The organism is Limnohabitans sp. TS-CS-82 (assembly GCF_002943475.1).
In genome coordinates this window covers 170,443-214,078 of the sequence record NZ_PTQX01000012.1, presented here as the reverse complement: position 1 = coordinate 214,078, position 43,636 = coordinate 170,443, and the positions used below count along the sequence as shown (strand labels likewise).

Here is a 43,636-nt window from a genome sequence, read left to right as displayed (position 1 = left end):
TTTTTCAGGCGCTCATCATCCATGGCAAAGCCCTTGATGATGTATTCCTTGATCAGCTGGGTGGCCCAAATGCGGAACTGCGTGGCCTGTGCCGAATTGACGCGGTAGCCCACCGAGATGACGGCGTCGAGGTTGTAATACTTGACCTGCTGCGTCTGCGTCAGTCCAGCCACAGCACCGTGCTCACTGGTTGTTTCCAAAATGGAAATAACCACTTCTTCCACCAGTTCACCACTGTCAAAGATGTTTTTCAGGTGTTTAGAAATGGCTGGCACCCCCACGCCAAACAACTCGGCCATGCGCTTTTGGGTCAGCCAAATGGTTTCATGGCTGAGCAGCACCTCCACCTTGATGCCCCCATTGGGCGCGGTGTAGAGCAGAAACTCGGTGGTTTGGTCGCGGGTGGTGAGCTTCTTCATGCTTTGCCCCTTGTTTTGGGGCCGGGGTTCTGCCCCAAGGCCCGCAGTTGCTTGGCGCTTTGCGGGCTGACCAGCTTTTTGCCCGTTTCGGCTTCCAGCTTCAGCCGCGCCTGCCGGGCCACGCCGCCACCGCGCTTGGCCACGGATTCGTGTTCGTCCAGCGTTTGCGGTTGCACGGCTTCTGAGATTTCTTTGGTGGACAGCTCGGCCAGCATGCTCATGATCAACTCCTTGTTGGTCATGTTGTCGCGCAGGTTTTCTTTCTTCAGGCCCTTGTGCTGCTTGTATTCCTTGGCGGTTTTGTCGGCCCAGGTTTTGTAGATCACATCGGTCAAAAAGGCGAACTGCGGCCCTTCTTGCAAACCGTGCTTTATCCACTCGTCGGTCAGCTCCTTGCGGATCTCGATGCTCTTGAGCCGCTGGTTGATCCAGTTGTCTGTGTAGCCAAGGCGCTTGTAGTCCCGCATGGCCTGCTCAATGCTGAGTTCAGGGTCTTGCAGTTGGTCTAGGCGCTGGCTGCCCACTTCGGCCAGCCAGAGCTTGAAGGGTTCGGCCTTTTTAGAAGGGATGGACTGAACGATGCGCAAAAGCTGCTGGGTCGTTGCGGCCAATGTCTTTCTGGCTTTGCCAGTCTCGGTGGGCATGGCTACCTGGGGACAATTTGTCCCTATGTAGTCACGCAACTGTTCGTCCCGTTTGCGCAGCTTCTTCAAATAGTCCGTCGGGTTGACGCTGTCTGTGAGCGCAGCGACCACATCGACAATGGAAAAAAACCATTCTTCACGCTCGGCATCCCAATGGCTGCGGATATGGGTGGACTCGAACAGCTGCACTTTGACAGGGCGGTCAGTGGGCATGGGCATCTCCATGGGTTTCCGACTTCGGAAAGCTCAACAGCAAATCGCGGTAGTACGCGTATTGCTTCTGGCGCAGCTCAATTTCGCGGGGCAAACCTTCGGTGAGGGAGTTGGTCAGCGCATCGAATTTGTCGAGGATGGCAACGATGCGGTCTTGCTCGGCAAGTGACTTTTCAGGACTGCCCGGGCATGGCAGCGGCAACTTAATATCCTTCACCATCGGCTTCGTAAGCTGGGGTATGCCTGCCGCAGGAACCTTGTATTGACTCTCGATCGTTTTCATGAAGTAGTAGGCGTACTTCAGATTAACTTTTGTTTTTGGTGTCAACACAAGCAGGCGCACGATTGGAAAGAATGGCTTTTCTCTGTAGCTTGTCCATCCAATGGTGCCCCGCGCAGATATGGTCAGGCTTGGTTTATCGATCTTGGCCTTCTTCGTCCACCCGTATAGTGAGTTGTCGCCAATTCCGTTTGACAGAATCGGAATACTGAATTCCTCTGTTTCAGAGTTCGATAGTGCATCCTTTGGCACGTCACCACCTGCAAAAATGTCAAAGACCTCATCAAGAGGCTTCCACTCCACCTCCCCATCTTCAAAACTCAACAACTGGTCGCGGTAGTGGTTGTATTGTTTTTTGCGGGTTGTCAGCTCGGTGGTCAGCTCGGTGGTCAGCTCGGTGAAGGCGTCCAGGATGCGGACGATTTCGGCTTGGATTGCAAGCGATTTTTTGGGGTTGTCTGTGCAGGGGATGGGGATTTGAATCTTGGCCATATCGGTGGCTGAAACATCAATCACCTTTGTCCCTTTTGCGTATTTCCTTTTTGCTACGGAGAATTCTTCCGTCTGCGTAAAGTAGGCAAAGTATTTGCCCAGCAAACATTCGCCAGGTTTCAGGATCGATGCATGTCCGCCCGTAACCGCTTGCTGCTCCCCAAGATAAACCAGTGCTTTGCCAACATCCTCAAGGTTTTCACTTGTGTTGGTAATGACAACATCGCCCTTATCAACTTTCTTTAACTGCTTGGCTAAGTCGGGGGACACGAAGGATTTTGTTTCCGTAGTAGACAAGCCGTAATAGGTGTAAATCTGACCATAGTGAATGGCGGGAACACCAGTTTCAGTGAAGTCCTTCTTTTGCAATCCATTGCCACGGACCAACTCCCCAAGCTCACCCAGCGGTGTCCACTCAACCTCAACCCCATCGAGCAGTTTGTCCAAAAAGTCCACGCTGCTCATGCCTCCTGCTCCTCGCCTTCAATCTCGGCCACGATGGCGTCAATGTCTTGGCGCAGCTGGTCGATCTTGGCCACGGTGGTTTTGAGCTGGGCGTTGAGCTGGGCAATGTCCACCACTTCGCGGGTGTCTTTGGCCTCCACGTAGCTGCTGACGGACAGGTTGTAGTCGTTGGCGGCAATGTCGGCGTGGCTGACAGAGCGGGCAAAGTGGTCCATGTTGGCCTTGCTGTCGAACACGGCCATGATTTGTTCGATGTGTTCATCCAGCAGCGTGTTGTTGTTGGTTTCTTTTTTGAACAGGGCGCTGGCATCGATGAACTGGGTGGTGGTGTCGGCCTTGTGTTTGGACAGCACCAAAATGGTCACGGCAATGGTGGTGCCGAAGAACAGGTTGGGCGCCAGCGAGATGACGGTTTCCACATGGTTGCTGTCCACCAGGTATTGGCGGATTTTTTGCTCCGCACCGCCCCGGTAAAAGATGCCCGGAAAGCAGACGATGGCGGCGCGGCCTTTGCTGGAGAGGTAGCTGAGCGCGTGCAACACAAAGGCAAAGTCGGCCTTGCTCTTGGGGGCCAGCACGCCTGCCGGGGCAAAGCGGTCGTCGTTGATCAGGGTAGGGTCGTCGCTGCCGATCCACTTCACCGAGTACGGTGGGTTGGAGACGATGGCGTCAAACGGTTTGTCATCACCAAAGTGCGGGTCAATCAGGGTGTCGCCCAGCTGGATGTTGAACTTGTCGTAGTTGACGTTGTGCAAGAACATGTTCATGCGCGCCAAGTTGTAGGTGGTGTGGTTGAGTTCTTGCCCCCAAAAACCGTCTTGAATCAAATGCTGGTCAAAGTGTTTTTTGGCTTGCAGCAGCAGTGAGCCCGAGCCACAGGCTGGGTCGTAAATCTTGTTGACGCTGGTTTGCTTGTGCATGGCCAGCTGGGCAATGAGCTTGGACACATGCTGGGGCGTGAAAAACTCACCGCCCGACTTGCCCGCGTTGGCGGCATAGTTGGAAATGAGGAATTCGTAGGCATCGCCAAACAGGTCGATTTGGTGGGTCTCGAAATCGCTGCCGCCAAAGTCGCCAAAGTCCAGCTCGGCCACGCCCTTGAGAACGGCGGCCAGGCGGGTGTTTTTGTCTTTGACGGTATTGCCCAGGCGGTTGCTGGTGGTGTCAAAGTCGGCAAACAAGCCTTTGATGTCTTTTTCGGACGGATAGCCATTGGCCGAGCTTTCAATGGCGGTAAAGATAGCGGCTAAATCGGTGTTTAAGCTTTCGTTGGTGTTGACACTGGCAACCACTTTGGCAAACAGCTGACTGGGGTAGATGAAATAGCCCTTGGTCTTGACGGCATCGTCTTTGATGTCTGCGGTGATCACGCTATCCGCCAGCTCTGCGTAGTTGATGCTGTCGTCACCCGCTTCGATGTAGCTGGCAAAGTTTTCGCTGATGAACCGGTAGAACAAGGTGCCCAGCACGTACTGCTTGAAATCCCAGCCGTCTACTGCTCCGCGTACATCGTTGGCAATTTTCCAGATTTGGCTTTGCAGTGCGGCACGTTGTTGTTGGCTGGTCATTCTTAAGTTCCTCTTCTTAGCTGCCGATATTGTCGCTTCTAAGTAAGTGAAAAACACTCAGATGCATAGGCAATTTCACACCACGTTATCGGTTGATCGAGTAAACATAGAGACTTGTCGAATTAATCCAATGGATTAGAATGAAATCTCTACTCACTATCGCCGAGCTGCCCGAATACATACGTCGTGCTGAGAAACTGATGAGTGCGACTGAGCGCTTAGACATCATCAACTACTTGGCTGCGCATCCGAAAGCGGGCGACTTGATGGAGGGCACAGGCGGCATTCGCAAACTGCGTTGGGGACGGGGTGCACAGGGCAAGTCAGGTGGTGTGCGCGTGATCTATTACGTTCACAGTGAACAAATGCCGCTTTACCTGCTGACACTGTTTGCAAAAAATGAACGTGCCAACATCAGCAAAGCTGAGCGCAATGAGTTGGCAGAAGTGGTCGATTTGCTCGTGCAAATTTGGTTTGAATCGTGAAAGGAAAACACATGACAAATGCATTCAACAGCATCAAACAAGGTTTGACTGAAGCCGTTGCGCACGCCAAAACCAAAGACACCAAAACATCTGGTGTGAAGCTGTACCAACCCCATGCAGTTGATGTGTCAAACCTGCGCCAACGCCTGAGCCTGACACAAGAGCAGTTTGCAGCTCGCTTTGGTTTTTCAGTGGCTACATTGCGCCATTGGGAACGTGGTGACCGTTCACCCAGCGGTGCTTCGCTGGTGTTGCTCAATGTGATTGATCGCAATCCAACAGCGGTGCTGCAAGCATTGCAATAAAAGAAGCTGCCAAGCCTTTCAGGTTGGGCGGTATACTTTTTATCGTAAGCACTGAGGACCCCACTCCCGCACCTGTAAAGGTACCTAAGCCGGTGATGCCCTTTGATGCACCAGAGCAAGACGCCACCCTCGAGGTGGCGTTGCGCTTTGTGGGGCTAGATTAGCCCAAGGGTCGAAAAAATATTTGATTTGCACTTGCATTGAAATCACTCAGCAAGAAAAAAAGCCGCCAACCCTCTTAGGTTGGCGGCTTCTTTGTTTACAACGCGAAGTGTTTACTTCTTGCTAGGCGGCAAGTCCGTGCAGCTACCGTGCGCCACTTCTGCCGCCATGCCGATGCTTTCGCCAAGCGTGGGGTGTGGGTGAATGGTTTTGCCGATGTCCACAGCGTCTGCGCCCATTTCGATTGCCAGAGCGATCTCGCCAATCATGTCGCCCGCGTGCGTGCCCACCATGCCGCCGCCCAAGATCTTGCCGTGGCCGTGGGCCTCGGGTGAATCGTCAAACAGCAGTTTGGTCACGCCTTCGTCGCGGCCGTTGGCAATGGCGCGGCCCGAGGCGGTCCAAGGGAACAAGCCCTTTTTCACCTTGATACCTTGCGCTTTGGCTTGGTCTTCGGTCAAGCCCACCCATGCCACTTCGGGGTCGGTGTAGGCCACGCTTGGGATGACGCGCGCGTTGAACGCAGCGGCTGCCAGCTCTTTGTTGCCTTGCAGTTCGCCAGCAATCACTTCTGCCGCCACGTGTGCTTCGTGCACCGCCTTATGCGCCAACATGGGCTGGCCCACGATGTCGCCAATGGCAAAGATGTGCGGCACGTTGGTGCGCATTTGAATGTCGACGTTAATAAAGCCACGGTCGGTCACAGACACGCCAGCTTTTTCAGCGGCGAGTTTCTTGCCGTTGGGCGTGCGGCCCACAGCTTGCAACACGAGGTCGTACACCTGCGGCGCGGGGGCTGTGCCGCCCTCTTCTGCCGGTGCAAACGTGACCTCAATACCTTCGGGTAAGGCACGTGCGGACACGGTCTTGGTCTTGAGCATGATGTTGTCAAAGCGCTTGGCGTTCATCTTTTGCCAGATCTTCACCAAGTCGCGGTCAGCGCCTTGCATGAGGCCGTCCATCATTTCCACCACGTCTAGGCGTGCGCCCAGCGTGCTGTAAACAGTGCCCATCTCGAGGCCGATGATGCCGCCGCCCAAGATGAGCATGCGCTTGGGCACTTCTTTGAGTTCCAAAGCGCCGGTGCTGTCGACCACGCGTGGGTCGTTGGGCATGAAAGGCAAACGCACAGCTTGTGAGCCTGCAGCGATGATGGCCTTCTTGAAGGCGATCACTTTTTTGCTGCCGTTTTGTTCTTGTGCAGTGCCAGTGGTCTCGCTCACTTCGAGGTGGTTTGCACCCACGAACTGACCCAAGCCGCGCACGGTGGTGACCTTGCGCATCTTGGCCATGGCAGCCAAGCCGCCTGTGAGTTTGCCAATGACTTTTTCTTTGTGGCCGCGCAGCTTGTCGATGTTGACAGCGGGTGTACCGAAGTCCACACCGAGGTCAGCCATGTGGGCCACTTCGTCCATCACCGCTGCGACGTGCAGCAGGGCTTTGGATGGAATGCAACCCACGTTCAAACACACGCCGCCCAAGGTGGCGTAGCGCTCGACGATGACGACGTTCAAGCCGAGGTCAGCCGCACGGAATGCAGCCGAGTAGCCACCAGGGCCACCGCCCAACACGAGCACATCACACTCGATGTCGGCAGAGCCGCCAAAGGATGAGGCTGTTGGTGCGGGGGCTGCGGCCACTGGAGCAGCGGGTGCTGCGGCTGGAGCCGCTGCGAGCGCAGGTGCAGAAGCGGTTGGCGCGGCAGGAGCAGCGGCAGCGCCTTCTGCATCCAACACCAACACAACAGAGCCTTCTTTGACCTTGTCGCCCAGCTTGACTTTCAACTCTTTCACCACGCCTGCGTGTGAGGATGGAATTTCCATCGACGCTTTGTCGGACTCCACAGTGATGAGCGATTGCTCAGCTTTGACTGTGTCGCCGGGTTTGACCAGCAACTCGATCACGGCCACTTCGTCGAAGTCGCCGATGTCTGGAACTTTGATATCAATCATTGCCATATCAGTTCCTTGGGCTTAGAGCAACACGCGACGGAAGTCGCCGAGGATTTGACCGAGGTACGCATTGAAGCGTGCCGCCGCTGCGCCGTCGATGACGCGGTGATCCCACGTCAAGCTCAGAGGCAACATCAGGCGTGGCACAAATTCTTTGCCGTTCCACACGGGTTCCATGGTGCTCTTGCACACACCGAGGATGGCCACTTCGGGCGCGTTGATGATGGGCGTGAAGTACTTACCACCAATGCCGCCGAGGCTAGAGATGGTGAAGGTTGCGCCAGTCATTTCGGCGGGGCCGAGTTTGCCGTCACGGGCTTTCTTGGCCAGCTCTGACATTTCGGCGCTGATTTGCAGCACGCCTTTTTTGTCGCAATCGCGGATGACGGGAACCATCAAACCATTGGGCGTGTCAGCGGCAAAGCCGATGTGCCAGTAGTTTTTGTAGACCAGTGCATCGCCGTCGAGCGAGCTGTTGAACTCTGGGTATTTCTTGAGCGCGGCCACGCAAGCCTTGATCAAGAAAGCAAGCATGGTCACTTTGACGCCGCTCTTCTCGTTCTCTTTGTTGGTCGAGACGCGGAAGGCTTCGAGGTCGGTGATGTCACAGTCGTCATGGTTGGTGACGGCCGGAATCATGATGGCGTTGCGAAGCAAGTTCGCGCCGCTGATCTTCTTGATACGGCCCATTTCTTTGCGCTCGACAGGACCGAACTTGGCAAAGTCAACCTTCGGCCATGGGATGAGGCCCAAGGCTGCACCATCACCACCCGCAGATGCGCCACCCTTGGCTGCTTGAGCCTTGGTTTGTGTCGCGCCCGACATGACGGACTTGGTGAAGGTTTGCACGTCGTCTTGTGTGATACGGCCTTTGTGGCCAGAGCCTTTGAGCTCTTCCAACGGCACACCGAGTTCGCGTGCGAACTTGCGCACAGAAGGTGATGCGTGTGGCAAGCCCAATGTGGGTGCGCCTGGGGCGTGTGCTGGTGCGGCCACGGCAGCCACTGCAGCGGCAACCGCAGTAGGTGCAGCAACAGCGGCAGATGCTACGGCTGCAACTGCAGATGCGGCTGCAGCCACAGGTGCAGCAGCGGCAGACACGGTGCCTTCCAAAATGGCCAACAAGTCACCAATGTTGACGGTGTCGCCCACTTTGACTTTGAGCTCTTTGAGCACGCCCGCGTGTGAGGATGGAATTTCCATCGAGGCTTTGTCAGACTCAACCGTGATGAGCGATTGCTCCACCTTGATGCTGTCGCCAGGCTTCACAAACACTTCGATCACGGCGACGTTTTTGAAGTCGCCAATGTCTGGCACGTGAATTTCGATAGGGCCCGATGCCGATGAAGCGGCGGCTGCAACAGGGGCTGCAGCTGCAACAGCTGCAGGCGCTGCGGCGGCTACAGGAGCAGCTGCTGCGGGTGCGGTAGCTGCAGGGGCTGCGGCAGCACCAGCGGCTTCCACCACCAACACCACTGAGCCTTCTTTGACCTTGTCACCCAAGTTCACGCGCAGCTCTTTGACCACACCGGCTGTGCTCGATGGAATTTCCATTGAGGCTTTGTCTGATTCGACGGTGATCAGGGACTGTTCCGCTTTCACGGTGTCGCCCACTTTGACCAGCAGTTCAATGACTGCGACTTCGTCGAAATCCCCGATATCCGGGACTTTTACTTCTACCAATGCCATGTTGTGTCTCCCGAATTTTTATGCGTACAGCGGGTTGATCTTGTCGACTTTGATGCCGTACTTTTTGATGGCTTCAGCCACTTGTGCCACTGGCACAGTGCCTTCTTCGCTGAGGGCTTTGAGGGCTGCGACCACGATGTAGTGGCGGTTGACTTCAAAGTGCTCACGCAGCTTGCTGCGGAAGTCGGAACGACCGAAGCCGTCTGTGCCCAACACTTTGTAGGTGCGGCCTTTGGGGATGAACGGACGAATCTGTTCGGCGTAGGCTTTCATGTAGTCGGTCGATGCAACGACTGGACCAACGTATGGGTCCAACTGTGCAGAGACAAACGGCACTTTTGGCTTGTCAGTGGGGTGCAACAAGTTGTAACGCTCTGCGTCTTGGCCGTCGCGTGTGAGTTCGTTGAAGCTTGGGCAGCTCCAAACGTTGGCAGCCACGCCCCAATCGGCAGCGAGCAAGTCGCGTGCAGCGATGGATTCGCGCAAGATAGTGCCCGAGCCCAACAAGTTCACGCGTGGTGCAGTTTTTTTGCCCTCGCCTTGTTGCAACAAGTACATGCCTTTGATGATTTGCTCTTCCGTGCCAGCTTTGAGGCCGGGCATGGCGTAGTTTTCGTTCAACAAGGTGATGTAGTAGAAGACGTTGTCTTGCTTCTCAACCATGCGCTTCAAACCGTGGTGCAGGATGACGCCGACTTCGTGTGCGAAGGTGGGGTCATAAGACACGCAGTTAGGAATGGTGTTGGCCATGATGTGGCTGTGACCGTCTTCGTGCTGCAAGCCTTCGCCGTTCAAAGTGGTACGGCCCGATGTGCCGCCCAACAAGAAACCGCGTGCTTGCATGTCGCCAGCAGCCCATGCCAAATCGCCAATGCGTTGGAAACCAAACATCGAGTAGTACACATAGAACGGCACCATGATGCGGTTGCTGGTGGAGTAGCTCGTCGCAGCAGCAATCCAGCTGGACATACCGCCGGCTTCGTTGATGCCTTCTTGCAGGATTTGGCCCGCTTTGTCTTCCTTGTAATACATCACTTGGTCTTTATCGACCGGTGTGTAGTTTTGACCCGCTGGGTTGTAAATACCGATTTGACGGAACAAGCCTTCCATACCAAAGGTACGGGCTTCGTCCACCAAGATAGGCACCACGCGTGGGCCCAAAGCTTGGTCACGCAAGAGCTGCGTGAGGAAGCGCACATAGGCTTGGGTGGTGGAGATTTCACGGCCTTCGGCTGTGGGCTCCATCACCGATTTGAAGATGTCCAACGACGGCACAGTGAAGGTTTCTTCGGCTTTCGTGCGACGGTGTGGCAAGTAGCCGCCCAAGGCTTTGCGGCGCTCGTGCAGGTATTGCATTTCAGGGGTGTCGTCCGCTGGCTTGTAGAACGGCACGTTGGCCAATTCGCTGTCAGGCACTGGGATGTTGAAGCGGTCACGCATGTACTTGATGTCTTCATCCGTGAGCTTCTTGGTTTGGTGAACGTTGTTCTTGCCCTCGCCTGCTTTGCCCATGCCAAAACCTTTCACGGTTTTGATGAGCAACACAGTGGGTTGGTCTTTGTGGTTCACCGCTTCGTGATAAGCCGCGTACACCTTTTGAGGGTCGTGGCCGCCGCGCTTCAAAGCCCAGATTTCGTCGTCGCTCATGTGCGAGACCATCTCTAAGGTGCGTGGATCGCGACCGAAGAAGTGCTTGCGCACATAAGCGCCATCGTTGGCTTTGAACGCTTGGAAGTCGCCGTCCAAGGTGTCCATCATGATCTTGCGCAGTGCGCCGTCTTTGTCGCGGGCCAACAGTTTGTCCCATTCGCTGCCCCATAAAAGCTTGATGACGTTCCAGCCTGAGCCACGGAATTCGCCCTCTAACTCTTGAACGATCTTGCCGTTGCCGCGCACTGGGCCGTCCAAGCGTTGCAAGTTGCAGTTGACGACAAAGATCAAGTTGTCGAGTTTTTCGCGAGCGGCCAAACCGATCGCGCCCAAGGATTCGACTTCGTCCATCTCGCCGTCGCCGCAGAACACCCAGACCTTGCGGTTTTCGGTGTTGGCAATGCCACGTGCGTGTAAGTACTTCAAGAAGCGCGCTTGGTAAATGGCCATCAATGGGCCAAGGCCCATAGACACTGTGGGGAACTGCCAAAACTCAGGCATGAGTTTGGGGTGTGGGTAGCTGGACAAACCTTTGCCATCGACTTCTTGACGGAAGTTGAGCAATTGCTCTTCGGTCAAGCGGCCTTCAAGGTAAGCACGGGCGTAAACGCCGGGTGACACGTGACCTTGGATGTACAAGCAGTCGCCACCGTGGTTTTCGTTTTCAGCGTGCCAGAAATGGTTAAAGCCCGCACCAAACATGTGAGCCAAAGAAGCGAAAGAACCAATGTGACCGCCGAGGTCGCCACCGTCTTCTGGGTTATGGCGGTTGGCTTTGACCACCATCGCCATCGCGTTCCAACGCATGTAAGCGCGCAGACGCTCTTCAATTTCGATGTTGCCAGGGCAATGCGCTTCTTGATCAGGTTCGATGGTGTTGACGTAACCCGTGGTGGCAGAGAACGGCATGTCGATGCTGCTCTCACGTGCGTGCTCGAGCAGTTGCTCTAACAAGAAGTGCGCGCGCTCAGGCCCTTCTGCATTGATGACGGCGGACAACGCGTCCATCCATTCACGCGTTTCTTGGCTGTCCACATCGTTACGTGGATCGTTCGGTTGTGCTGACATGCTTGTCTCCTCTGTGTTGCACTTGTTTTGACTCGAATGTACGAAGTTTCGCACAAATTTTAAAAATTTCAAATAGCGATCATTGATTTCTTATTATGAAATTCAATAATTACCTCAAGGAATGATTTCAAGGCAGACATAAACTCACCACACATGTCAAAAACATTGCCCACTTCCCCTTTCACGCAACTCATCACACACTGGCGTCAGTGGTGGCGCCGACAAACCCCCAACCGTCAGGACCGCTTCGCGTTCATCGCCCCCCTAGCGGCGGTGGTGCTATTCATGGCCGCCATCACCACCGCGTTTTGGTACCTGCGTTACGAAGAAATCGTGCGTGAGCAAGAAGTCGTTCGCCGCGATGTGGAGTACGCCCAACAACGTTTACGCCTGCGTTTGCTTGACAAACAAGAGCTCATGATGCGCATGGCACGTGACATTGCCAACAGGGAAACCGATAGCAAAGCTTTTTCTGGCGAAGCCCAAACTCTGCTAAACCAAAGTCCAGAGCTGGCCAGCCTGACGTGGGTGAACGCGCGTCAACATGTGCATACGTCTTATGCCAGTGCCAGCAACAACTCGACGATGAGTTTTCTCACAGGCAATGCGGTCACCCATGCCGAAACGCTGAGCGCCTTTCAATTGGCCAGAGATTTGCAGCAGCCCGTGTACTCGCAACCCATCATCGAGAGACGCTCCAATGCTGCGCCTTACACACATTTGCAGCTTCACGTTCCCATCCTGAACCACGGCAAATTTGAAGGCGTGTTGTTGGCCGAATACACGATGGATGGCATGTTGCGATTTGCAGTACCCAACGAAATCACCAACCGTTATGCCGTGTCTTTGCGAGACGTGAACAACAACGTGCTGGCAGGCCAAGCCAACAAAGCGCGTCCCAAAGTGACCGAGGTGTTGCCTTGGTTGTTTCAAACCAACGAATACGAAGTGCCCATCACTCCTGTGGGCTATGCACTGTCGCTGCACGCGCAGGCTTACCGCACCTCGCAAGGTTTGATTGGCAATGGCGTGTTTTGGTTGGTGGCTGTGCTCAGCGCCATGACCGCTTGGATGCTGATTGGCACTTGGCGACACACGCGCCGACGCGTGCAAGCACAACAAGCCTTGGTGGCAGAGACCAACTTTCGCCGCGCGATGGAAAACTCCATCCTCACCGGCATGCGTGCGATGGACCTCAAGGGCCGCATCACCTATGTGAACGCTGCGTTTTGCCAAATGACAGGCTGGACCGAGGACGAATTGGTGGGCCGTGAACCACCTTTCCCCTACTGGCCCGAAGAAGACCGCGCGACCTTGGAAGAAAAACTTGCCCAAGAACTGCAAGGCGACACCACGGCCAGCGGCTTTCAAGTTCGCGTCAAGCGCAAAACAGGTGAAGTGTTTGATGCGCGCTTGTATGTCTCTCCCCTCGTGGATGCACGCGGCCAACAAACCGGCTGGATGACGTCGATGACCGACATCACCGAGCCCAACCGCGTGCGCGAACAACTCTCCGCAGCCCACGACCGATTCACCACCGTGCTCGAAGGTTTGGACGCCTCCGTGTCTGTGGCGCCTTTGGGGAGCAAAGAACTGTTGTTTGCCAACAAGCTGTATCGCCAATGGTTTGCCAGCACCACGCAAGGTCACCTGAGTTTGGTTTCGCAAGCTGGCCAACCACGCCCCTCGACAACATCAGACGCCGCAAACGATGACGGCCAAGATGAAGACGATGGCTTGATGGGCTTGCCCACCGAAGGCATCACCGAAACCAAGGCAGAGAACGCCGAAATCTATGTGCCGGAATTAGGCAAGTGGTTAGAGGTGCGTTCACGCTACCTCAACTGGGTGGATGGCCGATTGGCGCAGATGGTGATTGCCTCAGACATCACCCCACGTCGCCAAGCCGAAGAGCAAGCCCAAGTACAAGCCGAACGCGCGCAATCGGCCAGCCGCCTCATCACTATGGGTGAGATGGCGTCCAGCGTGGCGCATGAGCTCAACCAGCCCCTGACCGCCATCAACAACTACTGCAGCGGCATGGTGTCGCGCATCAAAGCCAACAATTTGACCGAAGAAGAGTTGCTCAAGGCTTTGGAAAAAACCGCCCACCAAGCGCAACGTGCGGGGCAAATCATCCAGCGTATTCGCACCTTTGTGAAACGCAGTGAACCCAACCGCACCCCCTCCGATGTGACCGCCATGGTGGCTGAAGCGGTGGAATTGGCCGGCATTGAGATGCGTCGGCGACAGGTGCGGTTGAGCCAAGTGCTCGCGGCGCGCTTGCCCGCGGTGAACGTGGACCCCATCTTGATTGAACAAGTGTTGGTGAATTTGATGCGCAATGCCGCAGAGTCCATTGACCTGGCCCAGCGCCCGCTCACACGCCGCGATGTGGAGCTAAAGGTATTACCACGCAGCGAAGAAGGCCAACCTGTGATTGAGTTTTCAGTCACTGACACAGGGCGAGGTTTACCGCCAGAAGTGTTAGAACGTTTGTTTGAGGCTTTCTTCTCTACCAAGTCCGAAGGCATGGGCATTGGCCTGAATTTGTGCCGCTCCATCGTCGAATCCCACCAAGGCCGGATGAAGGCCGAGAACCTCTACAATGCTGATGAAATAACGGGCTGCCGCTTTTCCTTCTGGATACCGGTCCGATAGGTTGGAGTTTTTTTAATGAGTTTGATCCCCAAAAAAGGTACGGTCTACGTTGTGGACGACGACGAGGCTGTACGTGATTCCTTGCAGTGGTTGTTAGAGGGCAAGGACTACCGTGTTCGCTGCTTTGACTCCGCCGAAACTTTCCTGAGCCGTTACGACCCACGTGAAGTGGCTTGTTTGATTGTGGACATCCGCATGGGTGGCATGACGGGCCTAGAGCTGCAAGACCGTTTGGTCGAACGAAAGTCGCCTTTACCCATCGTGTTCATCACCGGTCACGGCGATGTGCCCATGGCTGTGGACACCATGAAAAAAGGCGCGATGGACTTCATTCAAAAGCCTTTTGACGAAACCGCTTTGGTGAACTTGGTCGAACGCATGTTGGCGCAAGCCACCACGTCGTTCGCCGAATCACAACAAGCCGCCAGCCGCGATGCGCTGATGGCCAAGCTGACTACCCGAGAAGCCCAAGTGTTAGAGCGCATCGTGGCTGGCCGTTTGAACAAGCAAATTGCAGACGACCTCGGCATCAGCATCAAAACCGTGGAAGCGCACCGTGCCAACATCATGGAAAAGCTCAACGCCAACACCGTGGCCGACTTGCTGAAAACCGCACTCGGACAAAACGCTGCCAAAGCCTAATCAGGCCGCACGTTTGCTCACCCTTTTAACGCCCGTGTCTCACGGGCGTTTTCAATTCAACTTCTTCTCTGTATACACAAGACCATGACTGCACAACTCATTGACGGCAACGCCCTCTCCAAACAACTGCGCACCCAAGTGGCCGCCGACACAGCAGCCTTGAAAGCCAAGGGTTTGACACCGGGCTTGGCCGTTGTGTTGGTAGGCGACAACCAAGCCAGCCAGGTGTATGTGCGCAACAAGGTCAAAGCATGTGAAGACGCTGGCCTGCATTCGGTGCTTGAAAAATACGAAGCCACCATGACCGAGGCCGATTTGTTGGCACGCGTGGAAGCGCTGAACCACGATGACAACATTCACGGCATCTTGGTGCAACTGCCCTTGCCTGCGCACATTGATGCACAAAAAGTGATCGAAGCCATCAGCCCCGCCAAAGACGTGGATGGTTTTCACATCGCGAGCGCAGGCGCATTGATGACCGGCATGCCCGGTTTCTGGCCTTGCACGCCGTATGGCTGCATGAAGATGCTCGAGAGCATTGGCTACGACCTGAAGGGCAAACACGCGGTGGTGATTGGCCGCAGCAACATCGTGGGCAAGCCCATGGCACTCATGCTGCTGCAAAAAGATGCCACTGTGACAGTGGCGCACTCGCGCACGCAAAACCTCAAAGCGCTCACGCTTCAAGCTGACGTGATCGTGGCCGCCGTGGGCAAGCGCAATGTGTTGACGGCTGACATGGTCAAGCCTGGTGCTGTTGTGCTGGACGTGGGCATGAACCGCAACGATGAAGGCAAGCTGTGCGGTGATGTGGACTTTGATGGCGTGAAAGAAGTGGCGGGCTACATCACCCCTGTACCGGGTGGGGTTGGACCGATGACCATCACAATGTTGCTGGTCAACACCTTGGAATCGGCGCAACGGGCCTTATCTGAGAAACATTGAAAGTTTTCTTATGACACACGCTATCAATCCGCTTCTAGATTTCTCGAATCACCCGTTGTTCGACGTCATCCAACCATCGCACATCGCACCGGCACTTGATCAACTCTTGCCTGCGGCCGATGCCGCGTTAGAGCAAGTCACAGCAGCCGACTTCCCCGCCGAGTGGAAAGCGATTGCATCGGTGCTGGATGTGGCCACCGAAAAACTCAGCCGAGCTTGGGGTGCTGTGAGCCATTTGCACTCTGTGGCTGACACGCCAGAGCTGCGCGCTGCGTATACCGAAGCGCTGCCACGCGTGACTGAGTTTTACACACGCCTTGGTGCTGACGAGCGCTTGTATGCCAAGTACAAAGCCATCGATGCGGCGAGCTTGAACACCGAACAAAAACACGCACACACCTTGGCCATGCGCAACTTTGTGTTGTCAGGTGCTGAGCTGGTGGGTGCTGCCAAAGAACGCTTTGCTGCTATTCAAGAGCGCCAAGCGGAAGTGAGCCAAAAGTTCAGCGAGAACGTGTTGGACGCGACTGACCAATGGTCGGCCATCGTCACCGCCGAAGAGTTGGCTGGTGTACCAGACGACGTGCTGCAAACCACACGCGCAGCAGCTGAGAAGGATGGTGTGGCTGGCCACAAACTGAATTTAAAAATGCCGTGCTACCTGCCCATCATGCAGTTTGCGCACAGCTCGGCCCTGCGTGAAAAGCTGTACCGCGCTTATGCCACACGCGCCTCTGACCAATCGGAAGCTGTTCAAGCTGGAAAAACAGAACAAGACAACACACCATGGGTGAAAGAAATCTTGGCCCTGCGCCAAGAAGAAGCGCAGCTCTTAGGCTATGCCAACTACGCCGAGGTGTCGTTGGCTGCCAAGATGGCGCAGTCGCCCGCCGAGGTGATGGCCTTCTTACGTGACCTCGCCAAACGTGCCCGCCCCTATGCCGAAAAAGACGTGGCCGAGATGCGCGCCTTTGCTGCCGAGCACTTGAACCTGCCAGACCCACAACCGTGGGACTGGCCGTACATCGGCGAGAAGCTCAAAGAAGCGCGCTACGCTTTCAGCGAGCAAGAAGTCAAACCCTACTTCACCGCGCCTAAGGTGTTGGCTGGTTTGTTCAAAATTGTGGAAACCTTGTTTGAGGTGAGCATTCGCCGCGACGACGCGCCGGTGTGGCACCCAGCGGTGGAGTTCTATCGCATCGAAAGACATTCGGAAGCAACCCGCGCCCGCGGCTTGCCGCCTGAGCTAGTGGGCCAGTTTTACCTCGACCCAGGCGCTCGCGCAGGCAAACGCGGCGGCGCGTGGATGGACGATGTGCGCGCACGCTGGTTGCGCCCCGACACAGGTGCGTTGCAAACACCCGTGGCACACCTTGTGTGCAACTTCTCCGAAGCCGTGGGCGGCAAACCACCGCTGCTCACGCACGATGACGTGATCACCCTCTTCCACGAATGCGGCCACGGCTTGCACCACATGCTCACGCAAGTGAACGAGCGCGATGTGTCGGGCATCAGCGGTGTCGAGTGGGATGCGGTCGAGCTGCCCAGTCAGTTCATGGAAAACTTCTGCTGGGAGTGGAGCGTGTTGCGCCACATGACCGCACACGTGGACACGGGCGAGCCTTTGCCACGCGCCTTGTTCGACAAGATGCTGGCCGCCAAAAACTTCCAAAGCGGTTTGCAAACGCTGCGTCAAATCGAGTTCTCACTCGTGGACATGCTGCTGCACTCTGACGGTGAAAAAGCGCAAGACTTCATGCAAGTGCTGCGCGATGTGCGCGCCGAAGTGGCCGTTTTGCAAAGCCCTGCATGGGGCCGCACGCTGCACACCTTCAGCCATATCTTTGCAGGCGGCTATGCGGCCGGCTACTACAGCTACAAGTGGGCCGAGGTGCTAAGTGCCGATGCCTACGCCGCGTTTGAAGAAACCGCAGGCGCAGATGGCGAACCAAGCATTGACACGGGCCGCCGCTACCGCGAAACCATCCTAGAAGTAGGCGGTAGCCGCCCAGCGATGGAATCGTTCAAAGCCTTCCGTGGCCGTGAGCCTCAGCTGGATGCGCTGCTGCGACATCAAGGCATGAGCGCCGCGCACTAAGCATCACCAAGGAATCGCTGAGCCTTTGTAATCCACAAAGTGCGCAGCGGCTTTCGCTGGCAAATCATCCAAAGCACTGAGTAAACCCGCCACCGATTGCGCGGGCGTAAGGCAGTCTTGCGCCGGCACAAACGGCGCTGACAAATTGGATGCCACTGTGCCGGGCTGCATAGCAGCCACTACGAGTTGTGGGCGTTTACGGGCGGCTTCAATCGCTGCTGTTTGCAGCACCATGTTCAATGCCGCCTTGGCTGCACGATAGCCATACCAACCGCCTTTGCCGTTGTCGCTGATGCTGCCCACGCGCGCTGATAGCTTGGCGTAAATGCTGCGCTGCTCAATAGCGAGCAAAGGTACAAAGTGTTTGAGCAACAACGCGGGGCCAATGGTGTTGACTTCAAACGCACGCGCCAGTTGCGCGGCGTTGAGTGCACCCATGTGTTTTTCTGGCCCCTGCCCGTCAATGCTGAGCGCACCTGTGGCATCGATGATGAGGTGAAACGGGCCTTGAGATTGGGCGGCCAGCTCAGTAGCCGCAGCTGCCATGCTGGCCTCGTCTTCTAAACGAAATGCAGGTTGCGAATTGCGCGACAAGCCAACTACTTCGACGCATGCTGCATCGGCCTGCAAGGCCTCAACAAAAGCACTCCCCAGCGCACCCGATGCACCCAGCACCAAAGCCCGATAAGAAGTGCCTAGGCTTTTCAAAACTTGAGCGTCTTCACGCCGGTGGATGTGCCCAGCAAACACACTTGCGCTTTTTGATGGGCAAACACACCCACGGTCACCACGCCCGGCCATTGGTTCACGTCTGACTCAAACTTCAGTGGGTCACTGATTTTCAAACCTGTCACGTCCACGATGTGTTGGCCGTTGTCGGTGACCAAAGGTTGGCCGTCTTTCAAACGCACCTTGGCGCTGCCACCCATCGCAACAAATTGGCGCATCACGCGAGCGGTTGCCATGGGAATCACTTCAACCGGCAATGGAAATGCGCCCAATGCATCGACCAGTTTGCTTTCATCGGCAATGCACACAAACATCTTGGATTGCGCAGCCACAATTTTTTCGCGGGTCAACGCAGCGCCGCCGCCTTTGACCATGTGACCTTGGTGGTCGATTTCGTCAGCGCCGTCGATGTAGACCGACAGGCTTTCTACCTCGGCCGCTTCAAACACTTTGATGCCCAAAGCTTGCAAGCGTTCGGTGGAAGCCACAGAGCTAGACACCGCGCCTTTGATTTGGTCCTTCATGGTGGCCAAGGCGTCGATGAACTTGTTCACCGTAGAGCCTGTGCCCACGCCCACCACTTCGCCGGGCACCACATATTGCAGGGCGGCCTGGCCCACCAAAGTTTTCAATTCGTCTTGAGACAAAGGTGTGGCATTTGTAGGCGTGTTCATGGGCGAAAATCCGAGGGTTTTATAAAAGCTTGAGATTATCCATGTCGTTGTTGCCTTATTCCCTCGCCCGCCCATTTCTGTTTGCTTGTGCTCCTGAAACCGCCCATGAACACACGCTGGCCATGCTGGCCCGCACGCAAAACACGCCGCTGGCGTGGGCCTATTGCCAAGAGCGCGTGCAAGACCCCGTTCAACTGGCAGGCTTGAACTTCCCCAACCGTGTGGGCTTGGCCGCAGGCTTGGACAAAAACGCGCATTGCATCGACGGCTTGGCCGCAATGGGTTTTGGTTTTGTCGAAGTGGGCACCGTCACGCCAAAAGGCCAGCCGGGCAACCCCAAGCCGCGCATGTTCCGTTTACCCGAAGCCAACGCGTTGATTAACCGCTTGGGCTTTAACAACGAAGGTTTGGATGCTTTCTTGGCCAACGTGAAACTGGCGAAGTTCCGTAGCAACTCAACCAAGCAAGGCGGCACGCCCATGTTGCTTGGCCTCAACATCGGCAAGAACGCCGCCACGCCCATTGAAAATGCAGCTGACGATTATTTGATTTGCCTCAACGGCGTCTACCCACACGCCGACTACGTGACGGTAAACATCTCTAGCCCCAACACCAAAAACCTGCGCGAGCTGCAAAGCGACGAAGCGCTGGATGCACTCATCGGCACGCTCGCCAAACGCCGCGCGGAATTGGCTCAACAACACAACAAGCAAGTGCCGGTGTTCATCAAGATTGCGCCCGATTTGGACAGCGACCAAATCGCGGTGATTGCGACCACGTTGAAGCGTCACTGTGTGCACGAAGGCACGCCATCTTGGGGCGTGATTGCGACGAATACAACGATCGCCCGCGACGCCGTGCAAGGCATGGCACACGCCGACGAAACAGGCGGCCTATCAGGCGCACCCGTGTTCGAGAAAAGCAACGAAGTCATTCGCCAATTACGCGCAGCCATGGGACCGAACTTCCCCATCATCGGCGTGGGCGGCATCTTGAGCGGCGCCGATGCGGTAGCGAAAATCAAAGCAGGTGCGGATGTGGTGCAGATTTACACCGGTCTGATTTACAAAGGCCCAGCACTCGTGAAAGAGGCTGCGTTGGCCATTCGCGATCGCACTAAATAAGCAGCAAGCTTTCGTGACGGGTAACTCCGCGCGAAAAGCAAACTGGCCTACGGCTCAACCTCAGGCAAAAACCGTGCGATAACCCTCAAAGCGTTTTGACCAATAGCTATGGCTCAAGCGCTCGGTTTTCACACCGGTTCGCTCGTTGGCTGCGTGCACAAATTTGCCATCGCCAATGTAGATGCCCACATGGGAAAACGGACTGCCCAAGGTGTTGAAAAACACCAAGTCACCAGGATGGGCCTGCGACGCATTGACGGGACGTGCAGCCTCTGCCATTTGTGCCGCGCTGCCTTTGATCGCAATGCCAGCGGACTCTTTGTACACAAAGGTCACCAAGCCCGAACAGTCAAACCCCGTATGGAGTTTTTTACCGCCATAGGTGTAGCCGCGATCTAGCATGGCCATGGCTTGCATGACGATGTCTTGACGCTTGGCGGGGTTGTTGGGGTAGTTTTGTGAGGTGGTCGATTGACGCGACACCGTCGAGCAAGCCAACAAAAATTGCGTCATGCAAACGCCAAGGAATAAGCGTTTATTCATGCGTGCAACTTTACTGCAAGGCCTGAACAACAGCATCACCGATCGCCAGCGCACTCGTCAAGCCTGGTGACTCAATGCCAAACAAATTCACCAAGCCTTTCACGCCATGCACGTCTGGGCCTTGGATACAAAAATCGGCGGCTTCGTCGTTAGGGCCAGATATTTTGGGGCGAATGCCTGCATAGCCGGCTTGCAACACACCATCACCCAAGGCTGGCCAATACTTGCGTACGGCGTCGTAAAACGCTTGCTCATGCTCGGTGGACACCACCAAATCATCAGGGCCGTCCACCCATTGCACATCAGGCCCAAACTTGGCCTGACCACCCAGGTCAAGCGTCAAGTGCACGCCCAAACCTGCGGCTTCGGGCACGGGATAAATCAAACGCGAAAACGCTGACTTGCCCGAGAGCGTGAAATAGTTGCCTTTGGCAAAGTAAGCCTTAGGCACATGCTGTGCGGCCAAACCTTCAAAGCGTTTCGCCAACCAAGGCGCGGTCAGCCCTGCTGCATTCACCACCGTTTGCGCCAACAACTCAGAGCCATCGGCCATGCGCACCACGATGCCATCTTCGCGACACACGGCTGAAGCAACAGGCGAATTCAAGGCCACGATGCCGCCTGCATTTTCAAAATCACCTTGCAAACTCAGCATCAAACCGTGACTGTCCACAATGCCCGTGCTGGGTGAATGCAAGGCTGCCACGCATGACAGCGCGGGCTCCATCGATTGCGCTTGCTCGGCGGTAAGCAGCACCACATCGGTCACGCCATTGGCGTGGGCCTTTTGCAAAACGGCATGAAGTGCAGGGAGTTGCTCCACATGTGTCGCCACAATCAATTTGCCACAGCGCTGGTACGACACACCGCGCTCTGCCGCATAGGCATACAGCATGTCGCGACCTTGCACGCACAACTTGGCCTTGAGCGAGCCTTGCGGGTAGTAAATGCCTGCGTGAATGACTTCGCTGTTGCGCGAACTGGTGCCCGTGCCAATGGCGTCTGCCGCTTCCAACACCAACCACTCGCGAGCAGTTTCTGGTGCCGCCTGAATCAAAGCACGCGCCGCAGCCAAGCCCACCACACCTGCGCCAATCACCACACCGTCTACTTTATCCACCGCTGCTCTCCTGTGTTTTGACCCAATGTTAAGCACATACGAAAAACGGCTCCCGAAGGAGCCGTTTCAGTTGTCTTGGAGGACCTTGAAAATTAACGCTTCTTAGCAGCTGGCTTAGCTGTTTTCAAAGCTGTTTCTGTCATGTTTTTGTAGTTGGCTTCAGCAACATCAGTGGCTTGCTTGACAGCTTTTTGCACAGATTCCAAAGCGTTGTTACCAGCGGCAACTGCAGTTTTGAATGCAGCCACAGCAGCTTCAGAACCAGCAGGTGCGTTTTTAGCAGCGTTGTCCACCATGTCGTGGAAAGCTTTTTGCGCTTCAGCCACTTTAGATTCCACGTGACCTTGGAAATGTGAACCTGTACCTGTGGTGATTTCAACCAAGTGACGGTTGTAGGCCACAGCTTTTTCAGCCAAAGGTTGGAACAGGCTGGCTTGCAAAGCCAACAACTCTTGTGCGTCTTTCACGCTCAAAGCAGCGTTGGTTTGTTTTTGTGAATCAGCCAAAGTGCTTTTCGCAGCGGCCAAGTTCAACTCGATGAGTTGCTCCACGCCAGAGAAAGCTTTGGTGGTCAAACCCACCAGAGTTTCCAGATTAGCTTTGTTAGCGGCGATTACTTGTTCAGGTGTCAAAGTCATTTCATATCTCCAAAATTTAAAAGGATGGTTAAAACTGCTCTGAACCTGGCCATTTGGCTAAAGTTATGTTGCAGTGCAGCATGACGCGTATTTTAGGGATAAGTTTCACGCTGACAAGGGTTTTGCGCCGAAATGGTGCGCTTTTAGAGCTGGCAGACTAAATCTGGCTTTTCAAACCCTTACTCCACGCCGTGCGCCCAATGGTGTTGCCACTGCTGGCTGTACTTTTCGGCCAAGTCTGCGGATTTCAAAACCAAAAAGTTTTCTGCGTTTCGGGTGGACGCAGAGTTGGTGAAATTGAAACTGCCCGTGATGACGATGGTTCGGTCAATCACCATCACCTTGTTGTGAGCGATGGCATGTTTGCCGTCTTGGCGCAGTTCAATTTGGGCATCGCTCAGCACATCCATCACATAGCGGTTTGAGCTTTGGCTTTTTCGGTCCAGCAATACGCGCACCTCGACACCACGTTGGTGCGCTCTTATCAAGGCTTGTGCAATGGCGTTGTGGGTGAAGCCATAAGCTTGCACCAACACCTCGCGTTCACTGTCATCAATCGCTCTCACAATAGCTGCCACAGCATTTGCAGGTGGCGTGAAGTAAACGCCCAACACCTCAGCCGTCATGGCGTCTTGGTTGGGTTGTGCCCAAGCCCATGAACACACCCCACTCAACAAACCAATTAACAAAGACACAAAAAATTTCATAGTGCCAATGCTAAACCGTCATCTCATAGTTTTCGACTTTGACTTACAAGCGACAGCCTCTAACGCGGGTAACAGGTAAAGTGACAGCGCTTTGAAAACAAACACATCCTCCCCTCAAGCCCTATCGCCCACGACCCGCCGGGCGATTTTTTTGTTGTCGCTGGCCACGTTTTGCAGCATGGCCTTGCAGCGCATTTGCGACCCCATGCTGCCCGAGCTGTCGCGCGTCTTCGATGCGCCCATCAGTGAGGCCTCGCGAGTCATTTCATTCTTCGCCATCGCCTACGGTTTGATGCAGCTCTTTTATGGCCCCGTAGGTGACCGCTTAGGCAAATACCGCGTCGTCATGCTGGCCACCATCGGTTGCAGCGTGGGCTGCGTGCTGTCGGCGCTCAGCGCGGACTTGACGTTTCTTGTGGCCGCGCGTGTCGGCACCGCATTGGCGGCAGCCGCCATCATTCCGCTTTCATTGGCTTGGGTGGGCGATGTGGTGCATTACGAGCATCGCCAAGAAACCTTGGCCCGTGTGGGTTTAGGCACCATGCTGGGCATCACGGCTGGCCAGTTGTTTGGCGGACTGCTGACTGACACCTTGGGTTGGCGCTGGGCGTTTGCACTGATGGCCGCGGCTTTTGCCACCGTGAGTCTTTTGCTTGGCCAACAGCTCAAACATTTGGACCCCACCGCGCACCCAACACATGCACCCACAGGTTTTTTCAAACAGCTGCAACAAGTGGCGCATAACCCATGGGCACGCACCTTTCTGAGCATCACCTTGGTGGAAGGTGCCACTGTGTTTGGTGTGTTGGCCGTGACAGCGGCGCACTTGCATCAGGTGCACCACATCTCCCTCACGTTGGCAGGCGGGACCACGGCGCTCTTTGGATTAGGGGGCATGGCTTACATGGCCACGGCCAAAATCACCATTCGACGCTTTGGAGAAGTGGGTTTGGCGCGTTACGGCGGCATGAGCTTTGGCGCCGCATTTTTGGTGATTGCGTTTGCACCTTGGTGGCAACTGGCGCTGCCCTCTTGCTTTATTGCTGGCTTTGGGTTTGCCATGTTTCACAACACCATGCAGGCCAAGGCCACGCAAATGGTGCCCACCGCACGCGGCACAGGCGTGACGCTGTTTGCTGGCTTTTTATTTTTAGGCCAATCGCTTGGCGTGTTGATACTGGCTGAACTCTTGAGCCACTTCAACTCGCCGTTGATTTTGGGCGCTGATGCTTTGGTGGTTTGTGCGATGGGCATCTTTTTGTCACGCGCCATTGCCAAGCGCAACGCCACACAGGCCGACCACGCTTAACATTAGCCCCTATGACTCAAGACATCGAACAACTCGCCCAACAACTCGAACAACATCCAGACTACCGCGTGCTTCGCCGCCTCGTGCCTGGCCGTGTGTTCAACACCCCCGCTCCCGGCCAAAAGCTCAGCAAAGGCATCGTGCTCGACACCGAGACCACCGGCTTTGACGTGGCCCAAGACCGCGTGATTGAACTGGGCATGCTGGCCTTTGAATTCGACCCCGTTACAGGTGTGGTCTACCGCGTGGTGGATGTGCTGGACGAACTGGAAGACCCAGGCTTTGCCATTCCCCCCGCCACCATCGCGGTGCACCACATCACCGACGAGATGGTGAAAGGCCACCGCATTGACGACGCCCGCGTGGCTGAGTTTTTGAAAAACGTGGACGTGGTCATTGCCCACAACGCTCAATTTGACCGCCCATTTGTGGAAGCTCGCTGGCCGCTGTTTGAACAACTCAACTGGGCTTGCAGCATCAAAGACATTGACTGGCGCGAAGAAGGCTTTGGCTCTGCCAAGCTAGAGTATTTGCTCAGCACCCAGGGCTACTTTTACGAAGCTCACCGTGCTGAGGCCGATTGCTGGGCGCTGCTTGAGCTGCTGAATCAAGTGCTGCCGCAAAGCCAACAAACGGCTCTGCTTGCCGTGCTGATGACTTTGAACAAGCCGCAGCAAAAGGTGTACGCCATCAACTCGCCGTTTGAGACCAAAGACAAACTCAAAGCCCGTAACTACCGCTGGTCAGCCGAGCTGCGCTGCTGGAGCCGTGTGGTGGCTGGTGAAGCCGAAACCAAGCAAGAGCTGGAATGGCTCAAGCACCATGTGTACGCAGGCCGCAGTGCTCGCGTGGAGCTAGAAACCACGGGCGGCAAAGTGCGCTATTCCAACCGTGTGGGCCACAAAGAAGTGGTGACGCTCTAACCATGTGATAGATGCGCCTCAATGAAGCGCATGGCGCACAACAAAAAGCCGGGCTAGCCCGGCTTTTTGTTTGAGTGACTTTGTTAGTAGTTCACAGGCTGCCAAGGCACTTGGCAGGTGGGCACATTGGGGTAGTACTGCTGCGCTGTCGGGCAGAAATACGCCACACGGCTAGGCGGCGCATATTGCTGTTGCACCACCACTGTTTGTGGCATGGCATAGCTGGGCGTGCTGGCGGCATACATCACGCTGCCCACCAACGCAGCACCCAACACGGGGGCGAGCCAATAGTTGCTAGAGCCACGGTAGTGACCACCGTAACCATGACCGCCGTAGTTGTGACCATAACCACCGTGGCCACCGCCATATCCACCATGCCCACGGCCATCCGCTTGCGCGGGCAAGACCACGGCAAAGGCCAACATACAAGCCAACAAGGTAGAAAAGCGTTTCATAGAAAACTCACTTTGTGAAAAGGTAGCTCTACAACGCGCGGCACTTGCAAACGGATGACAGCTTTACAAACCCAAGGCCGCAGCAAACAAACCCACCACACTCAGCAGGCCCACCAACCAGCACAAAGAACGCAAGCTGGCTTTGTCGGTCACGTAGCAAACAATGAAGCCCACGCGTGCTGCAACAAACACAAACGCGTACAAATCAATACGTGCTGCATCCACTTGCGCCAAGGTGGCAATGATCACGCCCGCAGCAAACAGTGGAAACGACTCAAAAGTATTGGCCTGCGCCGCATTGGCGCGCGCACGGAAACCCGTTTGCTGAGCCAACCATTCACGTGGATTGTGGTTGTCAAACTTTTTGAACCCCCACTTCGCAACCATGGCACACACATAGGGCAACAAGCCCGCCACCAAGACACACAGATAAGCTTTGTTCATCGCATCACCACCAACCAAGGACTGACACAGGTTTGCACCATCGGAAAATACTGGCCTGTTTCGCGACAGTAGTACGCCTCAACAGGTTGCTGCACCGGCTGACTGTTCACCCACTGCGTAGGCTGGGGGTTGCTCATCACCACCGCAGGTGGGCTGGTGATGATGACGGTAGATGGCTGCACAGGGCGCGACAAATAAATCGACGTGCCCACAATCGCTCCGCCCACCAAAGCTGGGCCCCAGAAGTAATCGCCACCGCCACGGTAATAACCACCACGGTAACCGCCGTAGGGGCCATGCGCCATGGCTGCGCCTGCCGTCGCGGCTAGCAACAGGCCTAGCGCGAATGTGCGAAATTTAGAAGTCATAGCGTGCTCTCTTTCTCTCAACGCTTGGATTGTGGTCTAAGCGCGTCAAGAATTGATTAAGTTTTCTAAAGCCAACGCCACGCGCGCCAAATGCGCGTCCTGGCCGGCAACGCTAGACACCATCAAACCCACAGGCAACTCACCCGCTTCATGGCAAGGCAGGCTCCACGCGCAGCCGTCCATGTAGTTGATAGCCGAGGGGTTGCGCAGCAATAAGCGATTCACTTTGAAAAATGCCTCATCGTCTTTGAGCAAAGGCTCAGTCAATGGCGCGACCATGGGCACTGTGGGGCACAACATGGCGTCAAAGCCTTCCAGCGTTTGTTGGGCTGCAGTAATCCACGCGTTGCGGCGGTTGTGTAGCTCTAGGTAGTCTTGGGCGCTGATGCCTTTGCCCAGCATCATGCGAGCCACCACGCGGTGGTCAATTTGGTGTGCACCGCGCTCCAGGCGCGCGTGGTGTGCAGCGTAGCTCTCGATGGGCGAAAAACCACCGGGCATGCTGAGCGCAGCAATGTCGCCCAGTGCTGTGAAGGGCATCTCCACCACTTGCGCACCCGCCTTGTTGATGCGATGCAAAGTGCGCACAAAAGCCTGGGCCACGGTGGCATCCACATCGTCCATCATCAAAGTTTGCGGCACGGCAAAACGCAGGCCGCGCAACTCTGTGGCATCAGTAGGCAACGCTTGTTGCGACAGCACCGCATCCACCGCCAAACACGCCCGCACCGAGCGTGTGATGCTGCAAACGGTGTCCAGCGTGCGCGACAACTCCATCACACCCGTGCACGGAATACGCACTTGCGTGCTCTTGTAGCCCACCAAGCCACACAGCGCGGCGGGTATACGGATAGAGCCGCCCGTGTCTGTGCCAATACCGGCCTCGGCCAGCCCCAAAGCCACAGACACTGCAGCGCCCGACGACGAACCTCCGGGCACGCGTGCATGCGCTGGGTCAGCAGGATTGGCAGGCGTGCCGTGGTGTGGGTTGATGCCCACGCCCGAGAACGCAAACTCGCTCATATTGGTTTTGCCCAGCACCACCGCACCTGCATCGCGCAAGCGTTGCACCACGGGTGCATCGTGCAGCGCAGGCGCTTCGCCCGCGCACACCACGCCACCGGCCATGGTGGTTTCGCTCGCCACGTCGATGTTGTCTTTGAGCGTGATGCACACGCCGTGCAACACACCTAGGCTGCGGCCTGCTTTCGCCTCAGCATCACGTTGCTGCGCTGAGGCGCGTGCGGCATCGGCATAGAGCTGCGTGAACACATGTTGCGCAGCTGGGCTGGCTGCGCCCTCTAGCGCGCTGGCCACACGTTGTGTGGCGGTGGTGGATGTATCAAAGCAGGCTTGGGTCATGCGATCAATTCTGCCCGATTACCCTTTGTGCAGCACCGCGCTTGGTAGGCGTGCTAGCCTACGTTCCGATGCAAACCACAACTGCCACCACCACGCCCGAACTCACGCTGTACTACGACGGCCAGTGCCCGCTGTGCGTGGCTGAGATAGATTTTTTGCAAAGCCGCAATGCGCAGGGCCAGTTGGCCTTTGTGGACGTTACCCACACTGGCTTTGAGGCTGCGGGCCACAACATCTCGTGCGAAGCCGCCATGGCGCAGATTCATGGCCGCACCGCCGATGGCCAAGTGCTGGTGGGTGTGCCCGTGTTTGCCACCGCTTACCGGCTAGCCAAACTGCCTGTTTTGGCTTGGGTGTTGTCACGCAAATGGCTCATGCCGGTGCTGCAACCGGCCTATGTGCTGTTTGCCAAACACCGCCAAGCCATCTCAAAACGCATTGGGCCCAGCGTTTTGAAGCTTTCCAAGCGCTTTTTGCGGTGAATTTTGAGGTTTTTGAGGGCCGGTTGTCAGAACGGTTGATAAATTTGCGAAAATACCGTCTTTGCCTCGAGAACTACAACGAATGTCACGCCCAGAAAAAACAGAAATCTCCAACGACGGTTTGCGCTACAAATCGAAAAAAGGCGGTTCACCCTTCGAAGGCCTCGGCCGCACTGGCGACACCATGAGCTGCATCAAGTGCGGCGTTCACAAGCCCCGCAACAACGGTTCATTCAAGCGCATCTTGGGTTCATCCATGTTTGTGTGCTTCGACTGCAGCCCTCCCAAGAAAGAGGCAGCACCTGCAGACGGTGCCACCCCAATGGCAGCTACCAAAGAAAAAGCCAAAGCTTAATTCTTGCTACCCCACAAAAAAGCGGCTCGTTGAGCCGCTTTTTTATTGCCCCAAACAACCTAGCAATTGAAAACGGCCCTTGCAAGCAAGGGCCGTTTCTATTTGGCTAGCCGGGGCGTCGCGTTATTCCACCCGCACCACAGCATTAGGCTTAAATCCCAAGTCAGCCACTTTGCCCTTCTTGCCGCGTGCCGCTTTGGCGTTATTCAAGCTGCGAATTTCCAGCGTTTCTTCGCGCACTTTGCCGCCACGGCCAATGCCTTCGATGCGCACGCTGCGTGTGTACGCAGCCGCACCGGCCAAGGTATCTTTGGCTTCTAGGTCAATCAGCATCAAGCCGCGACCGCCCTTTTCCATGGCTTTGAGTTCTGACAACTCAAAGGTCAAAAAGCGGCCGCCCGTGGACGCACAAGCCACATGCGTAGCAGGTGCCACAGGCTGTGCGCCCGAGCCACCGCTGGCAGGTGATGGGCGGCACACGGTTTCGCCCTCACCCACGGTGATGAAGGCTTTGCCGCCTTTGTTGCGCGAGATCATGTGCTCGATGTTGGCCATGAAGCCATAGCCACCCGAGCTGCTGAGCAAGTACGTCGCGCCCGCAGGGCCAGCCACGTAGTGCAGCAACTGAGTACCTGATTCCAAATCAACCAACGTGGTCACGGGCTGGCCGTCGCCACGCGCGCCCGGCAAAGCGGCCACAGGCACAGAGTAGATGCGGCCGTTTGAGCCAAACGCGATAAAGGTGTCCACCGTGCGGCACTCAAACGTGCCGTACAAGCCGTCGCCTGATTTGAAGGCGAAGGCACTGGCTTCGTGGCCGTGGCCGGTACGTGCACGGACCCATCCTTTTTCAGAGACCACCACGGTCACGGGCTCGTCTACCACCTTGACTTCGGCCACTGCTTTTTTCTCTTCTTGAATGAGCGTGCGGCGTGGGTCGGCAAAGGTTTTGGCGTCGGCTTCAATTTCTTTGACCATCAAGCGGCGCAGCGCCGATGGGTTGCCCACGATGTCTTCAAGCTTGGCCTGTTCGTCGCGCAACTCTTTGAGCTCTTGCTCAATCCGAAAAGCTTCCAAACGCGCCAGCTGACGCAGACGAATTTCTAAGATGTCTTCGGCTTGTCGCTCGCTGAGTTTGAAGCGCTCCATCAGCGCCTGCTTGGGCTCGTCGCTCTGACGGATGATGGCAATCACCTCGTCGATGTTGAGCAACACCAACTGACGACCTTCCAAGATATGGATGCGGTCCAGCACTTTGTTCAAACGGTGCTGAGAGCGGCGCAGGATGGTGGCAGAGCGAAACTCAATCCACTCGGTCAACATCTCGCGCAGCGACTTAGGCACAGGACGGCCATCGATACCCACCATGGTGAGGTTGATAGACGACGAAGTTTCTAAGCTGGTGTGCGCCAGCAAGGTGGTGATGAGTTCTTGTTGCTCAATGGTGCGGGTCTTGGGCTCGAACACCAAACGCACAGGGGCGTCTTTGCTTGACTCATCGCGCACCACGTCCAACACAGCCAAGATGGTTGCCTTGAGTTGAGTTTGCTCGGCGCTCAGCGCCTTCTTGCCTGTCTTGACCTTGGGGTTGGTGAGTTCTTCAATCTCTTCCAGCACCTTTTGGCTGCTCACGCCAGGTGGCAGTTCATTCACCACCAACTGCCATTGGCCACGGGCCAAGTCTTCAATGACCCAGCGGGCGCGCACTTTGAGTGAACCACGGCCTGTGCGATAGGCATCGGCAATGTCAGACGCGCTGCTGATGATTTGGCCGCCACCGGGGTAATCGGGCGCTGGCAAGATTTGCAGCAACTCTTCGTCGCTCAGCTTCGGACTCTTAATGAGTGCCACGCACGCATCAGCCACTTCGCGCAGGTTGTGGCTTGGAATTTCAGTAGCCATGCCCACCGCGATACCGCTTGCACCGTTGAGCAAGGCAAATGGCAAACGGGCGGGCAACTGCTTGGGCTCTTCGGTGGAGCCGTCGTAGTTGGGCTGGAAGTCAACCGTGCCTTCGTCAATCTCGTCCAGCAGAAGCGTGGTGATTTTAGCCAAGCGGGCTTCGGTGTAGCGCATGGCCGCAGCGCCATCACCGTCACGTGAGCCAAAGTTGCCTTGCCCGTCAATCAATGGGTAGCGTTGCGCAAAGTCTTGCGCCATGCGCACCAGCGCTTCATACGCGGCGCTGTCACCGTGGGGGTGGTAGCGGCCCAGAACGTCACCGACCACGCGGGCGCACTTGACGGGCTTGGCACCTGTATTGTTGTTAGGGCCGCTGTAACCCAGCCCCATGCGGGACATCGAATACAAAATGCGCCGCTGCACCGGCTTTTGGCCATCACACACATCGGGCAAGGCGCGGCCTTTGACCACGCTGAGCGCGTATTCAAGGTAGGCGCGTTGGGCGTAGTGGCCCAGCGCGATGTCGCCGTCGCCATCATTGTTATTGTTGTTGGCGGTGGGCAGTCCAGGGGTTAACAAATCGGTCATACGTCAATCTCAATCGAATCGCCATGCAGTTCCATCAGCTCACGGCGTGCGGCGGCTTCGCCTTTGCCCATGAGTTGTGTGATCAAACCTTCGGTGGTTGCAAAGTCCAGCAAGCCCAGTTGCACGGGCATGAGGCGACGGGTGTCGGGGTTGAGGGTGGTGTCCCACAGTTGTTCGGCGCTCATTTCGCCCAAGCCCTTGAAGCGGCTGATGCTCCACTTGCCCTCGGCCACGCCGTCTTTGCGCAGCTTGTCGAGGATGGACGTGAGTTCACCCTCGTCCAAGGCATACACCTTGGTAGCTGGCTTTTTGCCACGCGCCGGTGCGTCCACACGAAACAGCGGTGGACGCGCCACAAACACATGTCCCGCTTCGATGAGCTTGGGGAAGTGACGGAAAAACAAGGTGAGCAACAACACTTGAATGTGCGAGCCGTCAACGTCCGCATCACTCAGGATGCACACCTTGCCGTAACGCAGACCACTCATGTCGGGGCTGTCTTTTGGACCGTGAGGGTCAACACCCACGGCCACCGAGATGTCGTGAATTTCGTTGTTGGCAAACAAGCGGTCACGCTCGACTTCCCAAGTGTTCAGCACCTTGCCACGCAGCGGGAGAATGGCTTGGTTTTCTTTGTTGCGACCCATCTTGGCGCTGCCGCCCGCAGAGTCGCCCTCGACCAAGAACACTTCGTTGTGCGCCGTGTCTTTGCTTTCGCAATCGGTCAGCTTGCCGGGCAACACAGCCACACCTGAGCCCTTGCGCTTCTCTACTTTTTGGCCGGCTTTTTGGCGACTTTGTGCAGCTTTGATGGCCAACTCAGCCAGCTTTTTGCCGTACTCAACGTGTTGGTTGAGCCACAGCTCCATGGTGGGGCGCACATAGCTCGACACCAAGCGCACTGCATCGCGTGAGTTGAGGCGCTCTTTGATTTGGCCTTGGAACTGAGGGTCAAGCACCTTGGCGCTCAGCACGTAGCTGGCACGGGCAAACACGTCTTCTGGCATGAGCTTGACGCCCTTGGGCAGCAAAGCGTGCAACTCGATGAAGCTTTTCACCGCCGTGAACAACCCATCGCGCAAGCCGCTGTCGTGTGTACCACCAGCGCTGGTGGGAATCAGGTTGACATAGCTTTCGCGCACAGGTGCGCCGTCTTCGGTGAAGGCCACAGCCCATGCTGCGCCCTCGCCTTCGGCAAAGCTGTCGTGGTTGCTATCGGCATAGCCATCGCCTTCAAACAAAGGAATGACGGGGTCGCCATGCAGTGTCTGCATCAAATAGTCACGCAGGCCGCCTTTGTAGAGCCAGTTTTGCGTGTCTTTGGTTTTCTCATTGATGAGCGTCACGCTCACGCCGGGCATGAGCACAGCTTTGCTGCGCAGCAAGTGCACCAACTCGTTCATCGGCAAGGCCGAGGATTCAAAATATTTGGCATCGGGCCACACGCGCACGGTGGTGCCTTGCTTGCGGTCGCCTGATTCTTGTTTGCGGGTGGTGAGTTTTTCCACCACGTCGCCACCCGAGAACACCAAACGGGCCACTTGGCCTTCGCGGTACGAGGTGGCTTCCATGCGTTTGGCCAGCGCGTTGGTCACGCTCACACCAACGCCGTGCAAACCGCCAGAGAAGCTGTAAGCGCCGCCCGAGCCTTTGTCAAACTTGCCACCCGCATGCAAGCGGGTGAACACCAGTTCAATGACGGGCGCTTTTTCTTCGGGGTGCATACCAAACGGAATGCCACGGCCATCGTCGTCGATGCTGACCGAGCCATCGCTGTGCAGCGTGACGCCAATTTTTTTGCCGTGTCCAGCAAGCGCCTCGTCAGCCGCGTTGTCCAACACTTCTTGAATGATGTGCAGCGGGTTGTCGGTGCGGGTGTACATGCCCGGACGTTGCTTGACGGGTTCGAGTCCTTTGAGGACGCGAATCGAGCCTTCCGAGTACTGGGGCGGTGTAGTGGGTTGCTTTGTAGCCATGGGGCGGCATTGTAGACAGTTTCAAATTTGATACTGTATAAAACAACAGATTTGCGATTTTTGCGAATCCATCACCGCCTAAAACCCCCGTGACAGCGGCCGTTGCCCGCATTGGGTAAAGTCGACCACATGACAAACCAACACAAAACACTGCCCATGTGGCAAGTGCTGGCCTGCGGGGCAGCCATCGTCACCTTGTCCATGGGCGTGCGTCACGGCTTTGGCCTGTGGCTGCAACCCATCACCCAAGCCCAAGACTGGACACGCGAAAACTTCGCCATGGCCATTGCCATTCAAAACCTGACTTGGGGTTTTGCAGGCATCTTCTCGGGCATGTTGGCGGACCGCTTTGGCGCCTTCCGAGTCATTGTGACCTGTGCAGTGATGTATTCGCTGGGCTTGATTGGCATGGCGTATTCAGACACGCCCGCCTTATTCACCGCGACTGCTGGTGTCTTGATTGGCATTGCCCAAGCAGGCACCACCTACGCCGTGATCTACGGTGTGATTGGCCGCAATGTGAGTGCAGCCAAGCGTTCGTGGGCCATGGGTGTGGCAGCGGCGGCGGGCTCGTTTGGCCAGTTTTTGATGGTGCCCACCGAGGGCTACCTCATCAGCACCTTTGGTTGGCAAGAGGCCTTGGTGTGGTTGGCGCTGTCGGCCATGCTCATCATTCCCCTCGCCTACGGTTTGCGTGAACCTGGCTTTGGAGGAGGTGCGACACCGCACCGCGACCAATCCATCCTGCATGCGCTGCGTGAGGCCATGGGCTATCGCAGCTTTCAACTGCTGATGGCGGGCTACTTTGTGTGCGGCTTTCAGGTGGTGTTCATTGGCGTGCACATGCCCAGCTACCTCAAGGACCACGGCTTGTCGCCTGAAGTGGCCAGCATTGCTTTGGCGCTGATTGGTTTGTTCAACGTGTTTGGCACCTACATCGCAGGCAGCTTGGGCCAGCGCATGGCCAAGCGCAAAATTTTGTCGTTCATTTATTTCTCACGTTCGGTGGCCATCGTGCTGTTTTTGTTGGCCCCACTGACACCGATGAGTGTCTACATCTTCTCTGCGGTGATGGGCTTTTTGTGGCTCTCCACCGTGCCGCCCACCAATGCGGTGGTGGCGCAAATTTTTGGCGTGGCGCATTTGTCGATGCTGGGCGGCTTTGTGTTCTTCAGCCACCAAATTGGCAGTTTCATGGGTGTGTGGCTGGGCGGCTACTTGTACGACAAAACTGGCAGCTACGACATCGTTTGGTACATCTCGATTGCGCTGGGCGTGTTTGCTGCACTCATCAATATGCCGGTCAATGAAAACGCCATTGAGCGTAACGATGTGCCAAAGACCGTTGCTGCTTAACCATCCAAAATCCAAGCCATGATGCGCCGCCTGATCAGCACCACCTTGATTCGCAAAGTTGCGATTGGCTTGGTGTGCGTGGCCATTTTGTTGGCGGTTTTGTCTATGTATTTACGGCCTGAGTTCTTGCTGACCTTGGCCGACCAAGTCTGGGGATGTTTCTGAGATGAGCACTGTGCTTCATGGGCAAGAGCCCACATCGAGTTGGGTGGCCCGTTGGGCGCACCTATTGCCTGCGGGCTGCCATGTGCTGGACTTGGCCTGCGGACACGGCCGTCACATGCGCCACTTTGCGGATCTTGGTTACCCCGCCACAGGGGTGGACCGCAACCCAGACGCCATTGCCGCCGTCAGCGCCTTGGGCGAAGCCATTTGTGCAGATATTGAAAACGGGCCTTGGCCGCTGCAAGGCCGAACTTTTGGTGGCGTGGTCGTGACCAACTACCTGTGGCGCCCTCTTTGGCCGCACATCTTGGCCAGCCTCGCGCCCAATGGCGTGCTGATTTACGAAACCTTTTCTGCAGGCAACGAAACCGTGGGTAAACCTTCGCGCCCAGACTTTTTGCTGCACCCTGCCGAACTGCTGGCCGTGTGCAAAGACTTACGCGTGGTGGCGTTTGAAGAAGGCTTTTTGTCTCAGCCCGAGCGCTTTGTGCAACGCATCGTGGCGGTGCGTGAGACCAGCAGCGCACAAACACCCGTTCGTTACCCACTTTCTCACTAAAAACGTCACTGGCAATCGCTAGAATGAACGTTTTTCCTTGACCGAACTCGCGGACATGACACCCATTACCGGCAGCATCGTGGCTTTGACCACCCCCATGCACACAGACGGCAGCGTCGACTACCCCACCCTGCGCAAACTCATTGATTGGCACATTGCCGAAGGCACCGATTGCATCGGCGTCGTGGGCACGACAGGCGAGTCACCCACCGTCAACGTGGAAGAACACTGCGAAATCATCCGCGTGTCCGTGGAGCAAGCGGCCAAACACACCGAGCGTCATGTGCCCATCATGGCGGGTTGCGGTGCGAACTCGACCGCTGAAGCGATTGAGCTGGCCAAGTTCGCCAAGAAAGTTGGCGCACATTGCCAGCTGCAAGTGGTGCCCTACTACAACAAGCCCACGCAAGAAGGCCAATACCTGCACTTCAAAGCCATTGCCGAAGCGGTGGACTTGCCCGTGATTTTGTATAACGTGCCCGGCCGCTCAGTGGCCGATATGGCGCACGACACCGTGCTGCGTTTGGCCCAAGTGCCAGGCATCGTGGGCATCAAAGAAGCCACAGGCAACATCGAACGCGCCGAGTGGCTGATTCGCGATGTGCCCAAAGGCTTTGCCGTCTATTCAGGCGACGATCCCACCGCTGTGGCACTGATGCTGTGTGGTGGCCAAGGCAATATCAGCGTGACCGCCAACGTGGCCCCACGCTTGATGCACGAGTTGTGCATGGCCGCCATCGCTGGCGACGTCAAACGCGCCATGGAAATTCAATTTAAGTTGATGCCTGTTCACAAACACTTGTTTGTGGAAGCCAACCCTATCCCCGTGAAGTGGGCCATGCACCGCATGGGCCTTGCCGGCCCAACGCTGCGCTTGCCCATGACCGAACTCACCAAGGCCAACGAGCCTGTGGTGGAAGGCGCCTTACGCGCCGCTGGTTTGATCTGATTGTTAAAAAGGCCTTGGCTGTGAACATTTCTTTTGCTTCAAATCGTGCAACGCTTGCGCTAACCCTCTTGGTTTTGCTCAGCGGCTGCGGCTCCATCATGGATGGCGACAAGGTCAACTACAAAACCGAAGGTGGCACCAAGGTGGTACCGCTCGACATTCCACCCGACCTGACTCAACTCACACGTGACACACGTTACGCCGTGCCTGGCGGTGCAGTCACTGCCAGCAGCATGGGCGTTCGCCCTGTGCAAACAGTGGCCACAACTGCTGCCAAACAAGTCAACGATGTGCGCATTGAACGCGACGGTAAACAACGTTGGTTGGTTGTCAACCGTACAGCCGACGTGGTGTGGCCGATTGTTCAAGGCTTCTGGAAAGAAAATGGCTTTGAATATGTGATCGAGCAACAACAACTGGGTTTGCTCGAAACTGAATGGGCTGAAAACCGCGCCAAGATTCCGCAAGACTTCATCCGTCGCAATTTAGGCAAAGTACTCGATGGCCTGTATTCGTCTGGCGAACGCGATAAGTTCCGCACTCGCATTGAACGCAACAGCACAGGCGGCGTAGATATCTTCGTGACCCACCGCGGCATGAGCGAAGAATACAAAGATCAAACCAAGTCAGGCACGATTTGGGTTCCACGTCCAAGCGATCCAGAATTAGAAGCTGAATTTTTAAGCCGTTTGATGGTCAAACTCGGCGTTTCAGCAGAGCAAGCCAAAGCCAGCACAGCAACGGCTCAAGTCGCACAAAGCAAAACCAGCTTGACCACCAAAGGTGATGCGGCGACATTGAATATTCCAGACTCATTTGATGTCGCTTGGCGCCGTGTGGGCTTGGCCTTAGACCGCACAGGCTTTACGGTTGAAGACCGTGACCGTGCACAAGGCGTTTACTTTGTGCGCTATGTTGATACGACGAAAGAAGAAAAAGGTTTCTTCAGCAAGATGTTCAGCAGCTCCACCGCTGACACAGGCCCTGTCAAGTACCGTATTGCTGTACGTAAAACCGACAGCGTGACAGAAGTCACCGTTCAAAACGCTGCAGGCAAAGCTGAAAACAGCCCCGTCGCTCAGCGCATCTTGAAGCTGGTGGCTGACGACCTGCGCTGATTCAGCGCGGTCTGAGCTTGCGCCATGTTGCGCTTTAAAAGCCTGGGCAGCGGCAGCTCGGGCAATGCCACTTTGGTTGAAGCCCAAAGCGGCGTGCATACGACCCGTTTACTCATCGACTGCGGCATTCGCCTGCGCGATCTTGAAGCCCGCTTGATCGAAGCCGGCACTTGCGCTGAAGACCTCGACGCCATCTTCATCACACACGAGCACGGCGATCACATTAGCTGCGCACGCAGCTTTATCAAACGCTATTCAACACCGCTGTGGATGAGCCAAGGCACGTGGCTGGCTGTGTGTGACGATGCGTGGTTGCCACACCAGCACTTATTGAATCTAGCACGAGACGGTAACACGATCGAAATAGGTGCTTTGCAAGCCCTGCCGTTCACTGTGCCGCACGATGCCCGAGAGCCCTTGCAGCTGCGCTGCAGCGACGGCAACCGCCACTTGGGTCTCGCCACCGACCTAGGCCATCCATCGGCTCATGTGGTGTCGTCTTTGCAAAGCTGTCACGCCCTGCTGCTTGAAGCCAACCACGACCCTGAGATGCTGCAAGCTTCCAGCTACCCCAGCTTCTTAAAGCAACGCGTGGCAGGCCCATGGGGGCATTTAGCAAACCACGCAGCAGCCGAACTGTTGGCCCGCGTGAAACACAAAGATCTGAACTTTGTGCTGGCCGCCCACTTGAGCGAACGCAACAACACCCCAGAACTGGCACGCGCCAGCCTGAGCAAGGCCATGCAATGCGCGCCGTTAGACATTGCCGTGGCCGATCCGATCACGGGGTCGGCCTGGGTGCAGGTCTAAGTCATTTGCGATGCGCCCATGAAAAAAGCCACCCGAGGGTGGCTTTTGAATTCAGTCCGAAAACTGATTACTTGCTGGCAGCGTCAGAAGCTGGGGCAGCGGCTTCAGAAGCCACAGCAGAAGCTGCTTCAACAGCAGCAGAAGCGGCAGCAGGAGCTGCTTCAACAGCAGGAGCTTCTTTTTTGCCGCAAGCGACGAGAGCGGCAGCAGCCAACAAAGATGCCAACAGGATTGACTTGTTCATTTTGATATTCCTTAAAGGGGATGAAAACAATTTCCGGAAATTGCTGTGGCTTGCACCACAACCAAGCAGAAGGGCTCGAGCCTCTCAACTTAGAGTCAAATTATAGGGTAATTCCTATACGCATTTCAAGCAACTTGTCAGCCAGACGTCAAGGTCTGAATATTTAGGCACCGGCGTGGAGCCAGCCGTCGTCACACCACTCGATCAGAAGGTTTAATGCTTCCGTACTCGCTTTAACCAAATCAGATTGAGACAAAGAACGTGTATCTGCAAGTTGACGCATCAGTGCAGCATCCTTACCCGCAGCACGCCAACTTTCACCATTCAAGAAAATATGGTGCGCGTCGTACATCATCTTGCTTCGTCGATCTAAACGCACTGAAGTGAGCTGATCTGGCACATCGCCTATTTCAAACCACACACTGGCTTTGGGTTCCGTCAAATACTCACCCAAAGCACGTTGCAGAACTTTGGGATCTTTTAACGCTTTTTGAAGTGCTGATTTGGCAAAATCAGCCAAACCGTCGGGCATCGCCGCTGGCTTTGACACAGCAGGTTGAGTGGCGTCTTTGTACAAGTCATCACCTGCAGCCTCTTCGGCACCTTCGCTCAAACGCACCAACAACTCGCGAGCCAAGTCGCCGGTTTGGGGAACGCGAAAACCTATCGAGTACGTCATGCACTCGTCTAGTGCAATGCCGTCATGGGCATAGCGCGGCGGCAAATACAGCATGTCGCCGGGGTTGAGCACCCAGTCATATTCAGGCTTGAAGTTGGCCAAAATTTTCAGCGGCATGTCCGGTACCAACGACAGGTCTTTTTGACGACCAATGCGCCAGCGGCGTTGGCCGTGGGCTTGTAACAAAAACACGTCGTAGCTGTCAAAGTGCGGGCCCACGCCACCGCCTTCGGTGGCGTAGCTGATCATCACATCGTCCAAACGGGCATCTGGGATGAAACGAAATTGCTGCATCAAGGCGGCCACACGGTCGTCGTGCAAATCCACACCTTGCACCAACAAGGTCCAGTCGCGCTCAGTCAGCTTAGGGATGGCTCGGCGTTTGAACGGGCCGCGCTGCATTTGCCAGTCGCGTTTGCCGCCGTTCGCCCCCATCACCAAACGAGATTCGACCTCGTTTTGTTCGGCCAAATCAAACAGCTCAGGACGGCTGAGCAAGGCTTTAAATTCAGGGATGGCTTGGCGCACCAACAGTGGCTTGCGCTGCCAATAGGTGTTCATAAATTCGGCGGGACTGATGCCGCCGAGCAGGGTCAGGGGTTTATTCACATGCATCGTGCGACAATTTTGCCCTATGGAAATTACACAACACTGCGTGGTCGGCTTAACTTGGACCTTGAAAGACACTTTGGGCGAGGTGCTGGACGAATTGGACAGCCCTGTTGAATTCTTGGTGGGCGGCGATGACTTGCTGGCCAAGATCGAAGAAGCGCTGCAAGGCCACAGCGTGGGCGACCACATCGACTTGCAACTCGAACCCGAAGAAGCCTTTGGAGACTACGACGAAAACTTGGTGTTTTTAGAAGCCCGCTCGCTTTTCCCCAAGGAGCTGGAAGAAGGCCACACGGTTGAGGGTCACGCCCTGCCCGCTGGCTGCAACCCCGACGCACCACAAGACTTGCTCTACACCGTGACCGAGCTCTACCCCGAGCATGTGGTGTTAGATGGCAACCATCCGCTGGCCGGCATTGCGATTCGCATTCACCTCGATGTGCAATCGGTGCGCGAAGCCACGCAGGAAGAACAAGAACGCGGCACTTTGGGTACAGGCTTTTTCAAGATCGAAGCCCAAGCGCCGGGCAACGATTTGCTGCACTGATTTATTTCTTACCGGTCGAACCGTAACCGCCCTCACCGCGCTCAGTCGGCGCGGCAAATTCATTCACCACATTGAACTGGGCTTGCACCACGGGCACGATGACCAACTGAGCCAAGCGCTCCATGGGCTCGAGCGTGAACGCCACATCGCTGCGGTTCCAAGCGCTGACCATGAGTTGACCTTGGTAGTCGCTGTCAATCAGACCGACGAGGTTGCCCAACACGATGCCGTGTTTATGACCCAAACCCGAGCGCGGCAAGATGAGCGCGGCATACGCGGGGTCAGCCAAGTGGATGGCAATGCCCGTGGGCACCAATTGCCAAGCGTTGGGCTCTAGTGTGATGGGCGCATCCAAACATGCGCGCAAATCAAGGCCAGCGCTGCCAGGCGTGGCGTATTGCGGCAGTTGGTCGGCCATGCGGGTATCGAGAATTTTGACGTCGAGTTTCATTGTTTGATCAGATGAAATAAATGGATATTGCAAATTTAAATGTGAATCTTGCCAGCACGCACGAGGTTGAATCGGGCAGCTGATATCAAGCGGCTTTCAAACGCCGCGAAATCTCAGCCACCAACTGGCGCGCCAATGTGAGCTTGCTGGCATGCGGTAATTCATGGCTACCTTGCGCATCGACCAATAACAACGCGTTGTCGTCCAACCCAAAGGTGGCAGGGCCAATATTGCCCACCAACAGGGGCACACCTTTGCGCTCGCGTTTGGCGGTGGTGTGCTTATGCAAGTCATGGCTTTCAGCCGCAAAACCCACGCAATACAAAGCACCGCTTTGGGCACGGGCTGACTGAGCCACCCCAGCCAAAATGTCTGGGTTTTCTACAAAGTTGAGCCGGGGTAACTGACCCGAGCCATCTTTTTTGATTTTTTGTCCAGCCACATCGGCTACACGCCAATCGGCCACAGCCGCTGTCGCCACGAACACCGAAGTTGCATCCACATGCTTGGCAACTGCCGCTTGCATGTCCAAAGCCGAGCGCACATCCACACGTTGCACGCCACGGGGGGTGGGCAGATGCACGGGGCCTGCAACCAAAGTCACTTCAGCACCGGCTTCACGCGCTGCACGGGCGATGGAAAAGCCCATCTTGCCGCTCGATAAATTGGTGATGCCGCGCACGGGGTCCATCGCCTCGTAAGTCGGCCCAGCAGTGACCAACACATGCTGACCCGCCAACACTTTGGGCTGAAAGAACGCTATGAGGTCTTCCAAAATTTCTTCGGGCTCCAGCATGCGACCGTCGCCCGTTTCGCCGCAGGCTTGTTCGCCTTGGCCTACGTCTAAGACATGCGCACCATCCGCGGTGAGTTGTGCCATGTTGCGCTGGGTAGCTGGGTGCTGCCACATTTCGCGGTTCATCGCAGGAGCCAAAATCAAAGGCACGCGTTCAATCGGACGGGCCAAGCACATGAGGCTTAGCAAATCGTCGGCGCGACCATGCAGCAGTTTGGCCATGAAGTCGGCGCTGGCAGGTGCCACAACGATGGCGTCGGCCTCGCGGCTCAGGTTGATGTGCGCCATGTTGTTGGGTTCACGGGCATCCCATTGCGAGACGTACACCGGCCGGTTAGACAAAGCTTGCAGGGTCACCGGCGTCATGAACTGGGCCGCAGCCTCCGTCATGACCACTTGTACCGTCGCCCCAGCTTTGACCAAGGCACGGCACAGCTCCGCCGCTTTGTAGCAAGCGATGCCACCACTCAAACCCAAAACAATGTGTTTATTTGACAGATCAGACATGGCTCGCAATGTAGCAGAGCGCCTATAATTTCGATTTCCACCTACCGGGAGACAGTCTCCCGATCTGGCATGACCCAATTTGTATTCGTCACCGGCGGTGTTGTCTCTTCCCTTGGTAAGGGAATTGCAGCCGCCTCACTCGCCGCCCTGCTTGAGTCGCGCGGCCTCAAAGTCACCCTCATCAAGCTGGACCCCTACATCAACGTAGACCCAGGCACCATGTCGCCGCTGCAGCACGGCGAGGTGTTCGTCACCGAAGACGGCGCAGAAACCGACCTCGATTTAGGCCACTACGAGCGCTTCATCACGACGCGCATGAAAAAGGCCAACAACTTCACCACTGGCCAGATTTACCAAAGCGTGCTCGACAAAGAGCGCCGCGGCGACTATCTAGGCAAAACGGTGCAAGTCATTCCGCACATCACCAACGAAATTCAAGAGTTCGTCAAACGTGGCGCAGCCTATGACACGCCTGACGCCGTGGATGTGGCCATTGTTGAAATCGGCGGCACTGTGGGCGACATCGAGTCCCTGCCCTTCCTCGAAGCCGCTCGCCAAATGAGCTTGAAGCTCGGCGCACACAACACCGCGTTTGTGCATCTGAGCTACGTACCTTGGATCGCCGCCGCTGGCGAACTCAAAACCAAGCCCACCCAACACACCGCCCAAAAACTGCGTGAAATCGGTATCCAAGCCGACGCCCTGCTGTGCCGTGCGGATCGCCCCATTCCCGAAGAAGAACGCCAAAAAATCAGCCTGTTCTCGAACGTGCATGAGTCGGGTGTGATCTCCATGTGGGATGTGGACACCATCTACAAAGTGCCACGCATGTTGCACGAGCAAGGGCTGGACAACTTGGTGTGCGACAAGCTGCGCATCACCGCCAAACCGGCCAACTTGCAACGCTGGGATGACTTGGTCCACGAAGTGGCCAACCCCAAAGAAGAAGTCACTATCGCGATGGTGGGCAAGTACGTCGATCTGTCTGACAGCTACAAGTCACTCAACGAAGCCCTGCGCCACGCAGGAATGAAGAACCATGCACGCGTGAAAATCGAGTACGTGGACTCTGAATTCATCACACCCGAGAACGTCAAAGACCTCGGTAAGTTCGACGCTATTCTTGTGCCCGGCGGCTTTGGTATTCGCGGCGTGGAAGGCAAAATTTCTTCGGCCCAATTCGCCCGTGAAAACAAAGTGCCTTACTTGGGCATCTGCCTTGGCATGCAAGTGGCCACCATCGAATACGCCCGCCATATGGCAGGCCTGACAGACGCCAACAGCACCGAGTTTGTGCCAGACGGCCCTTACCCCGTCATCGCCCTCATCAACGAGTGGAAAGACGCAGACGGCAGCATCCAAACTCGCACAGCCGACTCCAACCTTGGCGGCACCATGCGCTTGGG

General features: G+C 56.1%; 42 protein-coding genes (1 of these 42 cut by a window edge). 19 read left to right on the top strand and 23 right to left on the bottom strand.

Going from position 1 to position 43,636, the window contains the following annotated elements:
* The 4 genes from C5F52_RS21390 to C5F52_RS21375 all read right to left on the bottom strand — a co-directional run.
* The coding region (locus tag C5F52_RS21390) for a virulence RhuM family protein (protein ID WP_146100134.1) at positions 1 to 419 on the bottom strand (419 nt) is incomplete at its 3' end.
* The gene (locus tag C5F52_RS21385; protein ID WP_104800393.1) at positions 416 to 1,276 is read right to left on the bottom strand and encodes a BRO family protein; all 861 of its coding nucleotides are present in this window, start codon (positions 1,274 to 1,276) and stop codon (positions 416 to 418) included. The genes C5F52_RS21390 and C5F52_RS21385, both read right to left, overlap by 4 nt.
* Positions 1,266 to 2,513 (bottom strand): restriction endonuclease subunit S, encoded by a 1,248-nt coding sequence (locus tag C5F52_RS21380; RefSeq protein ID WP_104800373.1) that lies wholly within the window; start codon positions 2,511 to 2,513, stop codon positions 1,266 to 1,268. Before C5F52_RS21380 ends, C5F52_RS21385 begins: the two co-directional genes overlap by 11 nt.
* Positions 2,510 to 4,081 carry a type I restriction-modification system subunit M gene (locus C5F52_RS21375; protein ID WP_104800372.1) on the bottom strand — a complete coding sequence of 524 codons (1,572 nt, stop codon included), beginning with the start codon at positions 4,079 to 4,081 and terminating at the stop codon, positions 2,510 to 2,512. Before C5F52_RS21375 ends, C5F52_RS21380 begins: the two co-directional genes overlap by 4 nt.
* Positions 4,082 to 4,221: 140 nt before the next feature.
* Between C5F52_RS21375 and C5F52_RS21370 the strand changes: the two genes are divergently transcribed.
* Together C5F52_RS21370 and C5F52_RS21365 are read left to right on the top strand one after the other, a co-directional pair.
* Complete coding sequence (locus C5F52_RS21370) at positions 4,222 to 4,566, top strand: type II toxin-antitoxin system RelE/ParE family toxin (protein WP_104800371.1); 345 nt, start codon at positions 4,222 to 4,224, stop codon at positions 4,564 to 4,566.
* Positions 4,567 to 4,577: 11 nt separating this feature from the next.
* Positions 4,578 to 4,871, top strand: coding sequence for a DNA-binding transcriptional regulator (locus C5F52_RS21365; RefSeq protein ID WP_104800370.1), 294 nt, complete (start codon positions 4,578 to 4,580; stop codon positions 4,869 to 4,871).
* 275 nt (positions 4,872 to 5,146) lie between these two features.
* On the opposite strand, the gene lpdA is transcribed toward C5F52_RS21365, so the two are convergent.
* The 3 genes from lpdA to aceE are packed head-to-tail and all read right to left on the bottom strand — an operon-like array spanning position 5,147 to position 11,392.
* Positions 5,147 to 6,991 carry a dihydrolipoyl dehydrogenase gene (gene lpdA, locus C5F52_RS21360; RefSeq protein WP_104800369.1) on the bottom strand — a complete coding sequence of 615 codons (1,845 nt, stop codon included), beginning with the start codon at positions 6,989 to 6,991 and terminating at the stop codon, positions 5,147 to 5,149.
* Positions 6,992 to 7,006: 15 nt separating this feature from the next.
* Complete coding sequence (aceF, locus tag C5F52_RS21355; RefSeq protein WP_104800368.1) at positions 7,007 to 8,674, bottom strand: dihydrolipoyllysine-residue acetyltransferase; 1,668 nt, start codon at positions 8,672 to 8,674, stop codon at positions 7,007 to 7,009.
* Positions 8,675 to 8,692: 18 nt separating this feature from the next.
* Positions 8,693 to 11,392 carry a pyruvate dehydrogenase (acetyl-transferring), homodimeric type gene (gene aceE, locus C5F52_RS21350; RefSeq protein WP_104800367.1) on the bottom strand — a complete coding sequence of 900 codons (2,700 nt, stop codon included), beginning with the start codon at positions 11,390 to 11,392 and terminating at the stop codon, positions 8,693 to 8,695.
* 153 nt (positions 11,393 to 11,545) lie between these two features.
* Here aceE and C5F52_RS21345 point away from each other — a divergent pair, with 153 nt between their 5' ends.
* The 4 genes from C5F52_RS21345 to C5F52_RS21330 all read left to right on the top strand — a co-directional run bounded on the left by C5F52_RS21345 (position 11,546) and on the right by C5F52_RS21330 (position 17,738).
* Positions 11,546 to 14,053, top strand: coding sequence for a PAS domain S-box protein (locus C5F52_RS21345; RefSeq protein ID WP_104800366.1), 2,508 nt, complete (start codon positions 11,546 to 11,548; stop codon positions 14,051 to 14,053).
* A gap of 15 nt (positions 14,054 to 14,068) precedes the next feature.
* On the top strand, positions 14,069 to 14,695 hold the full coding sequence (locus C5F52_RS21340; RefSeq protein ID WP_104800365.1) for a response regulator transcription factor: 627 nt from the start codon (positions 14,069 to 14,071) through the stop codon (positions 14,693 to 14,695).
* 84 nt (positions 14,696 to 14,779) lie between these two features.
* Complete coding sequence (folD, locus tag C5F52_RS21335; protein WP_104800364.1) at positions 14,780 to 15,640, top strand: bifunctional methylenetetrahydrofolate dehydrogenase/methenyltetrahydrofolate cyclohydrolase FolD; 861 nt, start codon at positions 14,780 to 14,782, stop codon at positions 15,638 to 15,640.
* 10 nt (positions 15,641 to 15,650) lie between these two features.
* Positions 15,651 to 17,738 (top strand): M3 family metallopeptidase, encoded by a 2,088-nt coding sequence (locus C5F52_RS21330; RefSeq protein WP_104800363.1) that lies wholly within the window; start codon positions 15,651 to 15,653, stop codon positions 17,736 to 17,738.
* Between the two features lie 3 nt (positions 17,739 to 17,741).
* On the opposite strand, the gene C5F52_RS21325 is transcribed toward C5F52_RS21330, so the two are convergent.
* Both C5F52_RS21325 and rpiA read right to left on the bottom strand, forming a co-directional pair.
* Positions 17,742 to 18,446 carry an SDR family NAD(P)-dependent oxidoreductase gene (locus C5F52_RS21325; RefSeq protein ID WP_236657955.1) on the bottom strand — a complete coding sequence of 235 codons (705 nt, stop codon included), beginning with the start codon at positions 18,444 to 18,446 and terminating at the stop codon, positions 17,742 to 17,744.
* A complete protein-coding gene (gene rpiA, locus C5F52_RS21320) occupies positions 18,443 to 19,141 on the bottom strand; it encodes a ribose-5-phosphate isomerase RpiA (protein ID WP_104800361.1) in 699 nt (232 codons plus the stop codon). Before rpiA ends, C5F52_RS21325 begins: the two co-directional genes overlap by 4 nt.
* Before the next feature lie 41 nt (positions 19,142 to 19,182).
* Here rpiA and C5F52_RS21315 point away from each other — a divergent pair, with 41 nt between their 5' ends.
* Positions 19,183 to 20,265 carry a quinone-dependent dihydroorotate dehydrogenase gene (locus C5F52_RS21315; protein WP_104800360.1) on the top strand — a complete coding sequence of 361 codons (1,083 nt, stop codon included), beginning with the start codon at positions 19,183 to 19,185 and terminating at the stop codon, positions 20,263 to 20,265.
* A gap of 60 nt (positions 20,266 to 20,325) precedes the next feature.
* On the opposite strand, the gene C5F52_RS21310 is transcribed toward C5F52_RS21315, so the two are convergent.
* The 4 genes from C5F52_RS21310 to C5F52_RS21295 form a co-directional block, all read right to left on the bottom strand.
* Positions 20,326 to 20,808, bottom strand: coding sequence for a C40 family peptidase (locus C5F52_RS21310; RefSeq protein WP_161499746.1), 483 nt, complete (start codon positions 20,806 to 20,808; stop codon positions 20,326 to 20,328).
* A gap of 10 nt (positions 20,809 to 20,818) precedes the next feature.
* A complete protein-coding gene (locus C5F52_RS21305; RefSeq protein ID WP_104800358.1) occupies positions 20,819 to 21,928 on the bottom strand; it encodes an NAD(P)/FAD-dependent oxidoreductase in 1,110 nt (369 codons plus the stop codon).
* A gap of 92 nt (positions 21,929 to 22,020) precedes the next feature.
* Entirely contained in the window at positions 22,021 to 22,566 is a 546-nt protein-coding gene (locus C5F52_RS21300; protein ID WP_104800357.1) for a phasin family protein, read from the bottom strand.
* A 179-nt stretch (positions 22,567 to 22,745) separates the two neighbouring features.
* A complete protein-coding gene (locus tag C5F52_RS21295) occupies positions 22,746 to 23,273 on the bottom strand; it encodes a phospholipase D family protein (protein WP_104800356.1) in 528 nt (175 codons plus the stop codon).
* A gap of 91 nt (positions 23,274 to 23,364) precedes the next feature.
* Here C5F52_RS21295 and C5F52_RS21290 point away from each other — a divergent pair, with 91 nt between their 5' ends.
* Positions 23,365 to 24,582 carry an MFS transporter gene (locus C5F52_RS21290; RefSeq protein WP_236657954.1) on the top strand — a complete coding sequence of 406 codons (1,218 nt, stop codon included), beginning with the start codon at positions 23,365 to 23,367 and terminating at the stop codon, positions 24,580 to 24,582.
* An 11-nt stretch (positions 24,583 to 24,593) separates the two neighbouring features.
* Positions 24,594 to 25,505: a 3'-5' exonuclease gene (locus C5F52_RS21285; protein ID WP_104800355.1), complete on the top strand. Its 912-nt coding sequence runs from the start codon at positions 24,594 to 24,596 to the stop codon at positions 25,503 to 25,505.
* 83 nt (positions 25,506 to 25,588) lie between these two features.
* On the opposite strand, the gene C5F52_RS21280 is transcribed toward C5F52_RS21285, so the two are convergent.
* The 4 genes from C5F52_RS21280 to C5F52_RS21265 all read right to left on the bottom strand — a co-directional run bounded on the left by C5F52_RS21280 (position 25,589) and on the right by C5F52_RS21265 (position 28,134).
* Positions 25,589 to 25,960, bottom strand: coding sequence for a hypothetical protein (locus C5F52_RS21280; protein WP_104800354.1), 372 nt, complete (start codon positions 25,958 to 25,960; stop codon positions 25,589 to 25,591).
* 63 nt (positions 25,961 to 26,023) lie between these two features.
* A complete protein-coding gene (locus C5F52_RS21275; RefSeq protein ID WP_104800353.1) occupies positions 26,024 to 26,404 on the bottom strand; it encodes an MAPEG family protein in 381 nt (126 codons plus the stop codon).
* Positions 26,401 to 26,772, bottom strand: coding sequence for a hypothetical protein (locus tag C5F52_RS21270; RefSeq protein WP_104800352.1), 372 nt, complete (start codon positions 26,770 to 26,772; stop codon positions 26,401 to 26,403). The genes C5F52_RS21275 and C5F52_RS21270 overlap by 4 nt, the downstream gene beginning before the upstream one ends.
* Before the next feature lie 45 nt (positions 26,773 to 26,817).
* Positions 26,818 to 28,134 carry an amidase gene (locus C5F52_RS21265; protein WP_104800351.1) on the bottom strand — a complete coding sequence of 439 codons (1,317 nt, stop codon included), beginning with the start codon at positions 28,132 to 28,134 and terminating at the stop codon, positions 26,818 to 26,820.
* A 68-nt stretch (positions 28,135 to 28,202) separates the two neighbouring features.
* Here C5F52_RS21265 and C5F52_RS21260 point away from each other — a divergent pair, with 68 nt between their 5' ends.
* Together C5F52_RS21260 and C5F52_RS21255 are read left to right on the top strand one after the other, a co-directional pair.
* Positions 28,203 to 28,616, top strand: a complete 414-nt coding sequence (locus C5F52_RS21260; RefSeq protein WP_104800350.1) for a thiol-disulfide oxidoreductase DCC family protein — start codon at positions 28,203 to 28,205, stop codon at positions 28,614 to 28,616.
* Positions 28,617 to 28,698: 82 nt separating this feature from the next.
* Entirely contained in the window at positions 28,699 to 28,971 is a 273-nt protein-coding gene (locus C5F52_RS21255; protein ID WP_201747069.1) for a hypothetical protein, read from the top strand.
* A 123-nt stretch (positions 28,972 to 29,094) separates the two neighbouring features.
* Here C5F52_RS21255 and parC read toward each other — a convergent pair whose 3' ends face one another.
* Entirely contained in the window at positions 29,095 to 31,461 is a 2,367-nt protein-coding gene (gene parC / locus C5F52_RS21250) for a DNA topoisomerase IV subunit A (RefSeq protein WP_104800349.1), read from the bottom strand.
* A complete protein-coding gene (locus tag C5F52_RS21245) occupies positions 31,458 to 33,437 on the bottom strand; it encodes a DNA topoisomerase IV subunit B (RefSeq protein ID WP_104800348.1) in 1,980 nt (659 codons plus the stop codon). Before C5F52_RS21245 ends, parC begins: the two co-directional genes overlap by 4 nt.
* A 129-nt stretch (positions 33,438 to 33,566) precedes the next feature.
* Here C5F52_RS21245 and C5F52_RS21240 point away from each other — a divergent pair, with 129 nt between their 5' ends.
* From C5F52_RS21240 to C5F52_RS21220, 6 genes are read left to right on the top strand one after another with little or no spacing between them, the layout of a single operon-like run.
* On the top strand, positions 33,567 to 34,793 hold the full coding sequence (locus C5F52_RS21240; RefSeq protein WP_201747068.1) for an MFS transporter: 1,227 nt from the start codon (positions 33,567 to 33,569) through the stop codon (positions 34,791 to 34,793).
* Positions 34,794 to 34,811: 18 nt separating this feature from the next.
* Positions 34,812 to 34,958, top strand: coding sequence for a hypothetical protein (locus C5F52_RS29945; RefSeq protein WP_161499745.1), 147 nt, complete (start codon positions 34,812 to 34,814; stop codon positions 34,956 to 34,958).
* Between the two features lies 1 nt (position 34,959).
* Positions 34,960 to 35,517, top strand: a complete 558-nt coding sequence (locus tag C5F52_RS21235; protein ID WP_104800347.1) for a bifunctional 2-polyprenyl-6-hydroxyphenol methylase/3-demethylubiquinol 3-O-methyltransferase UbiG — start codon at positions 34,960 to 34,962, stop codon at positions 35,515 to 35,517.
* A gap of 55 nt (positions 35,518 to 35,572) precedes the next feature.
* A complete protein-coding gene (gene dapA, locus C5F52_RS21230) occupies positions 35,573 to 36,466 on the top strand; it encodes a 4-hydroxy-tetrahydrodipicolinate synthase (protein ID WP_104800346.1) in 894 nt (297 codons plus the stop codon).
* A gap of 26 nt (positions 36,467 to 36,492) precedes the next feature.
* Positions 36,493 to 37,584, top strand: coding sequence for an outer membrane protein assembly factor BamC (gene bamC / locus C5F52_RS21225; RefSeq protein WP_236657957.1), 1,092 nt, complete (start codon positions 36,493 to 36,495; stop codon positions 37,582 to 37,584).
* A gap of 24 nt (positions 37,585 to 37,608) precedes the next feature.
* Complete coding sequence (locus C5F52_RS21220) at positions 37,609 to 38,394, top strand: MBL fold metallo-hydrolase (RefSeq protein ID WP_104800345.1); 786 nt, start codon at positions 37,609 to 37,611, stop codon at positions 38,392 to 38,394.
* Between the two features lie 67 nt (positions 38,395 to 38,461).
* On the opposite strand, the gene C5F52_RS30080 is transcribed toward C5F52_RS21220, so the two are convergent.
* Both C5F52_RS30080 and C5F52_RS21215 read right to left on the bottom strand, forming a co-directional pair.
* Positions 38,462 to 38,638 (bottom strand): hypothetical protein, encoded by a 177-nt coding sequence (locus C5F52_RS30080; protein WP_201747067.1) that lies wholly within the window; start codon positions 38,636 to 38,638, stop codon positions 38,462 to 38,464.
* A gap of 163 nt (positions 38,639 to 38,801) precedes the next feature.
* A complete protein-coding gene (locus C5F52_RS21215; RefSeq protein WP_104800344.1) occupies positions 38,802 to 39,932 on the bottom strand; it encodes a cupin domain-containing protein in 1,131 nt (376 codons plus the stop codon).
* Positions 39,933 to 39,951: 19 nt separating this feature from the next.
* On the opposite strand from C5F52_RS21215, the gene C5F52_RS21210 reads away from it, so the two are divergent.
* On the top strand, positions 39,952 to 40,476 hold the full coding sequence (locus C5F52_RS21210; protein WP_104800343.1) for a peptidylprolyl isomerase: 525 nt from the start codon (positions 39,952 to 39,954) through the stop codon (positions 40,474 to 40,476).
* A 1-nt stretch (position 40,477) separates the two neighbouring features.
* Here C5F52_RS21210 and dut read toward each other — a convergent pair whose 3' ends face one another.
* Both dut and coaBC read right to left on the bottom strand, forming a co-directional pair.
* Positions 40,478 to 40,927 (bottom strand): dUTP diphosphatase, encoded by a 450-nt coding sequence (gene dut, locus C5F52_RS21205; RefSeq protein WP_104800342.1) that lies wholly within the window; start codon positions 40,925 to 40,927, stop codon positions 40,478 to 40,480.
* Positions 40,928 to 41,012: 85 nt separating this feature from the next.
* Positions 41,013 to 42,230: a bifunctional phosphopantothenoylcysteine decarboxylase/phosphopantothenate--cysteine ligase CoaBC gene (gene coaBC / locus C5F52_RS21200; protein WP_104800341.1), complete on the bottom strand. Its 1,218-nt coding sequence runs from the start codon at positions 42,228 to 42,230 to the stop codon at positions 41,013 to 41,015.
* A 69-nt stretch (positions 42,231 to 42,299) separates the two neighbouring features.
* Between coaBC and C5F52_RS21195 the strand changes: the two genes are divergently transcribed.
* Positions 42,300 to 43,636 carry the 5' portion of a CTP synthase gene (locus tag C5F52_RS21195; protein WP_104800340.1) on the top strand. 310 nt of this gene lie beyond the right edge of the window, so 1,337 of the gene's 1,647 nt are visible here — the first part of the coding sequence; it begins with the start codon at positions 42,300 to 42,302; its stop codon lies beyond the right edge, outside the window.

Coding starts and splice junctions, on each gene's coding strand:
- C5F52_RS21385 (WP_104800393.1), bottom strand. CDS start 1,276: ATGCCCACTGACCGCCCTGTCAAAGTGCAGCTGTTCGAGTCCACCCAT.
- C5F52_RS21380 (WP_104800373.1), bottom strand. CDS start 2,513: ATGAGCAGCGTGGACTTTTTGGACAAACTGCTCGATGGGGTTGAGGTT.
- C5F52_RS21375 (WP_104800372.1), bottom strand. CDS start 4,081: ATGACCAGCCAACAACAACGTGCCGCACTGCAAAGCCAAATCTGGAAA.
- C5F52_RS21370 (WP_104800371.1), top strand. CDS start 4,222: ATGAAATCTCTACTCACTATCGCCGAGCTGCCCGAATACATACGTCGT.
- C5F52_RS21365 (WP_104800370.1), top strand. CDS start 4,578: ATGACAAATGCATTCAACAGCATCAAACAAGGTTTGACTGAAGCCGTT.
- lpdA (WP_104800369.1), bottom strand. CDS start 6,991: ATGGCAATGATTGATATCAAAGTTCCAGACATCGGCGACTTCGACGAA.
- aceF (WP_104800368.1), bottom strand. CDS start 8,674: ATGGCATTGGTAGAAGTAAAAGTCCCGGATATCGGGGATTTCGACGAA.
- aceE (WP_104800367.1), bottom strand. CDS start 11,392: ATGTCAGCACAACCGAACGATCCACGTAACGATGTGGACAGCCAAGAA.
- C5F52_RS21345 (WP_104800366.1), top strand. CDS start 11,546: ATGTCAAAAACATTGCCCACTTCCCCTTTCACGCAACTCATCACACAC.
- C5F52_RS21340 (WP_104800365.1), top strand. CDS start 14,069: ATGAGTTTGATCCCCAAAAAAGGTACGGTCTACGTTGTGGACGACGAC.
- folD (WP_104800364.1), top strand. CDS start 14,780: ATGACTGCACAACTCATTGACGGCAACGCCCTCTCCAAACAACTGCGC.
- C5F52_RS21330 (WP_104800363.1), top strand. CDS start 15,651: ATGACACACGCTATCAATCCGCTTCTAGATTTCTCGAATCACCCGTTG.
- rpiA (WP_104800361.1), bottom strand. CDS start 19,141: ATGAACACGCCTACAAATGCCACACCTTTGTCTCAAGACGAATTGAAA.
- C5F52_RS21315 (WP_104800360.1), top strand. CDS start 19,183: ATGTCGTTGTTGCCTTATTCCCTCGCCCGCCCATTTCTGTTTGCTTGT.
- C5F52_RS21310 (WP_161499746.1), bottom strand. CDS start 20,808: ATGAATAAACGCTTATTCCTTGGCGTTTGCATGACGCAATTTTTGTTG.
- C5F52_RS21300 (WP_104800357.1), bottom strand. CDS start 22,566: ATGACTTTGACACCTGAACAAGTAATCGCCGCTAACAAAGCTAATCTG.
- C5F52_RS21295 (WP_104800356.1), bottom strand. CDS start 23,273: ATGAAATTTTTTGTGTCTTTGTTAATTGGTTTGTTGAGTGGGGTGTGT.
- C5F52_RS21285 (WP_104800355.1), top strand. CDS start 24,594: ATGACTCAAGACATCGAACAACTCGCCCAACAACTCGAACAACATCCA.
- C5F52_RS21280 (WP_104800354.1), bottom strand. CDS start 25,960: ATGAAACGCTTTTCTACCTTGTTGGCTTGTATGTTGGCCTTTGCCGTG.
- C5F52_RS21275 (WP_104800353.1), bottom strand. CDS start 26,404: ATGAACAAAGCTTATCTGTGTGTCTTGGTGGCGGGCTTGTTGCCCTAT.
- C5F52_RS21270 (WP_104800352.1), bottom strand. CDS start 26,772: ATGACTTCTAAATTTCGCACATTCGCGCTAGGCCTGTTGCTAGCCGCG.
- C5F52_RS21265 (WP_104800351.1), bottom strand. CDS start 28,134: ATGACCCAAGCCTGCTTTGATACATCCACCACCGCCACACAACGTGTG.
- C5F52_RS21260 (WP_104800350.1), top strand. CDS start 28,203: ATGCAAACCACAACTGCCACCACCACGCCCGAACTCACGCTGTACTAC.
- C5F52_RS21255 (WP_201747069.1), top strand. CDS start 28,699: ATGTCACGCCCAGAAAAAACAGAAATCTCCAACGACGGTTTGCGCTAC.
- parC (WP_104800349.1), bottom strand. CDS start 31,461: ATGACCGATTTGTTAACCCCTGGACTGCCCACCGCCAACAACAATAAC.
- C5F52_RS21245 (WP_104800348.1), bottom strand. CDS start 33,437: ATGGCTACAAAGCAACCCACTACACCGCCCCAGTACTCGGAAGGCTCG.
- C5F52_RS21240 (WP_201747068.1), top strand. CDS start 33,567: ATGACAAACCAACACAAAACACTGCCCATGTGGCAAGTGCTGGCCTGC.
- C5F52_RS29945 (WP_161499745.1), top strand. CDS start 34,812: ATGATGCGCCGCCTGATCAGCACCACCTTGATTCGCAAAGTTGCGATT.
- C5F52_RS21235 (WP_104800347.1), top strand. CDS start 34,960: ATGAGCACTGTGCTTCATGGGCAAGAGCCCACATCGAGTTGGGTGGCC.
- dapA (WP_104800346.1), top strand. CDS start 35,573: ATGACACCCATTACCGGCAGCATCGTGGCTTTGACCACCCCCATGCAC.
- C5F52_RS21220 (WP_104800345.1), top strand. CDS start 37,609: ATGTTGCGCTTTAAAAGCCTGGGCAGCGGCAGCTCGGGCAATGCCACT.
- C5F52_RS30080 (WP_201747067.1), bottom strand. CDS start 38,638: ATGAACAAGTCAATCCTGTTGGCATCTTTGTTGGCTGCTGCCGCTCTC.
- C5F52_RS21215 (WP_104800344.1), bottom strand. CDS start 39,932: ATGCATGTGAATAAACCCCTGACCCTGCTCGGCGGCATCAGTCCCGCC.
- C5F52_RS21210 (WP_104800343.1), top strand. CDS start 39,952: ATGGAAATTACACAACACTGCGTGGTCGGCTTAACTTGGACCTTGAAA.
- dut (WP_104800342.1), bottom strand. CDS start 40,927: ATGAAACTCGACGTCAAAATTCTCGATACCCGCATGGCCGACCAACTG.
- coaBC (WP_104800341.1), bottom strand. CDS start 42,230: ATGTCTGATCTGTCAAATAAACACATTGTTTTGGGTTTGAGTGGTGGC.